Origin of the sequence: Pseudomonas sp. BGI-2, from assembly GCF_004310295.1 — a bacterium.
In the GTDB taxonomy this organism is placed as follows: Bacteria; Pseudomonadota; Gammaproteobacteria; order Pseudomonadales; family Pseudomonadaceae; genus Aquipseudomonas.
In genome coordinates this window covers 170,843-227,830 of sequence record NZ_SISB01000004.1, presented here as the reverse complement: position 1 = coordinate 227,830, position 56,988 = coordinate 170,843, and the positions used below count along the sequence as shown (strand labels likewise).

Annotated in this window: 54 protein-coding genes and 1 pseudogene (2 of these 55 only partly in view); 23 read left to right on the top strand and 32 right to left on the bottom strand. The window is 60.1% G+C overall.

From position 1 onward, the window contains the following. Positions 1-119, bottom strand: partial view of a LysR substrate-binding domain-containing protein gene (locus EYC95_RS04770; RefSeq protein ID WP_131059338.1) — the start only. The gene continues 790 nt to the left of window position 1, outside the view; 119 of the gene's 909 nt are visible here — the first part of the coding sequence; its start codon is at positions 117-119; its stop codon lies beyond the left edge, outside the window. Between the two features lie 282 nt (positions 120-401). On the opposite strand from EYC95_RS04770, the gene EYC95_RS04765 reads away from it, so the two are divergent. After that, positions 402-1,568, top strand: coding sequence for a multidrug effflux MFS transporter (locus tag EYC95_RS04765; protein WP_131059337.1), 1,167 nt, complete (start codon positions 402-404; stop codon positions 1,566-1,568). Here EYC95_RS04765 and yiaY read toward each other — a convergent pair. Continuing rightward, positions 1,565-2,713 (bottom strand): L-threonine dehydrogenase, encoded by a 1,149-nt coding sequence (gene yiaY / locus EYC95_RS04760; RefSeq protein WP_131059336.1) that lies wholly within the window; start codon positions 2,711-2,713, stop codon positions 1,565-1,567. The genes EYC95_RS04765 and yiaY overlap by 4 nt on opposite strands. A 156-nt stretch (positions 2,714-2,869) precedes the next feature. On the opposite strand from yiaY, the gene EYC95_RS04755 reads away from it, so the two are divergent. Further along, on the top strand, positions 2,870-3,889 hold the full coding sequence (locus tag EYC95_RS04755; RefSeq protein ID WP_131059335.1) for a DUF4917 family protein: 1,020 nt from the start codon (positions 2,870-2,872) through the stop codon (positions 3,887-3,889). Positions 3,890-4,007: 118 nt separating this feature from the next. Here the strand turns inward: EYC95_RS04755 and EYC95_RS04745 are convergent, their stop codons facing one another. After that, positions 4,008-4,544, bottom strand: a complete 537-nt coding sequence (locus EYC95_RS04745) for a helix-turn-helix domain-containing protein (RefSeq protein WP_131059333.1) — start codon at positions 4,542-4,544, stop codon at positions 4,008-4,010. Between the two features lie 109 nt (positions 4,545-4,653). Between EYC95_RS04745 and EYC95_RS04740 the strand changes: the two genes are divergently transcribed. Both EYC95_RS04740 and EYC95_RS04735 read left to right on the top strand, forming a co-directional pair. Continuing rightward, complete coding sequence (locus EYC95_RS04740) at positions 4,654-5,436, top strand: aldolase (protein ID WP_131059332.1); 783 nt, start codon at positions 4,654-4,656, stop codon at positions 5,434-5,436. A gap of 29 nt (positions 5,437-5,465) precedes the next feature. Then, positions 5,466-6,353, top strand: a complete 888-nt coding sequence (locus tag EYC95_RS04735) for a dihydrodipicolinate synthase family protein (RefSeq protein ID WP_131059331.1) — start codon at positions 5,466-5,468, stop codon at positions 6,351-6,353. Between the two features lie 142 nt (positions 6,354-6,495). On the opposite strand, the gene EYC95_RS04730 is transcribed toward EYC95_RS04735, so the two are convergent. From EYC95_RS04730 to EYC95_RS04720, 3 genes are all read right to left on the bottom strand, one after another. After that, positions 6,496-6,840, bottom strand: coding sequence for a YegP family protein (locus EYC95_RS04730; RefSeq protein WP_131059330.1), 345 nt, complete (start codon positions 6,838-6,840; stop codon positions 6,496-6,498). 178 nt (positions 6,841-7,018) lie between these two features. After that, on the bottom strand, positions 7,019-7,324 hold the full coding sequence (locus EYC95_RS04725) for a ribbon-helix-helix domain-containing protein (protein ID WP_131059329.1): 306 nt from the start codon (positions 7,322-7,324) through the stop codon (positions 7,019-7,021). Between the two features lie 13 nt (positions 7,325-7,337). After that, a complete protein-coding gene (locus EYC95_RS04720) occupies positions 7,338-7,919 on the bottom strand; it encodes a DJ-1/PfpI family protein (protein WP_131059328.1) in 582 nt (193 codons plus the stop codon). Between the two features lie 282 nt (positions 7,920-8,201). Between EYC95_RS04720 and EYC95_RS04715 the strand changes: the two genes are divergently transcribed. Next, positions 8,202-9,092: a DMT family transporter gene (locus tag EYC95_RS04715; protein ID WP_131059327.1), complete on the top strand. Its 891-nt coding sequence runs from the start codon at positions 8,202-8,204 to the stop codon at positions 9,090-9,092. Between the two features lie 100 nt (positions 9,093-9,192). Here the strand turns inward: EYC95_RS04715 and EYC95_RS04710 are convergent, their stop codons facing one another. The 4 genes from EYC95_RS04710 to EYC95_RS04695 all read right to left on the bottom strand — a co-directional run bounded on the left by EYC95_RS04710 (position 9,193) and on the right by EYC95_RS04695 (position 12,572). Next, positions 9,193-10,416 carry an SAM-dependent methyltransferase gene (locus tag EYC95_RS04710; protein WP_131059326.1) on the bottom strand — a complete coding sequence of 408 codons (1,224 nt, stop codon included), beginning with the start codon at positions 10,414-10,416 and terminating at the stop codon, positions 9,193-9,195. 96 nt (positions 10,417-10,512) lie between these two features. Further along, complete coding sequence (locus tag EYC95_RS04705) at positions 10,513-11,130, bottom strand: TPM domain-containing protein (protein WP_131059325.1); 618 nt, start codon at positions 11,128-11,130, stop codon at positions 10,513-10,515. Positions 11,131-11,158: 28 nt separating this feature from the next. Next, positions 11,159-11,917 (bottom strand): YgcG family protein, encoded by a 759-nt coding sequence (locus EYC95_RS04700; RefSeq protein ID WP_131059324.1) that lies wholly within the window; start codon positions 11,915-11,917, stop codon positions 11,159-11,161. A 43-nt stretch (positions 11,918-11,960) separates the two neighbouring features. After that, positions 11,961-12,572 carry a LemA family protein gene (locus EYC95_RS04695; protein WP_131059323.1) on the bottom strand — a complete coding sequence of 204 codons (612 nt, stop codon included), beginning with the start codon at positions 12,570-12,572 and terminating at the stop codon, positions 11,961-11,963. A gap of 236 nt (positions 12,573-12,808) precedes the next feature. Here EYC95_RS04695 and bglX point away from each other — a divergent pair, with 236 nt between their 5' ends. Beyond that, positions 12,809-15,100 (top strand): beta-glucosidase BglX, encoded by a 2,292-nt coding sequence (bglX, locus tag EYC95_RS04690; protein WP_131059322.1) that lies wholly within the window; start codon positions 12,809-12,811, stop codon positions 15,098-15,100. A gap of 142 nt (positions 15,101-15,242) precedes the next feature. Here bglX and EYC95_RS04685 read toward each other — a convergent pair whose 3' ends face one another. The 5 genes from EYC95_RS04685 to EYC95_RS04665 all read right to left on the bottom strand — a co-directional run bounded on the left by EYC95_RS04685 (position 15,243) and on the right by EYC95_RS04665 (position 19,576). After that, positions 15,243-16,400 (bottom strand): phosphatidylserine/phosphatidylglycerophosphate/cardiolipin synthase family protein, encoded by a 1,158-nt coding sequence (locus EYC95_RS04685; protein ID WP_131059321.1) that lies wholly within the window; start codon positions 16,398-16,400, stop codon positions 15,243-15,245. Position 16,401: 1 nt separating this feature from the next. After that, positions 16,402-16,992, bottom strand: coding sequence for a YceI family protein (locus EYC95_RS04680; RefSeq protein WP_131059320.1), 591 nt, complete (start codon positions 16,990-16,992; stop codon positions 16,402-16,404). A 104-nt stretch (positions 16,993-17,096) separates the two neighbouring features. Then, positions 17,097-17,426: an amidase gene (locus tag EYC95_RS04675; protein ID WP_131059319.1), complete on the bottom strand. Its 330-nt coding sequence runs from the start codon at positions 17,424-17,426 to the stop codon at positions 17,097-17,099. After that, positions 17,423-18,517, bottom strand: coding sequence for a serine hydrolase (locus EYC95_RS04670; RefSeq protein WP_131059318.1), 1,095 nt, complete (start codon positions 18,515-18,517; stop codon positions 17,423-17,425). The genes EYC95_RS04675 and EYC95_RS04670 overlap by 4 nt, the downstream gene beginning before the upstream one ends. A 177-nt stretch (positions 18,518-18,694) precedes the next feature. After that, a complete protein-coding gene (locus EYC95_RS04665) occupies positions 18,695-19,576 on the bottom strand; it encodes an acyl-CoA dehydrogenase family protein (RefSeq protein WP_131059317.1) in 882 nt (293 codons plus the stop codon). A 154-nt stretch (positions 19,577-19,730) separates the two neighbouring features. On the opposite strand from EYC95_RS04665, the gene olsB reads away from it, so the two are divergent. Together olsB and EYC95_RS04655 are read left to right on the top strand one after the other, a co-directional pair. Beyond that, a complete protein-coding gene (gene olsB / locus EYC95_RS04660; RefSeq protein WP_131059316.1) occupies positions 19,731-20,486 on the top strand; it encodes an L-ornithine N(alpha)-acyltransferase in 756 nt (251 codons plus the stop codon). Then, a complete protein-coding gene (locus EYC95_RS04655; RefSeq protein ID WP_131059315.1) occupies positions 20,486-21,277 on the top strand; it encodes a lysophospholipid acyltransferase family protein in 792 nt (263 codons plus the stop codon). The genes olsB and EYC95_RS04655 overlap by 1 nt, the downstream gene beginning before the upstream one ends. A 126-nt stretch (positions 21,278-21,403) precedes the next feature. On the opposite strand, the gene EYC95_RS04650 is transcribed toward EYC95_RS04655, so the two are convergent. Continuing rightward, a complete protein-coding gene (locus EYC95_RS04650; protein ID WP_131059314.1) occupies positions 21,404-21,982 on the bottom strand; it encodes an ACP phosphodiesterase in 579 nt (192 codons plus the stop codon). Positions 21,983-22,152: 170 nt separating this feature from the next. Between EYC95_RS04650 and EYC95_RS04645 the strand changes: the two genes are divergently transcribed. The 3 genes from EYC95_RS04645 to EYC95_RS04635 are packed head-to-tail and all read left to right on the top strand — an operon-like array spanning position 22,153 to position 24,716. After that, on the top strand, positions 22,153-22,473 hold the full coding sequence (locus EYC95_RS04645) for a helix-turn-helix transcriptional regulator (protein ID WP_131059313.1): 321 nt from the start codon (positions 22,153-22,155) through the stop codon (positions 22,471-22,473). 3 nt (positions 22,474-22,476) lie between these two features. Then, the gene (locus EYC95_RS04640; protein WP_131059312.1) at positions 22,477-23,643 is read left to right on the top strand and encodes an MFS transporter; all 1,167 of its coding nucleotides are present in this window, start codon (positions 22,477-22,479) and stop codon (positions 23,641-23,643) included. Between the two features lie 23 nt (positions 23,644-23,666). Continuing rightward, positions 23,667-24,716, top strand: a complete 1,050-nt coding sequence (locus EYC95_RS04635) for an alkene reductase (protein ID WP_131059311.1) — start codon at positions 23,667-23,669, stop codon at positions 24,714-24,716. Between the two features lie 247 nt (positions 24,717-24,963). Here EYC95_RS04635 and emhR read toward each other — a convergent pair whose 3' ends face one another. After that, a complete protein-coding gene (gene emhR / locus EYC95_RS04630; RefSeq protein ID WP_131059310.1) occupies positions 24,964-25,596 on the bottom strand; it encodes an efflux system transcriptional repressor EmhR in 633 nt (210 codons plus the stop codon). Between the two features lie 265 nt (positions 25,597-25,861). Here emhR and emhA point away from each other — a divergent pair, with 265 nt between their 5' ends. From emhA to EYC95_RS04595, 7 genes and pseudogenes are all read left to right on the top strand, one after another. Next, complete coding sequence (gene emhA, locus EYC95_RS04625; protein ID WP_131059309.1) at positions 25,862-27,019, top strand: efflux RND transporter periplasmic adaptor subunit EmhA; 1,158 nt, start codon at positions 25,862-25,864, stop codon at positions 27,017-27,019. Positions 27,020-27,022: 3 nt separating this feature from the next. Beyond that, positions 27,023-30,172, top strand: a complete 3,150-nt coding sequence (gene emhB / locus EYC95_RS04620; RefSeq protein WP_131059308.1) for an efflux RND transporter permease subunit EmhB — start codon at positions 27,023-27,025, stop codon at positions 30,170-30,172. Beyond that, positions 30,169-31,629, top strand: coding sequence for an efflux RND transporter outer membrane subunit EmhC (gene emhC / locus EYC95_RS04615; RefSeq protein ID WP_131059307.1), 1,461 nt, complete (start codon positions 30,169-30,171; stop codon positions 31,627-31,629). Before emhB ends, emhC begins: the two co-directional genes overlap by 4 nt. 438 nt (positions 31,630-32,067) lie before the next feature. Next, a complete protein-coding gene (locus EYC95_RS04610) occupies positions 32,068-33,327 on the top strand; it encodes an OprD family porin (protein WP_131059306.1) in 1,260 nt (419 codons plus the stop codon). 192 nt (positions 33,328-33,519) lie between these two features. Continuing rightward, positions 33,520-34,710, top strand: a pseudogene (locus tag EYC95_RS04605) (FAD/NAD(P)-binding oxidoreductase). A gap of 27 nt (positions 34,711-34,737) precedes the next feature. Beyond that, on the top strand, positions 34,738-35,103 hold the full coding sequence (locus tag EYC95_RS04600; protein ID WP_131059305.1) for a DUF1641 domain-containing protein: 366 nt from the start codon (positions 34,738-34,740) through the stop codon (positions 35,101-35,103). A gap of 21 nt (positions 35,104-35,124) precedes the next feature. After that, the gene (locus EYC95_RS04595; RefSeq protein ID WP_131059304.1) at positions 35,125-35,943 is read left to right on the top strand and encodes a methyltransferase domain-containing protein; all 819 of its coding nucleotides are present in this window, start codon (positions 35,125-35,127) and stop codon (positions 35,941-35,943) included. A 129-nt stretch (positions 35,944-36,072) separates the two neighbouring features. Here EYC95_RS04595 and pcaC read toward each other — a convergent pair whose 3' ends face one another. From pcaC to pcaR, 11 genes are all read right to left on the bottom strand, one after another. Then, the gene (gene pcaC, locus EYC95_RS04590) at positions 36,073-36,465 is read right to left on the bottom strand and encodes a 4-carboxymuconolactone decarboxylase (RefSeq protein WP_131059303.1); all 393 of its coding nucleotides are present in this window, start codon (positions 36,463-36,465) and stop codon (positions 36,073-36,075) included. 10 nt (positions 36,466-36,475) lie between these two features. Beyond that, complete coding sequence (gene pcaD / locus EYC95_RS04585) at positions 36,476-37,267, bottom strand: 3-oxoadipate enol-lactonase (RefSeq protein WP_131059302.1); 792 nt, start codon at positions 37,265-37,267, stop codon at positions 36,476-36,478. Between the two features lie 11 nt (positions 37,268-37,278). After that, on the bottom strand, positions 37,279-38,643 hold the full coding sequence (locus tag EYC95_RS04580) for a 3-carboxy-cis,cis-muconate cycloisomerase (protein WP_131059301.1): 1,365 nt from the start codon (positions 38,641-38,643) through the stop codon (positions 37,279-37,281). A 45-nt stretch (positions 38,644-38,688) separates the two neighbouring features. Further along, complete coding sequence (locus EYC95_RS04575; RefSeq protein WP_131059300.1) at positions 38,689-39,993, bottom strand: MFS family transporter; 1,305 nt, start codon at positions 39,991-39,993, stop codon at positions 38,689-38,691. Between the two features lie 134 nt (positions 39,994-40,127). After that, entirely contained in the window at positions 40,128-40,694 is a 567-nt protein-coding gene (pcaG, locus tag EYC95_RS04570; protein WP_131059299.1) for a protocatechuate 3,4-dioxygenase subunit alpha, read from the bottom strand. A gap of 1 nt (position 40,695) precedes the next feature. After that, on the bottom strand, positions 40,696-41,400 hold the full coding sequence (gene pcaH / locus EYC95_RS04565; protein ID WP_131059298.1) for a protocatechuate 3,4-dioxygenase subunit beta: 705 nt from the start codon (positions 41,398-41,400) through the stop codon (positions 40,696-40,698). A 36-nt stretch (positions 41,401-41,436) separates the two neighbouring features. Then, complete coding sequence (pcaF, locus tag EYC95_RS04560; RefSeq protein ID WP_178083815.1) at positions 41,437-42,642, bottom strand: 3-oxoadipyl-CoA thiolase; 1,206 nt, start codon at positions 42,640-42,642, stop codon at positions 41,437-41,439. Beyond that, on the bottom strand, positions 42,639-43,418 hold the full coding sequence (locus EYC95_RS04555; RefSeq protein WP_131059296.1) for a CoA-transferase subunit beta: 780 nt from the start codon (positions 43,416-43,418) through the stop codon (positions 42,639-42,641). The genes pcaF and EYC95_RS04555 overlap by 4 nt, the downstream gene beginning before the upstream one ends. Continuing rightward, complete coding sequence (locus tag EYC95_RS04550) at positions 43,418-44,275, bottom strand: CoA transferase subunit A (protein ID WP_131059295.1); 858 nt, start codon at positions 44,273-44,275, stop codon at positions 43,418-43,420. The genes EYC95_RS04555 and EYC95_RS04550 overlap by 1 nt, the downstream gene beginning before the upstream one ends. A gap of 286 nt (positions 44,276-44,561) precedes the next feature. Further along, entirely contained in the window at positions 44,562-45,908 is a 1,347-nt protein-coding gene (locus EYC95_RS04540; protein WP_131059293.1) for an MFS transporter, read from the bottom strand. Between the two features lie 128 nt (positions 45,909-46,036). Beyond that, positions 46,037-46,879 (bottom strand): pca regulon transcriptional regulator PcaR, encoded by an 843-nt coding sequence (gene pcaR, locus EYC95_RS04535; RefSeq protein WP_010462552.1) that lies wholly within the window; start codon positions 46,877-46,879, stop codon positions 46,037-46,039. 690 nt (positions 46,880-47,569) lie between these two features. On the opposite strand from pcaR, the gene EYC95_RS04530 reads away from it, so the two are divergent. Together EYC95_RS04530 and EYC95_RS04525 are read left to right on the top strand one after the other, a co-directional pair. Beyond that, positions 47,570-47,770 (top strand): hypothetical protein, encoded by a 201-nt coding sequence (locus EYC95_RS04530; RefSeq protein WP_007935837.1) that lies wholly within the window; start codon positions 47,570-47,572, stop codon positions 47,768-47,770. Between the two features lie 377 nt (positions 47,771-48,147). Next, positions 48,148-49,623 carry an inorganic phosphate transporter gene (locus tag EYC95_RS04525; RefSeq protein ID WP_131059292.1) on the top strand — a complete coding sequence of 492 codons (1,476 nt, stop codon included), beginning with the start codon at positions 48,148-48,150 and terminating at the stop codon, positions 49,621-49,623. A 222-nt stretch (positions 49,624-49,845) separates the two neighbouring features. On the opposite strand, the gene ccoM is transcribed toward EYC95_RS04525, so the two are convergent. The 3 genes from ccoM to EYC95_RS04520 all read right to left on the bottom strand — a co-directional run bounded on the left by ccoM (position 49,846) and on the right by EYC95_RS04520 (position 50,679). Further along, positions 49,846-49,959, bottom strand: coding sequence for a cytochrome c oxidase subunit CcoM (gene ccoM / locus EYC95_RS30845; RefSeq protein ID WP_010462558.1), 114 nt, complete (start codon positions 49,957-49,959; stop codon positions 49,846-49,848). Between the two features lie 144 nt (positions 49,960-50,103). Further along, entirely contained in the window at positions 50,104-50,265 is a 162-nt protein-coding gene (locus EYC95_RS30100) for a hypothetical protein (RefSeq protein WP_007935839.1), read from the bottom strand. A 72-nt stretch (positions 50,266-50,337) separates the two neighbouring features. Then, complete coding sequence (locus EYC95_RS04520) at positions 50,338-50,679, bottom strand: aspartate-semialdehyde dehydrogenase (protein ID WP_131059291.1); 342 nt, start codon at positions 50,677-50,679, stop codon at positions 50,338-50,340. A gap of 218 nt (positions 50,680-50,897) precedes the next feature. On the opposite strand from EYC95_RS04520, the gene rapA reads away from it, so the two are divergent. Then, entirely contained in the window at positions 50,898-53,744 is a 2,847-nt protein-coding gene (gene rapA, locus EYC95_RS04515; RefSeq protein ID WP_131059290.1) for an RNA polymerase-associated protein RapA, read from the top strand. A 172-nt stretch (positions 53,745-53,916) separates the two neighbouring features. Here rapA and EYC95_RS04510 read toward each other — a convergent pair whose 3' ends face one another. Further along, positions 53,917-55,266: an MFS transporter gene (locus EYC95_RS04510; RefSeq protein ID WP_131059289.1), complete on the bottom strand. Its 1,350-nt coding sequence runs from the start codon at positions 55,264-55,266 to the stop codon at positions 53,917-53,919. Positions 55,267-55,639: 373 nt separating this feature from the next. On the opposite strand from EYC95_RS04510, the gene EYC95_RS04500 reads away from it, so the two are divergent. After that, positions 55,640-56,005, top strand: a complete 366-nt coding sequence (locus tag EYC95_RS04500; RefSeq protein WP_131059288.1) for a YkgJ family cysteine cluster protein — start codon at positions 55,640-55,642, stop codon at positions 56,003-56,005. 131 nt (positions 56,006-56,136) lie between these two features. After that, positions 56,137-56,988, top strand: partial view of a bifunctional diguanylate cyclase/phosphodiesterase gene (locus EYC95_RS04495; RefSeq protein ID WP_131059287.1) — the start only. It continues 1,431 nt past the right edge of the window; only the first 852 of its 2,283 coding nucleotides appear in the window; it begins with the start codon at positions 56,137-56,139; the stop codon falls past the right edge of the window.

Genomic DNA, 56,988 nt, shown 5'->3' with positions numbered 1-56,988 from the left:
GCCGACACCGCAATCGCTTCGCGGGTTGCGGCACGGGTCAGGGTGCCTTCTTCGTGGACGGCGACAAACAGCTGGAGGGTGATCAGGTCGAGGCGGCGGATCAGGCTTTTTTGCAGCATGGAGGGCTCGATGACTTCAGTTCGGCTGAGTCGGCAGAATAGCCCGGTTTTGGCCCACAGCATCACACGCCATCGCCCTACGCATAAATCTCTTGTGCCACTCAACCGTAACGGAAACCGCCGATTTAATGCCCGCGCCGCACGCAGTAAAGTCAGCTGCTATCGAAAAATCATCTCGCTGACCGATCACGACTGACAGACCGCTGAAAAAGTCGCGTGACTTGATGTAGCTTTACGCACCCACGCCAGGGACGTCGGTTTCTGAAACTTAAGGAAGACTCAATGAAGAGCAGCACCACCCTCCTCGTTACTTGCAGCACGGTGTTTCTTGCCCAACTGGGCATGAGCATTTATCTGCCGGCGCTTCCGGACATTGCCCGGGATCTGTCTGCCGATGCCTCGCAGGTGTCCTGGGGGTTGGCGGTGTACCTGATCGGCATGGCGCTGCCGATGTTGTTCTGGGGCAGCCTGGGTCAGCGCATTGGCCGCAAGCCTGTGTTGCTCGCCGCTCTCGGGATCTACGGGTTGGGTAACCTGGCCCTGCCCTTGGGCCAGACGCTTGAATCGTTCCTGTTGTGGCGGCTGATTCAGGGGATTGGCGCCAGCGGAATTTCGGTGATGGCGCGGGTACTTATCCGCGACAGCTTCCGTGGTGACCTGCTGGCCAAGGCGCTGTCCTGGCTATCGATTTCCTTTGTGGTGGCGCTGGGCATCGGCCAGTACCTGGGGTCGATCATTCAGGTGGCGCTGGGCTGGCCGGCGATTTTCTATCTGTTGGGTGGCGTGAGCCTGCTGATGGCGATGATCGTGGCGCGCGTCAGGTTTCCGGTGCTGGCTGAGGACAATGTTCTGTCGTCCGCCTGGCCCAGTTACTGGCGCATTCTGCGTGATCGGGCCTTCCTGCTACCCGCCCTCGCCGGCGGCCTCGGTTATGGAGTGATCATCGCGTTCAACACCGCAGCGCCGCTGATTCTGCAAGGCCCCTTCAACTGGTCGGCCGTGGAATACGGCCTGTTGGGCTGGCCGATCAGCGCGGCCTATTTTCTGGGCGCATTGGGGGTCAATGCCTTCGTGCTGCGCACCGGTCAACGCCGGCTGATGACGGCGGGCGTGGGGCTGGTGCTGGCCGGCAGCGCGGTGATGTTGCTGGGCAGTCTCGCGGGAACATCCATTGCGCTGCTGTTCTGGTTGCCGTACTGCTTTGCGGTGTTCGGGCAGTCTTTGAACTACCCGATCAGCCTGTCCCTGGCCAATGACGGCTCACCGGTCGGCGGGGCTTACGCGATGGCGCTGAGTGGTTTCATTCACCAACTGATGGCCGCCATCATCGGCGCGATTGCCAGCCTGATCGCAAGCCAGCAGGCGTGGCCACTGTCCCTGTTTTGCACCTTGCTGGCCTTGGGCGCGATGCTCTGCGTGATGCTCGCGCGTGGTCGTCAAACCGATTAGAACGCGTTGCGGAAAATCTCCTCGATCTGGCGTTGATCCGCCACCCGCGGATTGGTCAGGCCGCAGGCGTCTTTCAGCGCATTGATGGCCAACGTCGGGATGTCGTTGAGCTTGGCGCCGAGCTCACGCAACCCGGCAGGAATCTCCACGTCTCTGGACAAGCTGCGGATCGCGACGATGGCTGCCTGAGCCCCCTCTTCCGGGCTGACACCACGGGTATCGGCGCCCATCGCGTGGGCCACATCCGTCAGGCGCGAGGCGCAAACCAGCGCATTGAAACTTTGTACGTGGGGCAGCAACACCGCGTTGCACACACCATGAGGGAGGTCGTAGAACCCGCCCAACTGGTGAGCCATGGCGTGGACATAACCCAGGGATGCGTTGTTGAACGCCATGCCGGCGAGGAACTGCGCGTAGGCCATGTTTTCCCGTGCAGCGATATCGCTGCCGTCACGCACGGTCAGGCGCAGGTTGTTGCTGATCAGCGTGATCGCCTTCAGTGCGCAGGCATCGGTGATCGGGTTGGCTGCGGTGGACACGTAGGCTTCGATGGCGTGGGTCAGTGCGTCCATGCCAGTAGCGGCGGTCAGGCCCTTGGGCATGGCGACCATCAGCGCCGGGTCGTTGACCGACAGCAGCGGCGTGACGTTGCGGTCGACAATGGCCATTTTTACGTGGCGCGATTCGTCGGTGATGATGCAAAAACGGGTCATCTCGCTGGCCGTGCCGGCGGTGGTGTTGATCGCGATCAGCGGTAGCTGCGGCTGGGTGGACTGATCGACGCCTTCGTAGTCGCGGATCTGCCCGCCGTTGGTCGCACACAACGCGATGCCCTTGGCGCAGTCATGGGGCGAGCCGCCACCGAGCGACACCACGAAGTCGCAGAGACTTTCCTTGAGCAGGCCCAGGCCGCGCTCGACGTTGGCAATGCTCGGGTTCGGTTTGGCGCCGTCGAAGATTACCGAGTCGATGTCCCGCATCGCCAGTTTCTCGGCAATCATCTTCGCCACGCCGGCCTTGGCCAGCCCGGCGTCAGTGACGATCAGTGCCTTGCGAAAGCCGTACTTGCCAATGGCGTCCATGGCTTCGTCCAGGCAATCGTTGCCCATGATGTTCACGGCGGGAATGAAAAACGTGCTGCTCATGAGTGATTCTCCTGACTGGGCCGAATCGGCAGCGCCGATCCAGCGGGTACCCACAGGATCGACCTATCGGTTACGCAGTAACTTGATCTGGCTCAAGTCCCGGTCGTGATAAAGTCGCCGCCCATCAGACCCTTTGCTTTGAGACTTTGAACCGCAATGACCGATTTCCAGGATGTTGATGCCCAACTTGAAGACTGGAACGCCTTGCGCGCCACCGCCTCGTTCAGTGGCTTGCTGGTAGGCAACGGTGCGAGCCGCGCGGTGTGGGACGACTTCGGTTACGACTCGCTGTTCGAAAACGCCCGCACCGTTGAAGAAAAGCCCCTGAGCCAGTCCGAACTGAGCGTGTTCGACGCCATGCAAACCCGCAGTTTCGAACAGGTGCTGAGCGCGCTGAAAACCACCAGCCGAGTCAACAAGGCCCTCGCCGTCAGCTCCGCCGCGCCGCGCAATCGTTACTACGCGATCAAGGAAGCGCTGATCAACACGGTTCACGCGGTCCACATTCCGTGGCGACTGGTGGTGCCTGCGACCCTGGCGACCATCAGTCAGGAACTGGGCAGTTATCGGACGGTGTTCACCACCAATTACGACTTGCTGAATTATTGGGCGATTCAGCATCAGCCGGATGCGATCACCGACTTGTTCCAGGGTGCAGAACCGGGTTTTGATTTGAGCGCCACGGCGACTGATAAAACCCGATTGTTGTATCTGCACGGTGGCTTGCACCTGGTGCGCAATCAGGACGGCACAGCACGCAAACTGATGTCGACCGAGGGCACGTTGCTGGGCAGTTTTGCGATCAACAATACGATCAAGACGCTGGATGACGTGCCGCTGTTTGTGAATGAAGGGCCGAGCGCGGACAAGCTCAAGACCATTCGCAGCTCGGACTATTTATCGTTTTGCTACGACCAGTTATTGAGCCATGGTGATGGGTTGTGCCTGTTTGGTCATGCCCTGGGCGAGCAGGACAGCCACATCATCCATGCGTTGCGCCAGGCGAAACCCAAGGTGGTGGCGATCTCGATTTACCCGCGCAGCAAGGCGTTTATCCAGCATCAGAAGCGGCATTACGCGAAGGTGTTTGAGGGGACGGGGTCGGAGTTGCGGTTTTTTGATTCCAAGACGCATGCGCTGGGTAGTCCGAAGCTCACGGTGCCGGTCGAGGTTTAACTGCGACTGGGCTTGCCCCTTCGCGAGCAAGCCCGCTCCCACATTTGATTTGTGCACACCGCAGATTCAATGTGGGAGCGGGCTTGCTCGCGAAGGGGCCAGTCCAGTCAACCTATTCTTAGGCGCTATGCACCACCACCAGCAACTGCGCCTGAACCTCCCCCACTGAGCGAATCCGGTGCGGCTTCTGCGCATTGAAGTGCAGCGCGTCCCCGCGATTGAGCAGCACGCGCTCGTTCATGAAGTCCACTTCCACCTGCCCTTCGTGCACGAACAGAAACTCTTCCCCCAGATGTTCCTTAAAGGTTTTGTCGGCGAATTCGTTCGGCGGATAAATCATGAACGGCAGCAGACTGCGCTCGCTGACCTGATGAGCCAGCACCGCGTAGCCGGGGCTTTCATCGTTGGCCGCCAGGGACTGGCGTTCGTCGCTGCGCACAAGGCTGTAGCTGTCGAGGCTGATGTTGTCTTCGGAGAACAACTCCTCGACCTTCACGTTAAGCGCCTTGGCCAGTTTCAGGGCAGCCGCGATCGACGGGGTATTCAGCCCACGCTCGACTTTTGACAGGTAGCTCTTGGTCATGCCGGATTTTTCAGCCAAGGCTTCAAGGGTCACGCCAAGTTTTTTTCTCAATAATTTCAAACGGATAGACATGAAGAACGATTAATCCATCAAGGAGGCGACGATTTGTCCTTGCCAATGACACAAAGTGTCATATAGCCTCTTTAGTGTCATTTGCATGAAACCACCCAAGGACACCGATATGGCCAAGACCTTAGCACTACCCAAAGAGCAACTGGTCAAGCACGCGTTGACCCAGATGCAAAACACCCTGGCGGATAATACGTGGACCGACCGGCAAAAGCTGGCCCTGACCTGCCGGATTCTGTTCGAGAATGGTCACGACTCCGGCCTGGCCGGGCAAATCACCGCCCGTGGCCCTCAGCCTGGCACCTATTACACTCAACAATTGGGCCTGGGTTTCGACGAGATCACCGCGAGCAATCTGTTGCTGGTCAACGAAGACCTGGAAGTGCTCGAAGGCCACGGCATGCCCAACCCGGCCAACCGTTTTCACAGCTGGGTATACCGCGCCCGGCCTGACGTGAACTGCATCATTCACACCCACCCGACCCACGTCGCGGCGCTGTCGATGCTCGAAGTGCCGCTGCAGATTTCCCACATGGACCTCTGCCCGCTCTACGACGATTGCGCGTTTCTCGAAGGCTGGCCGGGTGTGCCGGTGGGTAACGAAGAAGGCGAACTGATCGCCGGCGCACTGGGCGACAAACGCGCGATTCTGCTTTCGCACCACGGCCAGTTGTCCACCGGCACGACCATCGAAGAGGCCTGTGTCATCGCTCAATTGATCGAGCGCGCCGCGAAGCTGCAACTGCTGGCGATGAGTGTCGGGACCATCAAACCAATCCTGCCGGAGCTGGGGCGCGAAGCTCATGACTGGATTTCGAAACCCAAGCGCCACGGCGCTGCGTTCAACTACTACGCTCGGCAGAACCTGCGTCAACACGCCGATAGCCTGAACTGAACCCACTCATTTTCTAAAGGAGAGACAGCATGTCGACCCCAACCATTCACGGCATCATCGGCTACACCATCACCCCGTTCACCGCCAATGGCGAAAGCGTTGATCTCGACGCGCTCGGGCGTTCCATCGACCGTTTGATCGACGGCGGCGTCCACGCCATCGCGCCGCTGGGCAGCACCGGCGAAGGCGCTTACTTGAGCGACGCGGAGTGGGATCAGGTCAGCGAATTCAGCATCAAGCATGTGGCCAAACGTGTGCCGACCATCGTCAGCGTGTCCGACCTGACCACCGCCAAAGCCGTGCGCCGCGCACGTTTCGCCGAAGCCCACGGGGCTGATGTGGTGATGGTGCTGCCGACGTCCTACTGGAAACTCAGCGAAGCGGAAATCCTCGCCCACTACAGTGCCATCGGCGACAGCATCGGCGTGCCGATCATGCTCTACAACAACCCGGCCACCAGCGGCACCGACATGTCGGTGGACCTGATCCTGCGGATCGTCAATGCCGTGGACAACGTGACCATGGTCAAGGAGAGCACGGGTGACATCCAGCGCATGCACACACTGCAACTGCTGGGCGAAGGTCAGGTGCCGTTCTACAACGGTTGCAATCCGTTGGCGCTGGAAGCCTTTGCCGCCGGTGCGAAAGGCTGGTGCACGGCGGCGCCGAACCTGATCCCGCAGCTCAATCTCGATTTGTATGAAGCGGTATTGGCCAACGACCTGGGCAAGGCGCGTGAACTGTTCTATCGCCAGTTGCCGCTGCTGGACTTCATCCTCAAGGGCGGCTTGCCGTCGACGATCAAGGCGGGCTTGCGTGCGACCGGGCTGGAGGTTGGTGATCCGCGGTTGCCGGTGTCTCCACTCGGTGAGGCTGGAGTTGATCAGCTACAAACCTTGTTGAAAGCATTGCGCTGATCTCGAAGTTCACAAAAAACCAATGTGGGAGCTAGCCTGCTAGCGATAGCGGCCTGACGTTCAACATCTTCGTCGAATGTTAAGCAGCCATCGCTAGCAGGCTAGCTCCCACAATGGATTTGTATTGGGTTTAAAGGTGTGCTCAGAGCACCGGCAAAGTCTTGTCCTTGATCACGGTAGTCGGCCCATTGACCTTGACGCTGGCGATGCCTTTATCCATCGCGCCAGCGGACGCGTAAGCCTCGCTGCTGCCAATGATCTCGTGGTTGCCGGCCTTGAGGTTGAAGTAAGGATGGCCATCCTTGGTGGTTTTCTTTTCGTAGCGTTCATCCAGCGGGCTGTTGGTCTGAACCGACGCGATGCCTTTGTCGGCAGCGCCGCGAGTGGTGTACAGCTCGCTGGTCAGAATGGTTTCGGCGTTCGCGGCCTTCAGTACAAACTTGAACTGACCATTGCTGCTTTTGCTGACTTCGTACCATCCGGACATGCTCTTTCTCCTTGGCAATTGAGAGGTTTGCGCTTCAGAGTAAAGACCAGCCTGTGATATCTGTCGCCTGTCAGGGCCCCATCGCGGGCAAGTCGAATCGTCGCACCGCCGCTCCCACAGGTTCAGCGTGATCCCTGTGGGAGCGGGCTTGCCCGCGAAGGAGTCGACACGGTCGACGCTATTTCACCACCGCGCGCACCACCGACAACTCCGGCGCCTGCCCCCGCCGCTGACTCAAATACCGCGTACAACTGACCCGCAAAAACGAGGCGAAATTCACCACCTCGCCGCGGTAGTCCATCACCTCTTCATACAACTTGGCGATCAACTGGTTGGTGGTCATGCCGTCGACCTCGGCGATTTCGCTGAGAATGTCCCAGAACTGATTTTCCAGCCGCAGGGTGGTGACCACCCCGCAGATGCGTAGCGAGCGGGAGCGCGATTCGTAGAGAATCGGATCGGCTTTGACGTAGAGCTCGCACATCAAAAGTCCCTCGTTACAGTGTGATTTTGGTGCCCAGCAACCCGAGGAATCCGGCGAGCCAGCTCGGGTGCGCCGGCCAGGCGGGCGCAGTGGCCAGATTGCCTTGTACGTGGCCTTCCGTCACCGGGATATCGATGAACGTACCGCCCGCCAGGCGCACTTCCGGAGCACACGCAGGGTAAGCGCTGCACTCGCGACCTTCGAGAACCCCCGCTGCCGCCAGCAATTGCGCACCGTGACACACGGCGGCGATCGGCTTGCCGGCCTTGTCGAATGCGCGCACCAGTTCCAGGACTTTTTCGTTCAGGCGCAGGTATTCCGGCGCACGACCGCCCGGGATCAGCAGCGCGGCGTAGTCGGCTTCGGCGACTTTGGCGAAATCGAAGTTCAGGGCGAACAGGTGGCCGGGTTTTTCACTGTAGGTCTGGTCGCCTTCGAAGTCGTGGATCGCCGTGCGCACGGTCTGGCCGGCGGATTTGTCCGGGCAAACGGCATGCACCGTGTGGCCGACCATCAGCAGCGCCTGGAAAGGCACCATCACTTCGTAGTCTTCGACGTAATCGCCGACCAGCATCAGAATTTTCTTGGCAGCCATGGGGAGGACTCCTCTGGGAAATACGTAGGAGTATTCAAGGTAGTCCTTATCCAGCGGGTCGGGTAATAACCAGCTATTACCGAGTTATCGTTCATCGTCGGATCGCCGCCCGGAGCCGGCTCACTCCCACAGGGAAACGCATTTCAATGTAGGAGCGAGCCTGCTCGCGATGGCGTCCGCAAACTGTACGCATAACTCTGCGCCTAGCTGTAACAGCAGCAGACCCCGAGTTTATGGCTAGATGAGGACTCTTACCGCCATCTTCGACTCTGGTCCCCCATCATGTCCTCGCGCGAAAACACCGGCATGGCCCTCGGCCTGCTGGGCGTTGTGATCTTCAGCCTCACCCTGCCCTTCACACGGATCGTCGTGCAGGAACTCCATCCGCTGCTCAACGGCCTGGGTCGGGCGTTGTTCGCGGCGGTTCCGGCGGCGATGCTGTTGCTGTGGCGCCGGGAAAAATGGCCGACCTGGAAACAGGTCAAAGGCCTGACGCTGGTGATCGCGGGCGTGATCCTTGGTTTCCCGGTGTTGTCGGCCTGGGCGATGCAAACCTTGCCGGCCTCCCACGGGGCGCTGGTCAACGGTTTGCAGCCGCTGTGCGTCGCGCTGTACGCCGCGTGGCTTTCCCATGAGCGACCGTCAAAAGCCTTCTGGGCCTGCGCCGCGTTGGGCAGTGCGCTGGTGCTGGGTTATGCGCTGATCAGCGGGGCCGGCAGCATTCAGGCCGGTGATTGGCTGATGCTCGGGGCGATTGCCGTGGGCGGTCTGGGTTATGCCGAGGGCGGCCGATTGGCCAAGGAGATGGGCGGTTGGCAGGTGATCTGCTGGGCGCTGGTGTTGTCGACGCCACTGCTGATCGGGCCGGTGGTGTACTTGGCGTTGCAACATCAGGGCGAGATTTCGGCCAAGACCTGGTGGGCGTTTGGTTACGTTTCGCTGTTTTCGCAGTTCATCGGGTTCTTTGCCTGGTACGCCGGGTTGGCGATGGGCGGCATTGCCAGGGTCAGTCAGATCCAGCTGTTGCAGATTTTCTTCACCATCGCCTTCTCGGCGTTGTTCTTTGGTGAACACATCGAACCGATCACCTGGCTGTTTGCTGCCGGGGTGATTGTGACCGTGATGCTCGGACGCAAGACCGCCATCAAACCCGCACGCATTGCCACCGCATAACCTGTAGGAGCCAGGCTTACCGGCGAAGGCGTCAGCACTATCGCCTTCGCCGGCAAGCCTGGCTCCTACAGGTTAGCGGCGGCCATCAGGTTCCCTCGGATTAGAGGTAGCCGTCAGAGCGCAGCAAGGTTTCGAGGCAATGCTCGGTGATCTGGTAGAAATCCTTCAGCTCCTGAATCTTCACCAACAGCTGGGCCGGGTCCACCGGCTCGGCGCGTTTGACCGCCAGGATCATCTTGTTCTTGTTGGTGTGGTCCAGTGAGATGAACTCGAAGACCTTGGTCTCGTAACCGCAAGCCTCAAGGAACAACGCACGCAAACTGTCGGTGACCATTTCCGCTTGCTGGCCCAGATGCAGACCGTATTGCAGCATCGGCTTGAGCAGCGCCGGGCTCTGGATCTGCAGGCGGATCTGCTTGTGGCAGCACGGCGAGCACATGATGATCGAGGCGCCGGAGCGAATGCCGGTGTGAATCGCATAGTCGGTGGCGATGTCGCAGGCGTGCAGCGCGATCATCACGTCCAGCTCGCTCGGCGCTACGCTGCGTACATCACCGCACTTGAACACCAGCCCCGGATGTTCAAGCTTGGCGGCGGCGGCATTGCACAGGTTGACCATTTCTTCGCGCAACTCGACGCCGGTCACTACGCCTTCGGCCTTCAAGGTGTTGCGCAGGTAGTCGTGGATCGCGAAGGTCAGGTAACCCTTGCCCGACCCGAAATCCGCCACCTGCACCGGCTTGTCCAACGCCAGGGGCGAGGTGGTCAGCGCATGGCTGAAGACTTCGATGAACTTGTTGATCTGCTTCCACTTGCGCGACATCGCCGGGATCAGCTCGTGCTTGCTGTTCGTCACACCCAGGTCGGCGAGAAACGGCCGGCTCAAGTCAAGAAAACGGTTTTTCTCGCGGTTGTGCTCGGCGGACGGCACTTCACGCAATTGCTGAGGTTTGCTCTTGAACAGCGAAGACTTGCCCTTTTTGCTGTATTCGAGCTGGGCTTCATCCGTCAGCGACAATAAATGCGCATTTTTGAATGATGCCGGCAACAGCGCGGCGATGGTCGCCACGCCCTCGGCCAGCGGCAGGTTCTTGGTGATATCGCGGGTCTTGTAGCGGTAGACGAAGGACAGGCAGGGCTGATCCTTGACCGTCAGCTGCTTGATGATCAGCCGCTGCAAATCCGCTTCGGTGCCGACGTACTTGGCCAGCACCAGTTTGATGAAGGCGCTGTCGTCGAGGCTGGATTGCAGCAGGTCGATGAACTGGGCGTGATGATCCGGCGCGAGGCTGGCGGGAGTGGCGGGAGTGGCGGTGACAGACATGGGAATAACGGCCTCGGGCGGGGAATGGCGGGTATTTTAGGGGGGATGGGGGTTTGGGACACGCGGTTATTTACCGAACGGTTTGAAAACCATCCCTCACCCCAACACCACCAACCGATTCGGCAACTCATTCCTCACATGCGTCACCGGCACATGCACCTTGAGCAACTCGCCGCACGCCTCAACACACGTCACAAACCCCTGCAACGTCTGCCCTTGCTTCACCTGTTGAGTGAACGCCGCAACAATCGCGTCCCAGTTTTTGTTGTCCAGGCGCTTCGAAATCCCTTCATCGACCAAAATCTCCACATACCGCTCAGCTTCGCAGACAAATATCAGCATGCCGGTGCTGCCCACGGTGTGGTGCAGGTTTTGCTCCAGGAACTGCCGACGCGCCAGGTTCGAGGCGCGCCAATGACGCACCGAGCGCGGGATCAGGCGTGTGGTGATTTTCGGAATCCGGAACACCAGGCACAACACGATGAAACTGATCCATTGCACCAGCAGCAGGCTGTGCATGGTCAACCAGCCTGTCAGGTAATGCACGACCCCCGGCACCACCAGCGCCAGCAGGCTGGCCCACAGCAGCGGGATGTACGCATAGTCATCGGCGCGGGCCGCGAGCACGGTCACCAGTTCGGCGTCGGTGTCGCGCTCGACCCGGGCAATCGCCTCGGCGACTTTGCGTTGTTCGTGTTCAGTCAGTAATGCCATGTTTAACAGTGCTCGCTCATTATTGTTATCACCAGCCGCCCGACGAACCGCCGCCCCCGAAACTGCCGCCACCACCGCTGAAGCCCCCGCCTCCACCGCCGCCGCCAAAACCTCCACCGCCGAAACCGCCACCTGAACTGCCTCGGCCACCGCCACCACCGCTGGGCAGAATCCCGAGCATCTGGCAGACGAAAATCGTCAGGATGAACAGCACCACCAGAAACACGAACACGCCCGGATAGCGGGACAGGAAATCGTCACCCTCATCACCGCGCGGCTCATAGACCGTCGACGGCTCATCCAGCGGACTGCCGCCCAACACCACCAGCATCGCGGCAACCCCGTCGCTGATGCCTTTGCTGAAATTGCCGGTCTTGAACGCCGGCGTGATCACCTGATTGATGATCACCGAACTCTGCGCATCGGTCAGGCGATCTTCCAGGCCATAACCGACTTCGATGCGCAATTTACGATCATCGCGCGCGACGATCAGCAACGCGCCAGTGTTTTTGTCCTTCTGGCCGATGCCCCAGTAGCGTCCCAGTTGATTACCGAAGTCTGCAATGTCGGTGCCCTGCAGGTCCGGCACCGTCACCACGACCAATTGCTCTCCGGTGGCTTTTTCATGGGCCTGGAGTTGTTGCGTCAGCTGCTCGCGCACCGACGGCTCGATCATCTGGGCGTTATCGACCACCCGCCCGGTCAGTTGCGGAAACTTCAACTCGGCCTGGGCCGCCAGGGTAAACACCCACAGCAACAGCACCAGGCCCACTTTCAACACGCGCATTGGCAACCTCATCCGTGGTGATGCTTCGAACCCGTCCCGGTGCTTACTGGAACTTTACTTCAGGCGCTTTTTCGGCGCTGGGGCTGGTGGCCTCGAAGGTTTCGCGGATCGGCAGATCGCTGTACATCACGGTGTGCCACAGGCGACCCGGGAAGGTGCGGATTTCGGTGTTGTACTTCTGCACCGCGAGGATAAAGTCGCGACGCGCCACGGCGATGCGGTTCTCGGTGCCTTCGAGTTGCGATTGCAACGCGAGGAAATTCTGGTTGGCCTTGAGGTCCGGGTAACGCTCGGACACCACCATCAAACGGCTCAAGGCACCGGTCAGCTGATCCTGCGCCTGCTGGAACTGCTTGAGCTTTTCTGGATTGTCGAGCGTGCTGGCGTCCACCTGAATCGAAGTGGCCTTGGCCCGGGCTTCGATCACCGCGGTCAGGGTTTCTTCTTCATGTTTGGCGTAGCCCTTGACGGTTTCCACCAGGTTGGGGATCAGGTCGGCGCGGCGCTGGTACTGGTTCTGCACCTGACCCCAGGCGGCCTTGGCCTGTTCGTCGAGGGCCGGAATGTTGTTGATGCCGCAGCCGGCCAGCAGCGTGGTGAGCAACATCAAGGCTGCAACCTGCAGGCTCGACCGATAGTGGTGTCGTACATTCATCTGGTTGACGCTCCCTTGCACATTCCGTTGAAAAACAACCAGCGACCTTCTGACCGGTCTCTTGGGGCATAATCTGCCGCCGCCACTGGATTGCATCGAGCCAATGGGCTAAAAGATGCCCCAGCGCTAAAAACACTGCAGAAGTGTGCTGCATTTACCTGAACAACAATAGTCGCTCCCTAAATTTTGGCTGACCGGCGTATTCACTGCCGTTTAGGCTTTAGAGAAAACCATTCATGAAGAAGCTGTGTTTGCTGGGCCTGCTCGTCAGCCTGGCCAGTCATACCGTATTGGCCGCCACGACGCCCGCACCTCTGGAGAACAAGGACGCTTTCATCACTGACCTGATGAAGCAGATGACCCTCGATGAAAAGATCGGCCAGTTGCGCCTGATCAGCATCGGTCCGGAAATGCCTCGGGAGATGATCCGCAAGGAAATCGCCGCCGGCAACATCGGCGGCACGTTCAACTCGATCACGCGCCCGGAAAACCGTCCGATGCAGGACGCGGCCATGCGCAGCCGGTTGAAGATCCCGATGTTCTTCGCCTATGACGTGATCCACGGTCACCGCACGATTTTCCCGATCCCGATTGCCCTGGCCTCGAGCTGGGACATGGACGCCATCGGCCTGTCCGGGCGCATCGCCGCCAAGGAAGCCGCGTCGGACGGCCTCGACATCACCTTCGCGCCGATGGTCGACATCTCCCGCGACCCGCGTTGGGGCCGGACTTCCGAAGGCTTCGGCGAAGACACCTATCTCGTGTCGCGTATCGCCGGCGTGATGGTCAAGGCGTTCCAGGGCACCGGCGCAAACGCCGCCGACAGCATCATGGCCAGCGTCAAGCACTTTGCCCTGTACGGCGCGGTCGAGGGCGGTCGCGACTACAACGTCGTAGACATGAGCCCGGTCAAGATGTTCCAGGACTACCTGCCACCGTACCGTGCGGCTATCGACGCCGGTGCTGGCGGGGTAATGGTCGCGCTGAACTCGATCAACGGCGTGCCGGCCACCGCCGACACCTGGCTGATGAACGACCTGCTGCGCAAGCAATGGGGCTTCAAAGGTCTGGCCGTCAGCGACCACGGGGCGATTTTCGAGCTGATCAAGCACGGTGTTGCTCGCGATGGCCGCGAAGCCGCGAAGCTGGCGATCAAGGCCGGCATCCACATGAGCATGAACGACACGCTCTACGGCAAAGAACTGCCAGGGCTGCTGAAGGCCGGTGAGATCCAGCAGAGCGACATCGACAACGCCGTGCGTGCGGTGCTCGACGCCAAGTACGACATGGGCCTGTTCAAGGACCCGTACCTGCGCATCGGCAAGGCTGAAGATGATCCGGTCGACACTAACGCCGACAGCCGCCTGCACCGTGTCGAGGCTCGTGACGTTGCGCGCCGCAGCATGGTGTTGCTGAAGAATCAGGGCGAAACCTTGCCGCTGAAGAAAACTGCGAGAATCGTCTTGGTCGGTCCATTGGCCAAGGCACCGATCGACATGATGGGCAGTTGGGCCGCCAACGGTCGCCCTGCGCAATCGGTGACGCTGTTCGACGGCATGACCAACGCACTGGGCGCGCAATCGACGCTGATCTACGCCCGTGGCGCCAACATCACCAGTGACAAGAAAGCCCTCGATTACCTGAACTTCCTCAACTTCGATGCGCCGGAAGTGGTGGACGATCCGCGTTCGGCCCAAGTGCTGATCGACGAAGCGGTGAAAGCCGCCAAGGACGCTGATGTCGTCGTCGCAGCGGTCGGCGAGTCCCGTGGCATGTCCCATGAATCCTCGAGCCGTACCGACCTGAACATCCCGGCCAACCAGCGCGACTTGATCAAGGCGCTGAAAGCCACCGGCAAACCGCTGGTGCTGGTGTTGATGAACGGCCGGCCGCTGTCGATTCTCGAAGAGAAGGAACAGGCTGACGCGATTCTGGAAACCTGGTTCAGCGGCACCGAAGGCGGCAACGCTATCGCCGACGTGCTGTTCGGCGACTACAACCCGTCGGGCAAACTGCCGATCACCTTCCCGCGTTCGGTGGGGCAGATTCCGACCTATTACAACCACCTGAGCATTGGCCGGCCGTTCACGCCGGGCAAACCGGGCAACTACACCTCGCAGTATTTCGATGACACCACAGGTCCCCTGTTCCCGTTTGGTTTCGGCCTGAGCTACACCGATTTCAGCCTGAGCGACATGGCGTTGTCGTCGACCACGCTGAACAAGACCGGCAAGCTCGACGCCAGCGTGATGGTGAAGAACACCGGCAAGCGTGACGGCGAAACCGTGGTGCAGTTGTACATTCAGGACGTGACCGGCTCGATGATCCGTCCGGTCAAGGAACTGAAGAACTTCCAGAAAATCATGCTCAAGGCCGGTCAACAGAAAGTTGTGCGCTTCACCATCACCGAGGACGACCTGAAGTTCTTCAACGCCCAGCTCAAGTACGCTGCAGAACCGGGCAAGTTCAATGTAGAGATCGGCCTGGATTCCCAGGACGTGACGCAGCAGAGCTTTGAGTTGCTGTAACCCCTGACACACCGCAAAACAAATGTGGGAGCGGGCTTGCTCGCGAAGACGGCTTAACATTCAACAAAGATGCTGAATGTCAGATCGCTTTCGCGAGCAAGCCCGCTCCCACAGTGGTTTTAGGCTGTTGCGAAGATTGGGTTCAACCCCGTCGATCCAGCAGGTTCACCACCAACCGATCCACCCACCCCCAAATCCTTTGCTTGACCCGCCGCCACAACGGCCGGCGTTGCCATGCCTCCAGGCTGACCTCCAGGCTCTGCGCAAAGTCCTTCTCGAAACTCGCCACCACTGCCCCCGTCAGCCCCGGGTCCAGCGCTTCAAGATTGGCTTCCAGATTGAAACGCAGGTTCCAGTGATCGAAATTGCACGAGCCGATGCTCACCCAGTCATCGATCAGCACCATTTTCAGGTGCAGGAAGCACGGCTGGTATTCGAAGATCTGCACCCCGGCCTTGAGCAATCGCGGGTAGTAGCGATGCCCGGCGTAGCGCACAGACGGGTGATCGGTGCGCGGCCCGGTCAGCAGCAGGCGCACGTCGACGCCTCGGCTGGCGGCCCTGCGCAACGAGCGGCGGACTTTCCAGGTCGGCAGAAAATACGGCGTGGCCAGCCAGATCCGCCGCTGACCGCTGTTCAGCGCACGAATTAGCGATTGCAGGATGTCGCGGTGCTGGCGGGCGTCGGCATAAGCCACCCGGCCCATGCCCTCGCCCGTGGACGGCACACGTGGCAGACGCGGCAGGCCGAAGTGCGACGCGGGTTTCCAGGCGCGGCGATGGCGGTTGGCGATCCATTGACGGTCGAACAGCAGCTGCCAGTCGACGACCAAGGGGCCGGTGATTTCCACCATCACCTCGTGCCATTCGCTGGTGTCTTCGCCCGGTGTCCAGAACTCATCCGTGACGCCCGTGCCGCCGACCACGGCCAGGGTCTGATCCACCAGCAACAGCTTGCGGTGATCGCGGTAAAAGTTACCCACCCAGCGCCGCCAGCTCAGGCGATTATAGAAACGCAGCTCCACACCCGCGGCCATCAGACGCTGACGCAAGGTCAGGGTGAACGCGAGGCTGCCGTAATCATCGAACAGGCAGCGCACGCGCACGCCGCGTTCGGCTGCTTGCACCAGCGCTTGCACCATGGCCTCGGCGCAGGCCCCCGCTTCCACCAGGTACAGCTCCAGCTCGACCTGTTCTTCGGCCCGGGCAATCGCGACCAACATGCGGGGGAAGAACTGCGGACCGTCGATCAGCAGTTCGAAGTGGTTGCCTGCACGCCAGGGGAAGATTGCACCGGCCATGTCAGCGCGCCGTGAAAATCAGTACCGCACTCACCGGCACCGACAGACTGATGGCCGACAAACCGGCGACCTTGCGCAAACTTTCCAGCCCCGGTGCCAGATCGAAGTCTACAGCATTGATGATAAGTGGCTCGAGGGTCACCACTTGGAAGCGTCGGTCATCGAGACGGGTCGCCAGCAGCTCGGCATTGTATTCGTGGGTTTTTCCGTGAAGGTTGACGGTCAGCGGCAAGCGCAACTCCAGTTGAGCCCCGGGCGCAAGGTCGTTGATCGGGCGCAGATCGATCTGCGCGGTGATCCGTGCTTCGGGAAAGGTCTGGATCTCGAACAGCTCCTTGCGCATGCGTTCGTCACGCAACGGGATACCGCTGTTAACCGAGTCCATCTCGACTTCCACCTCGGCCAGGCCTTTGGGACTGACCTTGCCGTGCAACACCAGGAAACGCTGCACTTCGGAGATGTTGGCGTTCTTGGTGCTGATGAACGACAGCCGCGAGGACTCGCCGTCTAGGTACCAATTGGCCTGGGCCGATAACGAAGCACCGGCCAGCAGCAGGAAGGCGAGGGTTTTGGAGAGGGACCGCTTGAGCATAAAGACTCGTGCTGAAAATAAACGTGCATGAACCTTACCCGCCCGTGAGCCAATTGCATACTTGTAGCAGCTGGCGAAGCCTGCTGCTACAAGGAAAGTGGTGTTCAGGGAGTCAGGCGGCAGCCTTGGCGTTCGCCGATCCATTGGGCGCTGTTGCTGCGGCCCATGCCGCTGACGGTCACGCGCTTGCTGGCGGGGTCATCGGTAAAGCCGCTGGTGGGCAACCACTGTTTCACATAGCTGTGGCAGAACTCGGCCTGGTTGTTCATCACGTACCGGCACGAGCAATACTCCTTGGCGGTGTAGGCGCTGATGATGTCCGGGAACGCCCACAGCGCCACCCGCTCCTGCCAGATCCAGCCGAGCAAGGCGACCAGCAAAACCAGCAACAGCGTGCTGAAGGGTCGGAGACGCACAAAATGGCGGCGGTTCATGGCTGCACCTTCCCGGCAAAGGCCTTGAGCGCGAGCTTGAGCAATTCGTTGTGCTGGTAGCGCTCGTCGCGATCATCGCCGTAGCGCACGATCACCAGGTTTTCGCTGGGAATCACGTACATCGCCTGGCCCCAATGGCCCAGTGCGGCAAAGGTATCGGCGGGCGCATCGGGCCAGGGTCGGGTGGAGTCGTCCACCGCGCGGTTGAGCCACCAATGACCGCCGGGAACCGCATCGTCCTGATTGGCTTGATAGTGAGTGAAGGGTTCGCGGTTGAAGGCGACCCAGTCTTTGGGCAGCAGTTGTCGATCACCCCAGCGACCGTCACGCGCCATCAGCAGACCGACTCGCGCCAAGTCCCGGGCGGTGAGGTAGGCATAAGAGGAAGCGACGAAGGTGCCGGTGGCATCGGTTTCCCAGACGGCGTGGCGAATCCCTAACGGCTCGAACAGCGCCGTCCATGGATAGTCCGGATAACGTGCCGGGCCGACGATGTTTTTCAGCGCCGCAGACAGCAGGTTGCTGTCACCGCTGGAATAGCGAAAGGCCAGACCGGGCCTGGCGTATTCGTCGTGGTCGGCGGTGAACGCCGCCATGTCGTGATGACCTCGGGTGTAGAGCATGGCCACCACCGAGGACTTCAACGGGGCGTATTCGTAGTCTTCCTGCCAGTCCAGGCCTGAAGCCCAGTGCAACAGGTCGGCCAGGGTGATCGCCGGGTGTTTTTTCAGCGGCGGATAAAACTTCAGCGCCGGGTCCTGGAGCTTGAACAGGCCTTCGCCGTAGGCGACACCGAGGACCGTGGCCATCAGGCTTTTGCTGATGGACCAGGTCAGGTGCGGTGTGTCGACCGTGGTCGGGCCGGCGTAGCGTTCGTAGATTAACTGACCGTCACGGATCACCAGCAAGGCATCGGTGCGGATGCCTTGTCGGGTAGCGTCGTCGCGGGGTGGGAAGGTGTAAGTCTCCAGGGCCTGAAGTGCTGGGCCGGTGAATTTCGGCCCCGTCGACCATTGCTCGGCGGGCCAGTTTTCGGCGTGGGCCGGAAGGCTGAGCAGCAGCATCAAAATCAGGGACAAGCCTTTGAACATGGCGGGGGCTCGGAGGGATGAACCTGCAGAGCCTAGTCGAGGTTGATGACAGTTTTGGAATTTGTGTTGCCTGTCAGGCCGCCTTCGCGGGCAAGCCTCGCTCCTACAGATTTTGCGCTGAACCTGTAGGAGCGAGCGGGCGGCGATCCGACTTGCCCGCGAAGAGGCCCTTCAGCCTTACGACAATCCCGCCAATGCCTTGGCCAATCGCTTACCTCTGGCCCCCGCCGCCAAATCCATCACCGCCTGATCCCGCTGCCACATCGCCGCCCAGTGTGGCGGGCCATCGGCCAGTGCCTGATTGATCTCCGCCTTGAGCCCGTCGAACTGCGCAAACAATCCCCCCAACACGACATGCCCGGCCAGATTATTCGGCGCTTGCCGGCTGACTTCCGCGCACCCGGCCAGCAGCGCCAGCAAACGCAATTGCAAATTCTGCGGCCAGTCACTGTCCTGACCCACTCCGTACAGCCACGCCGTCATCGCGCTCAATACATAAATGTCTTCCAGCGTGCGGAACGGTTTGACGTAGGCATCCCAGCCATCCCCCGCCAGTAATTCGCACTGGGCGTTGTCCAGAAACAACCGACCGTGACTGATGTCCGGCATCAGCGGGATCGCCGGGAGTTTTTCCAGGCGCACGCCCGGTTCATCGGGATAGACCACTGCCAGACTCAGGCGCGGACTTTCGCCGGGCGCCTCACTGCGAGCGGCGATCAGCAGCCAGTCGGCCGCATCGCCAGCGGTGACGAAATCCTTGCGCCCGCTCACGCGTAAATCGCTCAGGCGAGTCTGCATGTCCGCCACCCGCAGGCTGCGCTGTTCGGTGGCACACAACGCACCGAGGCTCAGCGGCGCGCTCGGCCAGAGCATGCGCAACGCCGCCTGATACCCCACCAGAAACGCCAGTCCCGGCGTCGCCATCAGCCGCCCGCCGACCACCGCCAATTCGAATGGCGTGACCGTGCCCAACGTGTGCAACAAGGTCGCGAAACCCTCCGCCAGGTCTGGGTTGGCGGGCAGGCGATCGCGGCGATTCAACAGATTTTGCCAGGGCATAAGAGGCTCCTTGAGGGCTGTCATATAAGCATCACCAAAGCTTCATGGCGATGACACCGGGGCTACATAGCCTGACTTTGCACAACACGGCTGCATAAAGAAAGTCGATCGGCTGCAACCCAAGACGGGTGAACAGCCCGCACGGAGATTCCCAATGACTCAGATCGCCCGCATCAGCGACACCGGCAATGAACGCCGCCTGCAAGCCGAACGCCTGGTGGGCGCCGAGGCATTGCAGGAAGCCCAGGCCTTGCGCTTCAACGTCTTCAGTGGCGAATTCAACGCCAAGCTCAAAGGCGCGGAACTGGGTCTGGACATGGACGACTATGATGTTCACTGCGCCCACATCGGCGTGCGTGATTTGAACACCGGGCGGCTGGTGGCGACCACTCGCTTGCTCGACCACACGGCCGCCAGCAGCCTGGGCAAGTTCTACAGTGAAGAAGAATTCAGCCTGCATGGCCTAGTGCAGCTGAAGGGCCCGATCCTGGAAATCGGTCGCACCTGCGTCGACCCGGCTTATCGCAACGGTGGCACCATCGCGGTGCTCTGGGGTGAACTGGCCGAAGTGTTGAATCAGGGCGGTTACAGCTATTTGATGGGGTGCGCGAGCATTCCGATGCAGGACGGCGGGATTCAGGCCCACGCAATCATGCAGCGCCTGCGTGAACGCTACCTGTGCACCGAACACCTGCGGGCCGAGCCGAAGAAACCGCTGCCGGTTTTGGACATCCCGTCCAACGTGATCGCCGAAATGCCGCCGCTGCTCAAGGCCTATATGCGTCTTGGCGCGAAGATCTGCGGCGAGCCGTGCTGGGACGAAGACTTCCAGGTCGCCGACGTGTTTATCCTGCTCAAGCGCGACGAGCTCTGCCCGCGTTATGCCAAGCACTTCAAGGCGGCGGTCTGATGAGCCGGTTGCGGGTGTACGCGCGGATTGCGCGAGTGCTGGTGGTGGTCGCACTGGGCTTGAGCATGGCCAGTGTGTTCGGGCTGTTCGAGCGCTTGGGGATTGCTCATTCGATGGTCCGCCGCCAGCGCTGGTCGCGATTTTTCATGGCGCGGTTGAGCAACGCCCTGCCCTTTCGCGTGACGGTTCACGGTGAACTGCCGAAAGAGCCGATGCTGTGGGTCAGCAATCATGTGTCATGGACTGACATTCCGATGCTGGGCATGCTCACGCCGATGTCGTTCCTGTCCAAGGCCGAAGTGCGCACCTGGCCGGTGGCCGGCTGGTTGGCGGCCAAGGCCGGTAGCCTGTTTATCCGTCGCGGCTCGGGTGACAGCCAGTTGATTCGCAAACAGATGACGCGCCACCTGGCACAGGAACATCCGCTGCTGATGTTCCCGGAAGGCACCACCACCAATGGACGTTCGTTGCGTACGTTTCATGGCCGCTTGTTGTCGGCGGCGATTGACTCTGAGGTAAAGCTGCAGCCGGTGGCGATTCGGTATCTGCGTGACGGCGAACTCGATTCCCTGGCGCCGTTCATTGGCGATGATGATTTGCTGTCGCACTTGATGCGTTTGTTTGCCAATGATCGCGGGGAAGTGGAAATCAAAGTGCTCAAGCCGATTGCTTGCGAAGGCCGTGAGCGTGCGGCGCTGGCGTTCGAGGCGCAGCAGGCGGTGCAGAAGGCGTTGTTTGGGGCGATTCCGCAGGCGCAACCGGAACCGCTGCGGCCCGCGATCGCGGCCTGATATAAATCCCCTGAAGAAACACAAATCCCTGTGGGAGCGGGCTTGCTCGCGAATGCGGTGTATCAGCTGGCATCAATGCTGAATGACACACCGCATTCGCGAGCAAGCCCGCTCCCACAAGGGTATTTAGGGTGTTGGATAGTTCTGCGCAAAGTCCTGAAGCTGCGGATAGAACAACCGAAAATCATCGCTCAACGGCTCATACAACACCCGCAATTCCTGCATCGCCCCCGCCAGTTCCTCAGGCCGGGTCAACCGCCGGGAAATCCCCCGCAATACCTGCTCCAGCACTTCAAACTCCTGATAAGAACCCAACCAGTCATTCGCCACCATGTGCGGTGCGATCCTCGCCAACCGTTCCGGCAGTTGCGGCTCGGCCGACAGCACCCGGTACACATCCGAAGTGAACAGCTCCAGTGGCTGATTCGAATAAAGCGTCCAGTCCCGCGCCAGGCAGTGGTCGAAAAACACGTCGAGCACAATCCCCGCGTAACGCCTGCGCGTGATGGAAAACCGCGACAACGAGGTATCCACCAACGGATGGCGGTCGGTAAAGACGTCGATGCTGCGATGCAGCTGAATGGCCGCTTCGATCTCCGGGTCGAACTGCCCTTGCAGCCGTCCCTTGACGAAATCGCCATACAGACTGCCGAGCAATTGACCGGGGCGCTGGCCACCGAGGTGAAGATGTGCGAGATAATTCATGGGCGCAGCTTAGCACTGCGCCTTTATATCTTTACACTCAGCGTATCGTTATAACCCGATATACCGATTTGCACGGTCGTCAGACCAAAATCATATTTGTATATCGCGAAGTACCGATTTAAAGTTCGCCTCATCGCGATATAACGTTTTACTCATCACGAGCCCAAACCATGACCATCGACCTCGACGAAATAATAAAAGCCCTGGCACACCCAGTACGCCGAGACATCCTCACCTGGCTGAAAGATCCCAAATCCCAGTTCCCGGAACAGATCCACAACCACGAGTACGGCATTTGCGCCGGACAGATCGATCAACGCTGCGGCCTGTCGCAGTCGACCGTGTCCGCCCATTTGGCGACCTTGCAACGTGCGGGACTGATCAGCAGCCAGAAAGCCGGTCAATGGCACTTCTTCAAACGCAACGAGGACGTGATTCAGGCGTTCCTCGACGCCATCGTCAAAGAGCTCAGCGCTCCGACAAGGAATTAAACAATGCCCCTCTCGCTCCTCATTCTGGCCTTGAGCGCCTTCGCCATCGGCACCACCGAGTTCGTCATCATGGGCCTGCTGCCCGATGTGGCGGCTGACCTCGGTGTGTCGATTCCCGGCGCTGGCTGGCTGGTGACCGGTTACGCCCTGGGCGTGGCCATCGGTGCGCCGTTCATGGCACTGGCCACTGCCAAATTACCGCGCAAGGCTGCACTGGTAGCGTTGATGGGCATCTTCATCATTGGCAACCTGCTCTGTGCAATGGCGACCGACTACAACGTGCTGATGTTTGCCCGTGTGGTCACCGCCCTCTGCCACGGTGCGTTCTTCGGCATCGGTTCGGTGGTGGCGGCAGGTCTCGTTCCGGCGAACAAGCGCGCTTCGGCCGTGGCCTTGATGTTCACCGGCCTGACCCTGGCCAACGTGCTCGGCGTCCCGCTGGGCACCGCGCTTGGTCAGGAAGCCGGCTGGCGTTCGACCTTCTGGGCGGTGACCGTGATGGGTGTGATCGCATTGATCGGGCTGATCCGCTTCCTGCCGGCCAAGCGCGATGAAGAGAAACTCGACATGCGCGCCGAATTGCGCGCCCTCAAAGGCGCCGGTATCTGGCTGTCTTTGAGCATGACTGCGTTGTTCGCGGCATCGGTATTCACCCTGTTCACCTACGTCGCCCCGCTGCTCGGTGATGTCACCGGCGTCTCGCCCAAAGGCGTGACCTGGACCCTGATGCTCATCGGCCTGGGCCTGACGGTCGGCAACATCATCGGCGGCAAGCTGGCTGACAAAGGCATGGCCGCGACGCTGATTGGCGTCTTCATCTCGATGGCCGTGATCTCGACCGTGCTGACCTGGACCAGCGTCGCGCTGATTCCTGCCGAAATCACCCTGTTCCTCTGGGCCACCGCGTGCTTCGCCGCCGTACCCGCCCTGCAAGTGAACGTAGTGACCTACGGCAAGGCTGCGCCGAACCTGGTGTCGACCCTGAACATCGGCGCTTTCAACATCGGCAACGCCTTGGGTGCCTGGGTCGGCGGCAGCGTCATCGCCCACGGCTTCGGCCTGACCCGCGTGCCTCTCGCGGCAGCAGCACTGGCGGTACTCGCCCTGCTGGTGACCCTGATTACTTTCCGTCAGAGCGGTAACCCCGAACTGGCTCCTGCGACTAACTGATACCTCACGAGGGTTGTACTGAAATGACGACTATTTTCGATCCAATCAAACTCGGCGACATCGAGCTGGCCAACCGCATCATCATGGCGCCACTGACCCGCTGCCGCGCGGACGAAGGCCGTGTGCCGAACGCGCTGATGGCCGAATACTACGTTCAACGCGCCTCGGCCGGCCTGATCCTCAGCGAGGCCACGTCGGTCACGCCGATGGGCGTCGGCTACCCGGACACCCCGGGCATCTGGTCCAACGATCAGGTGCGTGGCTGGGCCAACGTGACCAAAGCGATCCACGGCGCCGGCGGCAAGATTTTCCTGCAACTGTGGCACGTGGGCCGGGTTTCCCACGAGTCGTACCTGAACGGAGAAGCGCCGGTCGCACCGAGTGCCATCCAGCCTAAGGGTCACGTCAGCCTGGTTCGCCCATTGGCCGACTTCCCAACCCCGCGCGCCCTGGAAGCCGCTGAAATCGCCGACATCATCGACGCTTACCGCGTAGGTGCCGAGAACGCCAATGCCGCCGGTTTTGACGGCGTGGAAATCCACGGTGCCAACGGTTACCTGCTCGATCAGTTCCTGCAAACCAGCACCAACCAGCGCACCGACCACTACGGTGGCTCCCTGGAAAACCGTGCGCGCCTGTTACTGGAAGTGACCGACGCCGCGATCGAAGTCTGGGGTGCTGGTCGCGTCGGTGTGCACCTGTCACCACGTGCCGATCTTCATGACATGGGCGACGACAACCTGGCCGAGACGTTCACCTACGTCGCTCGCGAACTGGGCAATCGTGGCATCGCGTTCATTTGCTCCCGCGAGAAAGAAGCCGGCGACAGCCTTGGCCCACAACTCAAAGAAGCCTTCGGCGGCCCGTACATCGTCAACGAACGTTTCACCAAGGACAGCGCCAACGCCTGGCTGGCCAGCGGCAAGGCCGATGCGGTCGCCTTCGGCGTGCCGTTCATTGCCAACCCGGACCTGCCGGCGCGCTTGAAGGCTGATGCGCCGCTGAACGAAGCGCGTCCTGAGCTGTTCTATGCCAAGGGCCCGGTGGGCTACATCGACTATCCAGTGATGTAAGCGCCCCCTTGAAATGCAAAAGCCCCGACTCGAAAGAGCCGGGGCTTTTTATTGCGCCCTGGTTATTCACGTGCCTTCACACTGATTCACACGCTCGACACAAAATCCCTACAAAATACGTAGCTCGCTACCTTTCAACCTGACGAGCGTCCGTATATAAAAGCATCCCATTGCAACAAGGCGAGCATTGAAGGGATCAACGCCCGCCTTAATGGTTGAAATAGCCGGATCCAATTACGCATTTGTATTATTTGCGCAGGCTGGGGCTCAAGCGCAGCATGTCCAACCCTGTATTGACCCAACGCTCGGCTTCGGTGTGCAGTTGAAAACTGTCGGGGGCCAATAGCCACTGGTAAAGCATGCCATCGATGTAGGCATGCAGGCTGATGGCCGCGCGGGCCGTGTCGAGATCCTCGGGCATTTGCCCTCGATTCACTGCATTACTCAGGGCCAGGGAGATTCGCACATTGCAATCGAGGCTGACCTCACGACGCTGCTGACGCAGGTCGCACATTTCATCGGTGAATTCGCACTTATGAAACAAAATCTCATTGATGCGTCGGGTTTTCGGGTCCAGGGCAACTTGATGAAACAAATGAATCAGCAGTTTGCGCATGCAGCCCAGCGGATCGAGTTCATCTTCGCTTTCGCTGGCCCTGGCCATTTCATCCAGCGGCTCTTTCAGGCTATCCAGCATGGCCTGCACCAGGTCCGCCTTGTTGCTGAAATGCCAGTAGATGGCTCCGCGAGTCACGCCGGCCAGGGTCGCGATGTCCGCCAGCGTCGTACGCGCCACGCCCCTTTCATAAAAGGCTTTCTCTGCCGCTTCGAGTATCTGGCTGCGGGTTTCTTGAGCTTCCTCTTTGGTACGACGGACCATGGCAGTAAAACCTCAATCAGTATGCTTCAGCGATGTCTGAACAGCCGCTGAACAAAAGTGGGGCGAGCGCTCTCGGGTCTCGTCCCCGGCTTACAATTCGAACCGTTGACGGGCGTTGGTAACGGGATGGATACGCAGTCAAGGTGTTTACAAACAACCATGAACGTAAGTATATTCCTTAGCAAGCTACTTATCCACCCGGCACTCATTTTTTACCCTTCCACATTTCGAGTGCGTTTCTTGCGCGCCTGACCCGAGGATTTTCATGCAATTCAAGCCAGCTGTTACCGCTCTGGTCGCCGCCGTCGCCTTGGCATCACTGCTCAGCGGATGCAAAAAGGAAGAAGCGGCACCCGCCGCACCGCCTCCTCAGGTCGGCGTGGTTACCCTGCAACCTCAAGCCTTCACCCTGACGTCCGAGCTTCCGGGCCGCACCAGTGCGTTCCGCATTGCCGAAGTACGCCCACAGGTCAACGGCATCATTCTCAAGCGTCTGTTCAAGGAAGGTGGCGACGTCAAGGCCGGCCAGCAGCTGTATCAGATCGATCCGTCGGTCTATGACGCTACGCTGAAAAGCGCCGAAGCCAACCTGCAACAGACGAAGTCGATCTCTGATCGCTATAAGCAGTTGGTCAACGAACAGGCTGTCAGCCGTCAGGAATACGACACTGCCGTGGCCAACCGCATGCAATCGGAAGCCGCGCTGCAAACCGCTCAGATCAATGTGCGCTACACCAAAGTCTACGCGCCGATTTCCGGCCGCATCGGTCGCTCGAACGTGACCGAAGGCGCGCTGGTCAGCAACGGCCAGGCTGATGCCATGGCGGTGATCCAGCAACTCGACCCGATTTACGTCGACGTCACCCAGTCTTCGGTCGAGCTGCTTGAGCTGCGTCGCGAACTGGAAAGCGGTCGCCTGCAAAAGGCTGGCGACACGGCAGCGGCGGTCAAGCTGACCCTCGAAGACGGCAGCCAGTACAAACAGGAAGGCAAGCTCGAATTCTCCGAAGTCTCGGTTGACCAGACCACGGGGTCCGTGACCTTGCGTGCGGTGTTCCCGAACCCGGATCACACGCTGCTTCCGGGTATGTTCGTGCATGCTCAGCTTAAAGCCGGTGTGAACGCCGCCGCGATTCTGGCGCCGCAACAAGGCGTGACCCGCGACCTCAAAGGCACCCCGACCGCGCTGGTCGTGGGTGCCGACAACAAGGTTGAACTGCGTCAGCTCAAGGCCAGCCGCACTGTCGGCAGCCAATGGCTGATCGAAGACGGTCTCAAGGCCGGCGATCGTCTGATCACCGAAGGACTGCAATTCGTCAAACCTGGCATTGAAGTCAAAGCCAGTGAAGCGACTAACGTTGGCGCAAAGAACCCGGTCTCCGCACAGGCAACTAGCAAGGCTTCCAGCGGCAAAGGGGAGTAAACCATGTCCAGATTTTTTATCGACCGTCCGATTTTCGCCTGGGTAATTGCCCTGGTGATCATGCTGGTCGGGGCACTATCGATCCTCAAACTCCCGATCAACCAATACCCGAGCATTGCGCCTCCGGCCATTGCCATCTCGGTGACCTACCCAGGCGCGTCTGCACAAACCGTGCAGGACACCGTGGTGCAGGTGATCGAGCAACAGCTCAACGGTATCGACAACCTGCGTTATGTCTCCTCGGAAAGTAACTCCGACGGCAGCATGACCATTACCGCGACCTTCGAGCAAGGCACCAACTCCGATACCGCGCAGGTTCAGGTCCAGAACAAACTGAACCTGGCCACCCCGCTGCTGCCGCAAGAAGTGCAGCAACAGGGTATCCGCGTGACCAAGGCAGTGAAGAACTTCCTGATGGTAATCGGCGTGGTGTCGCGCGACGGCAGCATGACCAAGGACGACCTGTCCAACTACATCGTGTCGAACATGCAGGACCCGATCTCGCGGACCGCCGGTGTCGGTGACTTCCAGGTCTTCGGTGCCCAGTACGCGATGCGGATCTGGCTCGACCCGGCCAAGCTGAACAACTTCAATCTGACGCCAGTGGACGTGAAAGCGGCCATCGCCGCGCAGAACATCCAGGTGTCCTCCGGTCAACTGGGCGGCCTGCCTGCTGCGCCCGGCCAGCAGTTGAACGCCACCATCATCGGCAAGACCCGTCTGCAGACCGCCGAGCAGTTCAACAAGATCCTGCTCAAGGTCAACAAGGACGGCTCGCAAGTACGCCTGTCCGATGTCGCCGACGTGGGCCTGGGCGGTGAAAACTACAGCATCAACGCTCAGTTCAACGGCGCACCGGCTTCCGGTCTGGCGGTGAAATTGGCCAACGGTGCCAACGCCCTCGACACCGCGAAAGCGCTGCGCAACACCATCAACACGCTCAAGCCGTTCTTCCCGCAAGGCATGGAAGTGGTCTTCCCGTACGACACCACCCCGGTGGTGACCGAGTCGATCAAGGGCGTAGTTGAAACCCTGGTCGAAGCGATCGTGCTGGTGTTCCTGGTGATGTTCCTGTTCCTGCAAAACTTCCGCGCCACCGTCATCACCACGATGACCGTGCCGGTGGTATTGCTGGGTACATTCGGGATCCTCGCGGCGTTCGGTTTCAGCATCAACACCCTGACCATGTTCGGTATGGTGCTGGCCATCGGTTTGTTGGTGGACGATGCCATCGTCGTGGTGGAAAACGTCGAACGGGTCATGAGTGAAGAAGGCCTGTCACCCAAGGAGGCCACCAAGAAATCCATGGGGCAGATCCAGGGTGCACTGGTCGGTATCGCCCTGGTGCTGTCGGCGGTACTGCTGCCGATGGCCTTCTTCAGCGGTTCCACGGGCGTGATCTACAAGCAGTTCTCGATTACCATCGTTTCGGCCATGGCGCTGTCCGTGATGGTCGCACTGATCTTCACTCCGGCCCTTTGCGCCACCATGCTCAAGGCGATTCCGAAAGGCGAGCACGGCACACCGAAACGCGGCTTCTTCGGCTGGTTCAACCGCAGCTTTGACCGTGGCGTCAAAAGCTACGAGCGTGGCGTGGGCAACATGCTGACGCACAAGGCGCCATACCTGTTGGCCTACGTGATCATTGTCGTCGGCATGATCTGGCTGTTCACCCGCATTCCAACGGCGTTCCTGCCGGAAGAAGACCAGGGCGTTCTGTTCGCTCAGGTGCAGACCCCGGCCGGCTCCAGCGCCGAGCGCACGCAGGTGGTGATCGATGAGATGCGCTCCTACTTGCTGGACAAGGAATCGAGCGCGGTCGCCTCGGTGTTTACCGTCAACGGTTTCAACTTCGCCGGTCGCGGCCAAAGCTCGGGCCTGGCGTTCATCATGCTCAAGCCGTGGGATCAGCGGGATGCGGAAAACAGCGTGTTCAAACTCGCCGCCCGCGCCCAGCAGCACTTCTTTACCTTCCGCGATGCGATGGTGTTTGCCTTCGCGCCACCCGCGGTATTGGAATTGGGTAACGCCACGGGTTTCGACGTGTTCCTGCAAGACCGTGCCGGTATCGGTCACGACAAGTTGATGGAAGCTCGCAACCAGTTCCTCGGCATGGCGGCGCAGAGCAAGGTGCTCTATCAGGTGCGTCCGAACGGCCTGAACGACGAGCCGCAATACCAGCTGGAAATCGATGACGAGAAGGCCAGTGCACTGGGCCTGACCCTCACCGACATCAACAGCACCCTGTCGATTGCCTTGGGCAGTAGCTACGTCAATGACTTCATCGACCGTGGTCGGGTGAAGAAAGTCTACGTGCAAGGCCAACCCGGCTCGCGCATGAGTCCGGAAGACATCAAGAAATGGTATGTGCGTAACGCCGCAGGAACCATGGTGCCCTTCTCGGCTTTCGCCAAAGGCGAGTGGATTTACGGTGCGCCGAAGCTCTCGCGTTACAACGGCGTAGAAGCGATGGAAATCCTCGGCGCCCCGGCTCCGGGCTACTCCACCGGTGAAGCCATGGCGGAAGTCGAAGCCCTGGCCAAGAAACTGCCGGCCGGTGTCGGTATTTCCTGGACCGGTCTGTCGTACGAAGAACGGCTGTCCGGCTCGCAGGCTCCCGCGCTGTACGCGTTGTCGCTGCTGATGGTGTTCCTGTGCCTGGCGGCGCTGTACGAAAGCTGGTCGATTCCGATCGCGGTGATGCTGGTGGTGCCTTTGGGGATCATCGGTGCACTGTTGGCAACCAGTCTGCGGGGGCTCTCCAACGACGTTTACTTCCAGGTGGGCCTGTTGACGACCATCGGTCTGGCGGCGAAAAACGCCATTCTGATCGTCGAATTCGCAAAGGAACTGCATGAGCAAGGGCGTAGCTTGCGCGATGCGGCGATCGAAGCGTGCCGGATGCGTTTGCGGCCGATCATCATGACCTCGCTCGCCTTCGTCCTCGGCGTGGTACCGCTGGCGATTTCCACGGGCGCAGGTTCCGGTAGCCAACATGCAATCGGTACGGGCGTTATTGGCGGTATGATCACCGCCACGGTCCTGGCGATCTTTTGGGTCCCACTGTTCTTCGTCACCGTGTCGTCCATCGGCCAGCGCAAAAAAGCCGAACAGGACGACGCTATTGAACCTTCTAAAGAGGCTGGCCAATGAGCAAGTCGCTACTCTCCATCGCAGTTGCCGCCTTCGTGCTGAGCGGCTGCTCGCTGATACCCGATTATCAGCAGCCTGAAGCACCGGTGGCGGCCCAATACCCGCAAGGCCCGGCGTACTCGTCGGCCCAGGCGCCGAATCAGGCGGCTGCGGAACAGGGCTGGAAGCAGTTTTTCCATGACCCGGCCCTGCAACAGCTGATCCAGGTCTCGCTGGAAAACAACCGTGACCTGCGTGTTGCGGCCCTGAACATCGACGCGTTCGCGGCGCAGTACCGCATCCAGCGTGCCGATCTGTTCCCGGCCGTTTCGGCCAATGGCACTGGCAGCCGTCAGCGCGTTCCGGCGCGTGCCTCGCAAACTGGCGAAGCGGGTATCACCAGTTCCTATTCGGCCACCGTCGGCATCAGTGCCTATGAACTCGACCTGTTCGGTCGGGTTCGCAGCCTCAGTGAAGAAGCCCTGCAAAAGTACTTCGCCACTGAAGAAGGTCGTCGCAGCACGCAGATCAGTCTGGTGGCCAGCGTGGCCAACGCCTACCTGACCTGGCAGGCGGACAAGGAACTGCTGAAACTGACCCAGGACACCCTCGGTGCGTTCGATGAGAGCTACAAGCTCACCGCGCGCAGCAACGAAGTCGGTGTGGCCTCGGCCCTGGACCTGGCCCAGTCGCGTACCTCGGTGGAAAACGCCCGGGCGCAACTGGCCAGGTACACCCGTCAGGTCGCGCAGGATGAAAACAGCCTGGTGTTGCTGCTAGGCACCGGCATCCCGGCCAATCTGCAAGCCACCAAACCACTGGCTGACGACCTGCTGAGCGACGTACCGGCCGGTCTGCCATCGGACTTGCTGCAACGTCGTCCGGATATCCTCCAGGCCGAATACAACCTGAAAGCGGCCAACGCCAACATCGGCGCGGCACGGGCGGCGTTCTTCCCGAGCATCAGCCTGACTGCCAACGCCGGCACCCTGAGCCCGGACCTGTCCGGTCTGTTCAAGGGCGGTTCGGGCACCTGGCTGTTCTCGCCGCAGATCAACCTGCCGATCTTCAACGCCGGCAGCCTGCGCGCCAGCCTGGATTACTCGAAAATCCAGAAAGACATCGGCGTGGCGAACTACGAGAAGTCCATTCAAACAGCCTTCCAGGAAGTCGCCGACGGCCTGGCCGCCCGCCAGACCTACACCGATCAGTTGCAGGCGCAGCGTGACTTCGTTACCGCCAACCAGGACTACTACCGACTGGCCGAGCGTCGCTACCGGATTGGTGTCGACAGCAACCTGACCTTCCTCGACGCCCAGCGTCAGCTGTTCAGTGCGCAACAGGTGCTGATTACTGATCGTCTGGCGCAGCTGGTCAGCGCGGTCAATCTGTACAAGGCACTGGGTGGTGGCTGGAACGAGCAGACGGCGAAAGTCGAACCGCTGAAAGAAGAAGCGCCGAAGATGAAGTTGTTCTGATAGCGCTGTTGTAAGAGAAGCCCACCTTTCGGTGGGCTTTTTGTTAGTTGCGGGAAACGGTGTGGTGTCTGGTCTGGCCTCTTCGCGGGCAAGCCTCGCTCCAGGTGGTGCGGGGTGCATACCGTCTGAGCTCGACGCGGACACTGTAGGAGCGAGGCTTGCCCGCGAAGAGGCCAGCCCTGACACCACAAACGCCTCGGCCCATCTTGCGTTCGATAACCGCCCAAAACCCGCTTCCCCCGATTGAACCATCCAGTCCATCCCCCGCACCATTCGTCGTACAAGACCAATAACATCAGGTTCGACACCATGCCCCCGCGCCCTGCCCTGTCCGGCTGATCCCGCTCCCGTTTTTCACCCATTCGAGACCTTTGTCTGCAACCCCAACGTTGCGGCACCGCACCGTTTCATCCCTAACAATTAGAGAGACCCGAGCCCATGACGCCTTGCACTACGCCGTATTACTTCCCAAGCCTGATCGCCATCGCTCTGGCCGGTGCGGCCCTGCCCGCCATGGCCGAGGAACCGGGTTTTGTCGAAGGCGCCAAGGTCAACCTGAACCTGCGCAACTTCTACATCAACCGCAACTTCACCAACCCAACCAAGGCCCAAGGCAAAGCTGAAGAGTGGACACAAAGTTTCATCCTCGACGCCAAGTCCGGCTTCACCCAGGGCACCGTCGGGTTCGGCATGGATGTGCTGGGGCTGTACTCGGTGAAGCTCGATGGCGGAAAAGGCACGGGCGGGACGCAGTTGCTGCCGCTGGACCACGACGGTCGCCCGGCGGACAACTTCGGTCGTACCAACGTAGCGTTCAAGGCCAGGTTTTCGCAGACCGAAGTCAAAGTAGGCGAATGGATGCCGGTGCTGCCGATCCTGCGCTCGGACGACGGTCGCTCCCTGCCGCAAACCTTCCGTGGCGGTCAGATCACCTCGAAAGAAATTGCCGGCCTGACGCTCTATGGCGGCCAGTTCCGCGCCAACAGCCCGCGCGACGACAGCAGCATGAGCGACCTGTCGATGACCGGAAAACCGACCTTCACCTCCGACCGCTTCAACTTCCAGGGCGGCGAATACGCGTTCAACGACAAACGCACCCAGATCGGCCTGTGGAATGCCGAACTCAAGGACATCTACAGCCAGCAATACGTGAACCTGATTCACAGCCAGCCCATCGGCGACTGGACGCTGGGCGCCAACCTCGGTTTCTTCTATGGCAAGGATGACGGCAGCGCCCGGGCTGGCGATCTGGACAACAAGACCTGGTCGGGCCTGTTCTCGGCCAGGTACGGCGGCCACACCTTTTACGTCGGCCTGCAAAAGCTCACCGGCGACAGTGCCTGGATGCGGGTCAACGGCACCAGCGGCGGCACCCTGGCCAACGACAGCTACAACGCCAGTTATGACAACGCCCGGGAAAAATCCTGGCAGGCGCGCCACGACTACAACTTCGTCGCCCTCGGCATCCCCGGCCTGACCCTGATGAACCGCTACATCAGCGGCGACAACGTGCACACCGGCGCCATCACTGACGGCAAGGAATGGGGCCGCGAAAGTGAACTGGGCTACACCGTGCAGAGCGGCGCGCTCAAGGACCTCAACGTCAAATGGCGCAACTCGACCCTGCGCCGGGACTTCAGCAACAATGAGTTCGATGAGAATCGGTTGATCGTCAGCTATCCGATCAGTTTGTTGTAAACGCACCAGGGCAGCGGGGGAAGTTAAACCCCGCTGCCTGTAACCACCGGTCGGCGTGACTGGCATTTTGCGAGTTGGCAGATACAGTCAAGAAGGTGTGTTTAATTCTCCAGCCCAGATGTAGGAGCCCCTGTTTCCTTCCGTTATCTCCGGATGCTGTACGCGAAGCTGCCATGACCGCGGAGGTCAGGTATGAGCAAGCGAATAGTTATCGTCGGTGGCGGCGTAGGTGGAACCATGTTGGCCAATCAACTGGCCAGCAAGCTGTATCCGGAAATCCTGCGCGGCGAAGTCTCGATTGCACTGCTGTCCAATTCCCCCGATCACTTTTATAAACCTGCGTTCATGTATGTGGCGTTCAACCTGTTTTTTCAGGAAGAACTCAAGCGTGCGGAGCGTTCATTGTTACGCCCGGAAATCACCTTCAAAGTTGAAGAAGTGACACGTTTTGATTTCCCCGGGCAACGCCTGAAAACTCGTAGTGGCAAAGTTTACGACTATGATTTTCTGGTGATCGCCACAGGCTGCGTACCCGCCCCGGAACGCATCGAAGGCCTGAAGGAAGCCGGCGACCATTTCTATCAATACGAGCCCGCCAGGCAACTGGCGCAAAAGCTGAGCACCATCGAAAAAGGCCGCATTTTCATTACCGTTTCCTTCCCGAAAACGCCTAACGTTCCGCATCAATGCGGTATCGCGCCTGTCGAAACCACCTTGATGCTTGATGACTTTCTGCGGCGTCGGGGGGTGCGGGACAAGGTGGAAATCATTTACACCTACCCGACTACGGCTCAACTACTGCGAAACTGCCTGTTCCTGCAACGCCCGACCGGGGAAATTCTGCCGAAGATTTTCGAGCAGAAAAACATCCATTTTCAGCGTGGTTTTACGCTGAGTCGTGTTGATCCAGACAGCAAAATTGCCTACTCCGAAGAAGGCGACGCGCAGCCCTACAACATCCTGATGGCCACACCGCCCATCTGCGCGGTGGATGCCGTGCTTGAGTCCGGAGCCTCTCAAGCACCCAACCGCGAAGGCTGGTTGCCCACCAACCACGAAACGCTGCAGGTCTATGGACTGGAAAACGTCTACGTCATCGGTGACACCGTCGACCTGCCTGTCAGCAAAGCCGGAGGCGCATGCCATAACTAGGCCCCCGTAATCGCCAACAACATCGCCGCCGAAATTCGTCTGGGCACCACCATCGCCGTATACGACGGACGTGTTCAGGCCGTGGCGCAAATGGGCCTGAATGCGGGAATGCCGCTTTGTTATGACTACGAGCGCGATGTCCTGCCAACCCCGCCAACCAAACTCGGCGGGTTACTCAGGAACGGATTCAATCGCGGTCTGTACTGGGCTTGCGCCCGCGGAATGCTTTGACCCTGCACAGGGAAAGGATGAATCGTCATGGACCTATCAAATGAATCAATCGCACCCGCCATCAGCCCTGGATTAAACGCACTGATGGAAAAGCTGAAACCGTTGATTGACGGTGGGCGGCTGGACAACCTGGTGGACCTGCTTTCGCTGGTCAGCGACCTCGTCGACCTGCTGGACGCCCCGATGGTGGAAAAGCTGGCTCAGCTTTTCGAGAACGCAACAGCGGCTACCTGGAGCGTCAGCAACGCCGTACGCATGGCAAAAGCCGATAGCGCGGCAAACGAGCAGCCCCCTGGCTTTTACCAGCTACTGAAATTATTGCGCGAACCCGATACTCGACGAGGTGTGGGGTTCGCACTCAAAACCCTCAACGTCATTGGAAGACAACTTTGAACGGTCAGAGAGGACAACCTCATGAGCACCAAACTGCATACAGCAAGGAATACCAGCACAGACTGGGATGCCAGGGCCTACCAGCAATTCTCGATGCTTCGAAAACGACCGGTAAACGAGCTACTGGACCGCGTCGACCTTGAAAACCCCAAATGCATCTACGACCTCGGGTGTGGCACCGGCATTGCAACGCAAGCTCTGGCCAAGCGCTGGCCCCGCGCGCACCTGATGGGTGTCGACAGTTCTGAGCAGATGCTTGGGGAGGCCAGATGCTTGCCGATCAAAGCACAGTGGAAGCGGTGCGATCTACAGAACTGGCAGCCGGAGCAACCGGCCGACCTGCTCTTTGCCGCCGCCGTGCTGCACTTCATCGACGGTCACGAACAGCTGCTACCGCGTTTGCTCGGTTATCTCAATGTGGGTGGTTGTCTGGCAGCGCACATGCCCGACTGGCGGGATGCGCTGTGGTATCAACTGATGCTCGACACACTCAACGATGGCGGCGCCGACGGTAAATCGCTCGGCTCCCCGCAATTGCGCGAGACGATGGCAGCGCGGCCGTTGCTGTCGTTGGAAGATTACTACCGGTTGCTCTCACCGATCACCCGAACGCTGGATATCTGGGAAACCGAGCAGTTGCAGGTCGTCGACGGCAAGTCGCCGATTTATGACTGGATCAAGGTCTCGGCCTTGCGGGCGGTGATGCAAGGGTTGAAGGATGACGAACAGGCGCGGTTCATTTATCACTTCATGATGCGGGTGCATGCGCATTACCCGCATGAGTGCGATGGCCACACGCTGTTTCCGTTCAAGCGGATCTTCATTGTCGCCACGGTGTAAGTCATGACATTGCTTTCGCGGGCAAGCCTCGCTCCTACAGGTTTTGCACCATTTAAAAATTGGCGCAGTACCTGTAGGAGCGAGGCTTGCCCGCGAAAGCGTCAGCTCTAACAACGCAAAACCCGAAATTTACTCCCGAGACTCAACGCCAAGCTCATCCCAAACCGACTCCGCCAAATGAAACGTCGCATTGGCCGCCGGGATGCCGCAGTAGATCGCGCTCTGCATGATCACTTCCTTGATCTCGCCGCGGGTCACGCCGTTGTTGGCGGCGGCGCGCAGGTGCAGTTTGAGCTCTTCGTTGCGGTTCATGCCGATCAGCATGGCGATGGTGATCAGGCTGCGGGTATGGCGCGGCAGGCCCGGACGGGTCCAGATGTCACCCCACGCGTGGCGAGTGATCATTTCCTGAAACTCCGAGTTGAACTCGGTCAATGCAACCAGGCTGCGGTCGACATGGGCATCGCCGAGCACCGCGCGACGGACGTTCAGCCCCTCGTCGTAACGTTGTTTCTCGTCCACAACAATCCCCTTAATGAGCCAACAGAAACGCCAGCACACGGTTGCTGAAATCAGCACCGGCCTGGACGTTGGACAGGTGCGCAGCATAAAACTCGGCGTACTCGGCGCCCTGCACATGCTCCTGAATAAAGTGCCCACCGGACGGCGGCGTCACCGCATCTTCGGTGCCGGCGATGACCAGCAGCGGCACCTTGATCGAGGACAGCTGATCACGGAAATCGGCATCGCGCACGGCGGCGCAATTGGCGGCATAACCTTCAGGCGAAGTGGCCGCGAGCATGTCGGTAATCTTCTTCGCTGCAGCAGGATTCGCATCGGCAAAATCCGCGGTGAACCAGCGCGCAATCGACGCATCGCGCAGCGCGACCATGGCGGCCGGACCGTCACGCAGCACAGTTTCGATCCGTGGATTCCACACCGACGGATCGCCGATTTTCGCCGCGGTGTTGCACACCACAAGTTTGTTCAACCGCTCGCCAGCATTGATGCCCAGCCACTGGCCGATCAGGCCGCCCATGGACAGACCGCAAAAATGTGCCCGCTCGATGTGCAACGCATCCAGCAGCACCAGCACGTCATGGCCCAGTTGCTCGATACTGTACGGACCCGGCGTGACCAGCGATTTGCCATGACCCCGGGTGTCGAAACGCAGCACCCGGAAGTGCTCGGTAAACGCCGCAATTTGCGCGTCCCACATGTGCAAATCGGTACCGAGCGAGTTGGACAGCACCAGCATCGGTGCATTGTCCGGTCCATCAAGTTGGTAGTGCAGTTCGCCCTCGGCGAGTTGTACGAAAGCCACAGCAATCTCCTTCAGGCAGTCAACGCAGAATGTTCAGCCACCGCTCGCTCGACCCAGGTATGGGCCTGACCGAGGTAATGGGCGGGGTCCAGCAGACGATCGAGTTCAGCAGCAGAAAGCTCGGCGGTCACTTGCGGCTCGTCGCCGAGTACCGCTCGCAGATGACGTTGCTCGGCTACCGCACATTTGCAGCATTGCTCCAGCAAATGGTGCGCGGTGTCGCGGCCGACCCGTTGGGCGAGGACGATGCTCACCGCTTCGGCCAGCACCAGCCCCTGGGTCAGGTCGAGGTTGCGCGCCATACGATCGGCGTCCACTTCCAGTCCATCCGCCACCAGCAATGCTTGTTTAAGGCTGCCGGACACCAGGCAGCAAATCTCCGGCAGGGTTTCCCATTCGGCATGCCACAGGCCCAGGCTGCGCTCGTGTTCCTGCGGCATGGCGCTGAACAGGGTCGAGAGCAAACCGGGAACCCGCGTTGCCGCACCGATCATCACCGCCGCGCCCACGGGGTTGCGTTTGTGCGGCATGGTCGAGGAACCGCCCTTGCCCGGTGCCGACGGCTCGAACACTTCGCCGGCTTCCGTCTGCATCAACAGACTGATATCGCGGCCAAGTTTGCCGAGGCTGCCGGCGATCAAACCGAGTACCGCACCGAACTCCACCAAACGATCACGCTGGGTGTGCCAGGGTTGGTCCGGCAACGTCAGTTGCAGCTCACCGGCCAAGGCTTCGGCAATCGGCATCGCTTGCTCGCCGAGGGCCGCCAGTGTTCCGCAGGCGCCGCCGAATTGCAGCACCAGCAGACGCGGTTTGAGTTCGCGCAGACGCTGACGGCTGCGGGTCACGGCGCCCAGCCAACCGGCGATTTTCATGCCGAGGGTGACGGGCGTTGCGTGCTGCAGCCAGGTGCGTCCGGCGAGCGGCGTGCCGACGTAACGCCGGGCTTGAGTCGAGAGGGTTTCGCCCAGTTGCGCCAGATCGCTTTCGATCAGTTCCAACGCGCGGCGCAGTTGCAGCACCAGCCCCGTGTCCATCACGTCCTGGCTAGTTGCGCCCAGATGCACGTAGCGTTCGGCTTCGGCATCGTTGGCCGCAATCTGTTTACCCAACGCCTTGACCAGCGGAATCGCCGAGTTGCCCGCCGTGGCAATCGCTTCGCCCAGAGCGACAAAGTCGTAATGCCCGGCCCGACATGCCGCTTCGATCGAGGCAACAACCGTCTGCGGAATCAAGCCAACCCGCGCCTCTGCCCGGGCCAGTGCCGCTTCGAAATCGAGCATGGCCTGAACCCGGCCCTGATCACAGAACACTTCACGCATGTCGCGGGCCGTGAAATAGGCATCGAACAATTGATTGCCCGGTCGCTGGTTCATAAACAGTCCCTGAAGGCGTGGGCCATTGAGGCCCACGCGTATGGATCAAAGGTCGTGGTGCAAGTACTTGGCCTGTTTCGGCAGGCGCAGGCTGAACAGGAACGCCACCGCCATCATCACCGTCACGTACCAGTAGAAGGAGTTTTCCATGCCCACGGCTTTAAGGCTCAGGGCCACATATTCCGCCGAACCGCCGAAGATTGCATTTGCCACGGCGTAAGCCAGGCCGACACCCAATGCACGCACCTCTGGCGGGAACATTTCGGCTTTGACCAGGCCACTGATGGACGTGTAAAAACTGACGATTGCCAGCGCCACGGTAATCAGCACAAAGGCCAGGAACGGACTGCTGACGCTTTTCAGGCTCAGCAGGATCGGCACGGTGCACAGCGTCCCGAGGGCGCCGAACCAGAGCATCGAGTTACGCCGGCCGATCTTGTCCGCGAGCATGCCGAACAGCGGCTGCATGCACATATAAAGGAACAGCGCGCCGGTCATGATGAAACTGGCGGTCTTGGCGTGCATGCCGGCGGTGTTCACCAGGTACTTCTGCATGTACGTGGTGAAGGTGTAGAAAATCAGCGAACCACCGGCGGTGTAACCGAGCACGGTTATAAAGGCTGCCTTATGGTCGCGGAACAGTGCGCGGATGCTGCCGGCGTCCTTGTTCTCGCGCATTTCCTTGCTGGTGGTTTCTTTCAGCGAACGACGCAGGAACAGCGAAATCAGCGCCGCCACCGCACCGACCACAAACGGGATCCGCCAGCCGTAGGCACGCAGGTCATCTTCGGTGAGGAACTGTTGCAGGATCACCACCAGCGACACCGCCAGCAATTGCCCGCCAATCAGCGTCACATACTGGAACGAGGCGAAGAAACCGCGCTGGCCCTTGAGGGCGACTTCGCTCATGTAGGTCGCGGTGGTGCCGTACTCCCCGCCAACCGACAGGCCCTGCAGCAAGCGGGCGAACAGCAGCATGATCGGCGCCCAGACGCCGATGTCCTTATAGGTCGGCAAGCACGCGATGAGCAACGAACCAAAGCACATCATCAGAATCGAGATCAACATCGAATTCTTGCGCCCGTGCTTGTCCGCGACACGGCCAAAAATCCAGCCGCCAATCGGTCGCATCAGGAACCCGGCCGCGAACACGCCAGCGGTATTCACCAACTGCACGGTGGGGTTGTCGGACGGGAAAAAAGCTGGCGCAAAGTAGATCGCGCAAAAGGCGTAGACGTAGAAGTCGAACCATTCGACGAGGTTGCCGGACGAAGCGCCGACAATTGCGAAGATCCGCTTGCTGCGCTCTTCGCCGGTGTAGTGCTCTGTAAAAGCGGTGGTCGTTGTCATTGTTTTTCACTCTTTGAGGACCATGACAGTCTAGACACACTTTGCAACAATCCCGTTCCACAGGAACATTCTGTGGCGGCCTTGAGGACGTCTTCGCGGGCAAGTCGGATTGCCCGCGAAGGTCTCAAGCCAACTCAGTAATCGAAGAACACCGTCTCGGCGTCGGTGCCCTGAAGAATGACATTCCACTGATAAACACCCGACGCATCCTTCTTCGCCAGCAAGGTATTGCGGCGCTCAGCCGGCACGCACTCCAACAGCGGGTCCTCGACATTCGCCGGTTCGCCCTCAAAGTAAACTCGCGTCAGCAAGTGCTTCACCAACCCACGAGCAAACACCAGCACCACCAAATGCGGCGCCTGGGTCGAACCCTTAAGGCCTTCCACCGTTCCAGGCTTGATGGTGGTGAAGCGAAAGCGCCCTTCAGCATCCACCGGCACCCGGCCAAAGCCTTGGAAGTTCGGGTCCAGGGGTTTGGCCTGGTCGTCTTCGGGGTGGTCGTATTTGCCGGCGGCGTTGGCCTGCCAGACTTCCAGCATCGCGTCGTTGACGAAGTCGCCGTTGCCGTCGACGACTTGCCCGGTGATCGCCACGCGCTCACCGAGGGTTTGTTCAACGGTCAGGTCTTCGCGGTTCAGCCAAGTCAGGCCGATGTGGTAATACGGCCCGACGGTGTGGGACGTGGTCGCGTTCAGCGTCATCTTATTTCTCCATCGGCGTGGCTTCGCGGCCGCGCAAGACGATGTCCCAGCGATAACCGAGGGCATAGGAAGGGATGGTTTTTTCCAGATCGAACGTGGCGATCAAACGCTCTTTGGCGCGGGTATCGGGCACGCAGTTGTAGATCGGGTCATAAGCCAGCAACGGGTCACCCGGGAAATACATTTGCGTGACCAGCCGCGTCAGAATGCTCGGCCCGAACAGTGAGAAATGGATATGCGCCGGACGCCAGGCGTTGTGGTGGTTGCCCCACGGGTAGGCGCCCGGTTTGATGGTCTGGAACTGGTACCAGCCATCGGCGTCGGTCACGGTGCGGCCGGTGCCGGTGAAGTTCGGGTCCAGCGGCGCGTCGTGCAGGTCGCGGGCATGGTTGTAGCGACCGGCGGCATTGGCCTGCCAGATCTCCACCAGAATCCCCGGTACCGGCAAACCGTCTTCATCCAGCACGCGGCCGTGGATGATGATGCGCTCGCCCAATGGCTCGCCCATGTGCTGGGCGGTCAGGTCGTTGTCCTTCTCGTTAATACGCTCGGCGCCGATGGTCGGGCCGGTAATTTCCGACAACGAATGAGGCAAAAACACCAACGGCTTGGACGGCGCGCGACGATTGGTGGATTGATAAGTCGGGTGCAGGTAGTCCGGCTGGGAGCCCTCCTGCGGGCGACGGTAACCAGGCTTGTCAGTCATTTCGCTTTCCTCTGTTCTTATTGTCACGGCTGCGCGTCAGACGCGTTCGATCGCCAAGGCCAGACCCTGGCCGACGCCGACGCACATGGTCGCCAGACCTTTCTTGCCGCCCGTCTTTTCCAATTGATGCAACGCGGTCAGGACCAGACGCGCACCGCTCATGCCCAACGGATGGCCCAGGGCAATGGCGCCACCGTTCGGATTGACCTGTGCCGCATCGTCCGCAATACCCAATTCACGCAGCACCGCCAGACCCTGGCTGGCGAAGGCTTCATTGAGTTCGATCACGTCGAAATCGCTGACGGCCAGGCCCAGGCGTTCAGTCAGTTTGCGCACCGCCGGGACCGGGCCGATGCCCATCACCCGCGGTGCGACACCGGCGCTCGCCATGCCCAGCACTTTGGCGCGAGCGGTCAGGCCGTGTTTCTTCACCGCGTCGGCCGAGGCCAGGATCAAAGCCGCGGCACCGTCGTTCACTCCCGAAGCGTTGCCCGCGGTGACGGTTTTGTCGGGGCCATTGACCGGTTTCAGTTTGGCCAGGGTTTCCAGCGTGGTATCGGCACGTGGATGCTCATCCTGGCTGACGACGCTTTCCCCTTTCTTGTGGGCAATGCGCACTTCGACGATTTCTTCAGCGAAAAATCCTGCAGCTTGCGCGGCGGCTGTGCGCTGCTGGCTGCGCAGGGCGAAAGCGTCCTGATCCTCGCGGGACACTTCGTAATCGTCTGCCACGTTATCGGCGGTCTGCGGCATCGCATCGACGCCGTATTGGGCTTTCATCAACGGATTGATGAAGCGCCAGCCAATGGTGGTGTCTTCCAGCCTCATGTTGCGCGAGAACGCCGCATCGGCCTTGCCCATCACAAACGGCGCGCGGGACATCGACTCGACGCCGCCGGCAATCGCCAGCTCCATTTCACCGCTGGCGATGGCGCGGAAGGCGGTGCCGATGGCGTCCATGCCCGAAGCGCACAGGCGATTGAGCGTAACGCCTGGAATGCTTTCCGGCAGCCCGGCCAGCAGTAGCGCCATGCGTGCGACGTTGCGATTGTCTTCGCCGGCCTGGTTGGCGCAGCCGAGAAACACCTCGTCCACGGCTGCCCAGTCCACCGACGGGTTGCGGTCCATCAACGCCTTGATCGGCACGGCGGCGAGGTCGTCAGCACGAACCGCCGACAAGCCACCGCCGAAACGGCCGATGGGGGTGCGAATCGCGTCGCAGATATAAACGTCGCGCATCACGCTTCTCCCGGTGCTTGGCCGTGGGCGGCGGCGGTGCGGGCTTCCAGATCCCTGAGCGCCTTCAATTCAACGTCGGTGGGCTCGGCGGTGTGTTCAACCGTGTCTGCGAAACGAATTGCCCAACCGGTGGCAGCAATCACTTGCTCGCGGGTTACGCCCGGGTGCAGTGCGGTGACCACGAATTCATGGGTGTCCGCTTCCGGTTCCATGATGCACAGGTCGGTGATGATGCCGACCGGACCTGCGCCCGGCAGGCCGAGACGCTTGCGTGAATCACCGCCCTCGCCGTGGCCGACCGAGGTGATGAAGTCGAGTTTGTCGACGAAGGAACGTGCCGACTGTTTGAGGATAATCAGAACGCTTTTCGCCGAACCGGCAATCTCCGGCGCACCACCGGCACCCGGCAGGCGGACTTTCGGCTGGTGGTAGTCACCGACCACCGTGGTGTTGATGTTGCCGAAGCGGTCGACTTGCGCGGCACCGAGGAAACCGACGTCGATGCGTCCGCCCTGCAACCAATAGCGAAAAATCTCACCGGTCGGGACGACGGTGTCGGCAGTTTCCGCCAACTCGCCGTCACCGATCGACAGCGGCAGTACGCTCGGCTTGGCACCGATCGGACCCGATTCGTAGATCAGGACTACATCCGGCGAGGAAGTCAGTCGCGCCAGGTTGGCCGCTTTCGACGGCAGGCCGATGCCGACAAAGCACACTGAACCGTTCTTCAGGCGGCGGGCGGCGGCGACGGTCATCATTTCATTGGTGGTGTAAGTCATTACCTGGCCTCCGAAGCAGCGGCCAGCTTGGCCTGGAACTCGCTGAAGTCAGCGCAGCCGTGGATGTATTCGTTGATCCACGCGGTGAAGGTTTCACGGTCGCGGGCAATCGGGTCCCAGGCCTGGTAGAAACGGTTATCACGCTCGTTGTAGCCGTGAGCGTAGGACGGATGCGCGCCGCCGGGAACGTGGCAGACCGCGCTCAACACCCACGTCGGCAGAACACACGAGTTCATCGGTGCATTGAGGTCGTCGACGATTTCTTCGACGGTAACGATGCAGCGCTTGGCGGCCAACGCCGCTTCTTTCTGCACGCCGAGAATGCCCCAGAGCAGCACGTTGCCTTTGCGGTCGGCTTTCTGCGCGTGAATCACGGTGATGTCCGGGCGCACCGAAGGCACGGCAGCCAATACTTCGCCGGTGAATGGGCAGGTAACGGTTTTAATCAGCGGATTGACCTTCGGCAGGTCGGAACCGGCGTAGGCACGCAGCACCGCGAACGGTAGGCCGGATGCGCCAGCGACGTAGGCATTGGCCAGGTCGGCGTGGCTGTGTTCTTCGATTTCCAGCGCCTGTGGCCACTGCTTCTCGACGGCGTCACGCAGGCGGTGCAGCGAACCGACGCCCGGGTTGCCGCCCCAGGAGAAAATCAGCTTGCGAGCACAACCGGCGCCGATCAACTGGTCGTAGACCAGGTCAGGCGTCATCCGCACCAAGGTCAGGTCTTTCTTGCCCTGGCGAATGATTTCGTGACCCGCCGCCGTAGGGATCAGGTGAGTGAAGCCTTCGAGCGCGACGGTATCGCCGTCGTTGACGAATTGCTTCACCGCGTCGTGCAGCGAAAGAATTTCAGCCATGGGGCAGGCTCCCGTTTTGTTATGAACCGACAGTGGATGAAAAGGGCGCGAGGTTCAGCGCCGGAATGCCTGAAGGTTAAGCCTGTGCAAAACGTCAAACAATCCGATAATCGACTGAGTGTTCGTTTATCGAACAGATTGTTGTCTCGCTACCGATCCAAAAAAGCTTCGCGGGCAAGCCTCGCTCCTACAGATTCGCCGCGTTCACGGACATCGTTAATCCTGTAGGAGCGAGGCTTGCCCGCGAAGAGGTCATCAAACTCGCCAAAGAATCTGGATCAGGCCCTCAGGTCGCATCCGCATGACTGACCATGCCCTTGATCACCACCGCAGTCGTCGCCAATGCCGCCGGAATCACCAGCGCCGTCAGCACCTGTTCAAAATTCCAACCGAGGCCCAGCAGCGTTGCGCCCATCCACGCCCCGAGGATCGCGCCGAACCGGCCAATCCCCAGCATCCACGAGACCCCGGTCGCGCGCCCTTGAGTCGGATAAAACCGTGCCGCCAGCGAAGGCATCGCCGATTGCGCGCCGTTGACGCACATCCCGGCCACCAGCACCAACGTCGCCAATAGCGTGATGTTGCCCAGGCTTTGCCCCACCGCGTAGGCAAACACCCCGGCCATCAAGTAGAAAATGCCGATAACCTTGTGCGGATTGAACCGGTCCATCGCCCAGCCCACGCCCACTGCGCTCAGCACCCCGCCAAACTGAAACAGCGCGCCAATGAACGCCGCTTGCTCCATGCTTGCGCCGCTGTCGCGCATCAGCGTCGGCAGCCAACTGGTCAGCAGGTAAACGATCACCAGCCCCATGAAGTAGGTCAGCCACAACAACAAAGTGCCGGTGCTATAGGTGCCGGAGAAGATCACCGCGAACACGTTGCGCGCCTTCACGGTTTTCTGCTCCGGCACACTGAAGCTGGAGGCCTGAGCGACAACGGTCGGATCGATCGGCGCCAGCGCCTTGCGCACTTTGTCGGTGCCGCGATTGCGCACGACCAGGTAACGCGCCGATTCCGGCAGCCAGAACAGCAAGACGACGGCGAGGATCAACGGCAGAATCCCGCCGATCAGCAGCAGACTGTGCCAGCCGAAAGCAGGAATCAGCTTGGCCGAGATAAACCCGCCACCGGCCATGCCGAGGTTAAAGCCGCAAAACATGCTGGTCACCAGCAGGGATTTTTTGCGCTCGGGGGTGTATTCCGACAACAGCGTGGTGGCGTTCGGCATCCCGGCGCCAAGGCCCAGGCCTGTGAGAAAACGCAGCACCAGCAGTTGATCGACGTTGGTGCTGTACGCCGATGCCAGGCTGAAAGCGCCGAACAACAGCACCGCGCCGACCAGTACGACTTTTCGCCCAAAGCGGTCAGCCAATGGGCCGGAGCCCAGTGCGCCGAAAACCATGCCGATCAGCGCCGCACTCATGACCGGGCCGAGACTGGCGCGATCGATGCCCCAGTCCTGGGACAGGGCCGGCGCGATGAAGCCCATGGCCGCGGTGTCGAGGCCATCGAGGAAGACAATCAGGAAACACAGGATCACCACTCGCCACTGGTAGCGCGAAATGGGTTGAGCATTGATGAAGGACTGCACGTCGAGGCAGTTTCCTACAGCAGACTGAGGCTGGTTCATTATTTTTATTCCACGCAAGAACGCAGTCGGACAGGTGCCAGCCTTGGGCTGGCGCTGCCGCGACAGTAATGATCCTGGGGAAACAGCGTCAATTCGATAAACGCGACTCTGTGCGTTTATCGAACAGCTTAGGCAAACAACTGAGCGCTGAGGTCGCGACTGGCACTCAGCAAGCCCGGCAGGAAACGTTGCTCCAGCTCGTTGCGGCTGACCCGCCCGGCGTGGGTACTGACGTTGAGCGCCGCCACCACCTGGCCGGAAGCGTCGTACACCGGAACGGCAATCGAGCGCAGGCCTTGCTCCAGTTCCTGATCGACGATGCACCAGCCTTGCTGCCGCACTTCCTGCAAACATTCGAGCAACGCCTCGGGGGTGTGCAAGGTGCGGCTGGTCTTCGCCTGGAACTCCGCATGGTCGAGGTATTCGCGCAGCGAAGTGTCATCCAGTGCCGCGAGAAGAATCCTGCCCATGGAGGTGCAATAGGCCGGCAATCGTCCGCCCACCGACAGGTCGACGGAAATCAGGCGCTGAGTGGTCGCCGAGCGAGCGATGTATAAAATGTCGTCGCCCTCCAGCGTGGCCATGTTGCAGGCCTCGTGAAGTTGCTCGCTCATGCGGTCCAGATACGGCTGAGCGGAAACCGCCAACGGCGTCGAGGACAGGTAGGCATGGCCGAGCGTCAGCACTTTGGGCAGCAGCGAATAGGTGCGACCGTCCGTGGTGGCGTAGCCGAGTTTGATCAGGGTGTGCAGGCAACGTCGCACAGCGGCGCGTGGAATTTCCGTGCGGTGACTGATCTGGGCAATGGTCAGGTGTCGCTTGCGCTCCTGGAATGCTTGCACCACCGCCAACCCCCTGGCCAGGGATGTCATGAAATCCGGGTCGCCGGTCAAGGCCTGGATTCGCTTGGCTGGCGAGGCCACGATCGGCGGCGCCACTGAAGCGAAGGAATTGCGCATTTGATCGTTCATATCAGGTCCTTTTCCTACACGGATCAGCGGCTATTACAAGCGGCTTCGGGTCCTGCACACAAGCCACAGACCGCAAGATTGGGCGATTATCGAACCATCGACCGATAATCGCAATCGGCACCACGGGCACTGCCAACCCTGCACACGCTGATTTTCGCAGTGCCCGCTACATGCTTTTATTCATGTTGGGTCGCTGACTTAAAGGCGCGATGTAATGGGGTTAACTTGTTCGACTTTATGGCGTCAGAAAGACATCGTCGCAATGTGACATCATCGCAGCCCTAGTTACCGATGAAAGTTACGAGTAACAAAACAATCACACAGATAGAACTACTTTTAACTCTCAAGAGATAGTGTTCTTCGGATCGACCGCTATAATGCACCTCAGTGGCGAAGCGGTTTTTACGTGCCGATTCCGCTACTCGGCAGCCCGGTATTCTATCGTCGCTGTCTGCAGCAAGCGCTTGACGCTCATTTCATATGCTCCGCCAATGCGCTCGCTGGAACAGGTAACTGATGCTACGTCAGCTGTTTTTCTCTGGTGCCGTGGCCGCCTGCAACATGGAAGTATTGTTCGCACGCCGTAAAAAACGATGCCTTTGTCGGGCATTGTCCTTTCGACGAGTGTGGTCAATTGATTCCATGCAGCGCGTTTCACCAGAATTTATCTCAACTCATACAGGTAGCACTGTGACGAAAGACGAACTGCGCGCGGAACTTGAGCGCCAGGAACAACGTTACAAGGAAGTTTACGGCGGGGAAGTCACCACCTACGCCGCTCAGCCCGAACCCGAACGCAAGCCTTGGCGTAAACGCGCCACCGTTCAGGATCAGGCATTCACCCAGGAATTGCAGAAGATGGAAAAGGAACTCAAAGCCGAAGAGCCTTGATCACCCCGACCTGAATTCTTTCAAGGGTCTGCATCTGCACCTGTTAAAAGCGGGTTGTATGGATGATGCCTTTTGCGCCCGCTACAAGCGGGCAGCGGCCACCTCACCCTATGGTTGAGGCAAATGGCATGTGCCTGACCCTCTTCTCAGATATTTCACACAAGCGTTCAAGCCTCTCGACCTCACGAGAGAAACCCTTGTGGCTGCGGCCTTTTCATCTGAATTCAATGACTTGCAAAACCCGGGGAAAAGCTGGGGGATAGGCTATCGGCACAAACTAATTCGTTGAAGAATGTTACCGATGAGCACCTAGTGCATCGATTAGCAGTCTTTTCTGGCATAATCGCGCCCCCTTATGACCGGGTCAGAAAACCTTCATGATCGATTTATTCAGCGGACTGGATGCTTGGGTGCTTGTGAGCCTCTTGCTCGCCCTGGCCTTTGTCCTCGCCTTCGAGTTCATCAACGGCTTTCATGACACCGCTAACGCGGTGGCCACCGTTATCTACACCAAAGCCATGCCGCCTCACCTGGCGGTGTTCTTTTCCGGTGTGTTCAACTTCCTCGGCGTGCTGCTGGGCGGCGTCGGCGTGGCGTATGCCATCGTCCACCTGCTACCGGTAGAGCTGCTGATCAATGTGAACACCGGTCACGGGCTGGCCATGGTGTTCTCGCTGCTCGCCGCTGCCATCACCTGGAACCTGGGCACCTGGTACTTCGGTATCCCGGCCTCAAGCTCCCATACGCTGATCGGTTCGATCCTCGGTGTCGGCCTGGCCAACGCGTTGATCAACGACATTCCGTTGGCCGATGGCGTGAACTGGCAGAAGGCGATCGATATCGGTGCGTCCCTGGTGTTCTCGCCGATGGCCGGATTCCTGGTTGCAGCCCTGATATTGATCGGCCTTAAATGGTGGCGTCCGCTGTCGAAGATGCACAAGACGCCGGAACAGCGCCGCAAGATCGATGACAAGAAACACCCGCCGTTCTGGAACCGCCTGGTGCTGGTGATTTCGGCGATGGCCGTGAGCTTTGTGCACGGCTCCAACGATGGCCAGAAAGGTATCGGCCTGATCATGCTGGTGCTGATCGGTATCGTGCCGGCGCAGTTCGTGCTCGACCTAGGCAGCACGACTTACCAGATCGAGCGGACTCGCGATGCGACCTTGCACCTGAGCCAGTTCTACAAGCGCAATGCCGATACGCTGGGTGAATACCTGGCCCTGGGCAAAAGCGTGGAAGGCGATCTGCCGGAGAAATTCCGTTGCAACCCGCAACAGACCGAACCGACCATCACCGCCCTCCTCGGCACCCTTAAAGGTGTTGCGGATTACCACTCGCTGACGCCGGATAGCCGCATCGAAGTACGTCGCTACCTGCTCTGCCTGGACGACACGGCGAAGAAAGTCGGCAAACTGCCAGGCCTCCACGCCCGTGAAAAGGCTGACCTGAACAAGCTGCGCAAAGACCTGACCACCACCACCGAATACGCCCCGTTCTGGGTGATCCTGGCGGTAGCCCTGGCCCTCGGTCTGGGCACCATGGTCGGTTGGAAACGCGTGGTTCTGACCATCGGCGAGAAGATCGGCAAGCAGGGCATGACTTACTCCCAAGGCATGTCGGCACAGATCACTACCGCGACCCTGATCGGCATGGCCAACATCTTCAGCCTGCCGGTGTCCACCACCCACGTTCTGTCATCAGGCGTGGCTGGCACCATGGTTGCCAACAAAAGCGGCCTGCAAGGCGGCACCGTCAGAACCATCCTGCTGGCGTGGGTCCTGACCCTGCCAGCGACAGTGGCCCTGTCGGCCGGCCTGTTCTGGCTGGCGTCGAAGGCACTGGGCAGCTGATCCATCGCTGTTGAAAAAGGCGCGTTCCGTGAGGTTCGCGCCTTTTTTATGGCCGGCATTTCGGCATTCCCGGTCTATTTAAAGAGATTGGTTGGCCGTGAGGACGCCTTCGCGGGCAAGCCTCGCTCCTACAAGGGGATCCCCACCACCAAATCGCGGGCAAAAAAATGGGCAACCGAAGTTGCCCAAAATGCCTTGCGTGCTCATTACATCCAGAAAGAACTACGGCTTACGCTTATGCGAATCCTTCCAGATAAAAAATCCAAACCCTGCGAAAAACAGAACCATGAGGCCAACTGTCAGCACTCCGGCGATCACCACGTTGTCAAAAAACATGACGGCTCTCCTGCACTTGCCCTGTTGCGATAGGGCTAAGTTAACCAATCAGGCAGGAGAAAAAATTGACCGGGATCAATGTCGCCCGAGACAGGGCGTAAAGGAGGGGGAATAACTGACCTGCATCAAAGGATGCAGGGTGTTTCAGCGCTTTTTCGGCTTGTTCTTCGGCTTCTTTTTGGCTTTACCCAACGGCATCGCTTGCTCAAACGCCTGACGCACTTCATTCAGACGCTTTTCATTAAGGTCATGAACCCGCTTGGCGCGTTCAGAGTTAAGGTCAATCAGCTTGTCATCTTGGCTCATGGTGCTCAGTACATCGTATGGCAGGGTTTTAGCAATAATGCGGTCTCACGGCAGCGCTGACCAGCCACAACCTCAAATCTGGATATCGACCCACAACCCCTGCCGCGGCTGATCTTCCATCAACGGCGCCACCGGCACGGTATTGTCGGCATTGAGCTCGACACCCGGAACCGCCAGATGCTCCTCCGGATCTTCATCGGCTTCACGGCGACGCCTGTCCCGCTCCTGCTTGCGACGCTGTTCCTCACGCAGCTGAAAAGCCGCTTCCTCGGGATCACGCTGTTGCAGGTCGATGGTGCTTTCGTTGGAGCTTTCCTGCACCGGCACCACAGGCGGAATGTCAGGGCGCTGGCGGATCGGGTCCTGCTGTGAAGTGATCGGCACGGCACTCAAGGGGAGCATCGGTGGCAGCATAATTATCAGTCTCCTGTCAGCAGGCTGTCGGCTGCGGGGATGGCGACTTGAGCCATCGGTCGCAAACTGTGACCGGTTTGGCACCGATTGGTGCCCCGACCTGCAAGCATCGCATCACTGGGCTAACGTAAGACTGCGAGTTTTTATGAGAGTCCTTTGGCCCTGAAGCCCTCATTCCGTTAAGATAGCCCGCTTTTTCAAGGTGGGAGTCAGGCAGCATGGCGCAGCAGTATCAACCGGGGCAACGCTGGATCAGTGACAGCGAAGCCGAGCTGGGTTTAGGCACCGTTCTGGCACAGGACGGCCGCTTGTTGACCGTGCTCTATCCGGCCACTGGCGAGACTCGCCAGTACGCGCTACGGAATGCGCCCCTCACCCGCGTGCGATTTTCGCCGGGTGACTCGATCACTCACTTCGAAGGCTGGAAACTCACCGTCCAGGAAGTCGACGACGTCGACGGCCTGCTGGTCTACCACGGCCTCAACGCGCAGAACGAAGTGGTCACCCTGCCGGAAACCCAGCTGTCGAACTTCATCCAGTTCCGGCTGGCCAGCGACCGTCTGTTCGCCGGGCAGATCGACCCACTGGCCTGGTTCTCCCTGCGCTACAACACCCTGGAACACACCAGCCGCCAGTTGCAATCCTCGCTCTGGGGCCTGGGCGGCGTGCGTGCGCAACCGATCGCGCACCAGCTGCACATCGCCCGTGAAGTCGCCGACCGCATTGCCCCGCGGGTTTTGCTGGCCGACGAAGTGGGCTTGGGCAAGACCATCGAAGCCGGCCTGATCATCCATCGCCAACTGCTTTCGGGCCGCGCCAACCGCGTGCTGATCCTGGTTCCGGAGAACCTGCAGCACCAGTGGCTGGTCGAGATGCGCCGCCGCTTCAACCTGCAAGTCGCGCTGTTCGACGAAGAACGCTTTATCGAAAGCGATGCCGCCAACCCGTTCGAAGACACTCAGCTTGCGCTGGTTGCACTTGAGTGGCTGGTAGACGACGAGAAAGCCCAGGATGCGCTGTTCGCCGCGGGTTGGGACATGCTGGTCGTCGACGAAGCGCACCATCTGGTGTGGCACGAAGAAAAAGCCAGCCCGGAGTACTCGCTGGTTGAACAACTCGCCGAAGTCATTCCCGGCGTGTTGCTGCTGACCGCCACCCCGGAGCAACTGGGCCAGGACAGCCACTTCGCGCGTCTGCGCCTGCTTGACCCGAACCGTTTCCATGACCTGCACGCCTTCCGCGCCGAGAGCGAAAACTATCGCCCGGTGGCCGAAGCCGTTCAGGAGCTGCTGGACAAGGGGCGCCTGTCGCCGGAAGCGCACAAGACCATTCACGGTTTCCTCGGTAACGAAGGCGAAGCCTTGCTGGCGGCGGTTAACGATGGCGATATCGAAGCCAGCGCCCGTCTGGTCCGCGAACTGCTCGATCGCCACGGCACCGGCCGCGTGCTGTTCCGTAACACCCGCGCCGCCGTGCAAGGTTTCCCGGAGCGCAAACTGCATCCGTACCCGCTGGCGTGCCCGGACGAATACCTCGAACTGCCGCTGGGCGATCATGCCGAGCTGTACCCGGAAGTCAGCTTCCAGGCCCAGCCGGACGCCAACGAAGAAGAACGCTGGTGGAAATTCGACCCGCGCGTCGAGTGGCTGATCGATCAGCTGAAGATGCTCAAGCGCACCAAAGTGCTGGTGATCTGCGCCCACGCCGAAACCGCCATGGACCTGGAAGACGCCCTGCGCGTGCGTTCCGGCATCCCGGCCACGGTGTTCCATGAAGGCATGAACATCCTTGAGCGCGACCGCGCCGCGGCCTACTTCGCCGACGAAGAGTTTGGCGCACAAGTGCTGATCTGCTCGGAAATCGGCAGTGAAGGTCGCAACTTCCAGTTCTCGCACCACCTGGTGCTGTTCGATCTGCCATCGCACCCGGACCTGCTGGAGCAGCGTATCGGTCGTCTGGACCGGATCGGCCAGAAACACATCATCGAACTGCACGTGCCTTACTTGGAAACCAGCCCGCAAGAGCGCCTGTTCCAGTGGTACCACGAAGCGCTGAACGCGTTCCTCAACACCTGCCCGACCGGCAACGCCTTGCAGCATCAGTTCGGCCCGCGCCTGCTGCCGCTGCTGGAAAATGCCGACGATGGCGAGTGGCAAGCGCTGATCGACGAGGCCCGCGCCGAGCGTCAGCGCCTGGAAGCCGAGCTGCACACCGGCCGTGACCGTTTGCTGGAGCTCAACTCCGGCGGCGCTGGCGAAGGTGATGCTTTGGTCGAGGACATTCTCGAGCAAGACGATCAGTTCGCCCTGCCGATCTACATGGAAACCCTGTTCGACGCCTTCGGCATCGACAGCGAGGACCATTCGGAAAACGCCCTGATCCTCAAGCCGAGCGAAAAAATGCTCGACGCCAGCTTCCCGCTGGGCGACGACGAAGGCGTGACCATCACTTACGACCGTAACCAGGCGCTGTCTCGCGAAGACATGCAGTTCATCACCTGGGAGCACCCGATGGTGCAGGGCGGCATGGACCTCGTGCTGTCCGGTTCTATGGGCAACACCGCCGTGGCGCTGATCAAGAACAAGGCGCTGAAACCTGGCACCGTGTTGCTGGAACTGCTCTACGTCAGCGAAGTGGTTGCGCCGCGTTCGCTGCAATTGGGCCGTTACCTGCCGCCGGCCGCCCTGCGCTGCCTGCTCGACACCAATGGCAATGACTTGTCGGCCCGGGTGTCGTTCGAGACCTTGAACGACCAACTGGAAAGCGTGCCCCGTGCCAGCGCCAACAAGTTCATCCAGGCTCAGCGCGATCAACTGACGCCACGGATCAACGCGGGCGAAGAGAAAATCTTCCCGCGTCACGCCGAACGGGTTGCCGAAGCGCAACGTCGTCTGGCGGCCGATACCGACGAAGAACTGGCGCGCCTGACCGCGTTGCAAGCGGTCAACCCGACCGTGCGTGACAGCGAACTGGTCGCCTTGCGCAAGCAGCGCGAACAGGGGCTGGCCATGCTCGACAAGGCTGCGTTGCGACTGGAAGCGATTCGGGTGTTGGTGGCGGGTTAACTCCACCGCTTCACCTTGCTAAAAAGAAGGCCCGCAGCGAAGCGGGCCTTTTTTATTGTCCTGAAATTTGATGCAGTGATGCTGATGGCTGCATCGCTAGCAGGCTAGCTCCCACGGGGGATTTGTTAACGCTGTAAATCCAATGTGGGAGCCAGCCTGCTGGCGATAGCGATTATGCAGTCGCCACTGCAACATCAGGTTCACCCACAGCGACCAACCCTTCCTTCATCCGCTTGGCATCCCGAACAAAACACCGCGACGCCAGGAACAAAAACACCATGGTGAAAAACAGCGCCACCGGGATCAGATACATCGCGTCATGCAACCCGACCGCCTTGAACGCCTCGGTCATCTGCTCGACGCCCGCCGCGGCCATCGCCGTGTGCGCGAAGTGGTCGGACAAACCGCCCACCACCACCGGCCCCAAACCACCGCCCAGCAAATACAACCCGGCAAAGAACAGCGCCATCGCCGTGGCCCGCAAACGCGGTTCGACCACGTCCTGAATCGCCGTGTAAACGCAGGTGTAGAAGTTGTAAGCGAACAGCCATCCCACACTGAATATCGCGACGAATACCCCGATTTCGACCCGCCCGGCATGCAGCGCCCACGCGGTACACACCGTCGAGATGATCAGGCTGAACGCTGCAAACAGCAGGCGTCCATTGGCCACCCGCTGGTGAATCTTGTCGGCGACCCAGCCACCGAGCGTCAACCCGAACAACCCGGTCACGCCGACGATCACCCCGGTCGCCACCGCGGCTTCCTGCAACGGCATCAGGAAGTAACGCTGCAGCATCGGCACCAGAAACGAGTTGCAGGCATAGGTGGCAAAGTTGAAACACAGCCCCGCCATCACTAACCACAGGAAGGTCGGCACCGCCAATACGCGACGGATCGGCCGGTCGATGCGATCCTGGGAGACTTGCACGCTCTCTGCGGCGCCGCGTTTTGGCTCCTTGATGTAGAACATGAAGATCGCCAGGATCAGCCCCGGCACCGCCGCGATGAAAAACGGCGCGCGCCAGCTGTCGAACGCCTTGACCATTGCGCCGATTGTGAAGAAGGCCAGCAGCAGGCCCAATGGCAAGCCGAGCATGAAGATGCCCATGGCCCTTGCGCGACGATGAGCGGGGAAAAGGTCGCCGATCAGCGAGTTGGCGGCCGGTGCGTAACTGGCTTCGCCGATGCCGACGCCCATGCGCACGATCAGGAACGCCCAGAAATTGCCCACTAGCCCGTTGACCGCCGTCAGGCCGCTCCACGCCGCCAGGCCCCAGCCCATCAGTTTGCTGCGCGAACCGGTATCGGCCATTCGCCCCAGCGGCAGGCCGGCAATCGCATAAACGATGGTGAATGCAGTACCGATGATCCCCAGCTGAAAGTCGCTGAGGTGCCATTCCATGCGGATCGGTTCGATGATGATGGCCGGGATGGTGCGATCGAAGAAGTTGAACAGGTTGGCCAGGAACAGCAGGAACAGAATGCGCCAGGCATTCGCCGCTTGGGTCGAGTTCTGCATGGTGTCCGTCTCTTTTATTGTTATTGGGGCCTCGCTGTCCCCGGAACTTTCAATCTAGTCAGGTCCGCCAAAGCTGTCTGTAATTATTCGTAATGCTGATACCAGCCCATGGCGTCATGCGCCACCTGTGGGAGCGGGCTTGCTCACGAAGAGGGCACTACATTCAATAGAGAGGGTGACTGATCCCCCGCTTTCGCGAGCAAGTCGGATCGCCGCACCGCCGCTCCCACAAGGGATTTGCAAGGCAGGTATTTCTCGCCATTGGTCACCTTGAAAAATACCTTCGCCCCCCCTTCCCAAGCCCAAGGCGAAGCCTAGAATAGCGGCCTTGTCTGCCTCACCTTGCCCCCCATCCCTCCTTTGATTATCGCCCATGTCCGAAGCCAGTCCGTGTCTGAATTGCGGTGCCTGCTGTTCTCATTTTCGCGTGTCTTTTTTCTGGGGTGAATGCACCTCGGCCGGGGGGACGGTGCCTGACGACCTTGTCGCGCCCATCAGCCCCAGCCGGGTGGCCATGCTGGGCACCGACTGCAAACCCACCCGCTGTGTCGGGCTGGTCGGCGAAGTCGGCAGCACCGTGCAGTGCTCGATTTACGATCAGCGTTCCAGCACCTGCCGCGAGTTCGACGCCTCCTGGGCCAATGGCGAGGCAAACGTGGATTGCGATGCGGCACGGGCAGCGTTCGGACTACCGGCCCTGCAACCGGAACTCGAGTTCCCTTATGAGCAGATCGCCTAAGGCTGTGCACGAGTAATTACAAAATCATTAGCAGCAATAGGCCACTACCGTTTGCACTCTTTGTATGAGCTCTATACTCCAACACATTCGCCAGGGGACATGGTGTCGGCTGGATAAATACGGGGCGTCCGATGGAGTGGCCTGCTTTATATTTCACGACCCAACTGCCAGAAACCGGCCAGGTCATACTCAATTGCGCCCATAACCCCTTTTTGGTGTTGCTGGCTTATGTGGTTGCCTGTGCGACCGGCTTCGCCACACTGGACATCACCGAACGGGTCGGCCATGCCGAAAAACCCGCGTCCCAGCGTCTCTGGTGCTGGATTGGTGCCGCGTGCCTGGCGGGCGGGATCTGGGCCATGCACTTCATCAGCATGCTCGCGTTCCAGGCGCCGATCGAAATCCATTACCAGTTGCCCATCACCCTGATCTCTCTGTTATTTGCATTGACCGCCTCGTGGCTGGCGATGCACACCCTCAGCCATCCTCATCCGAGTTTTTGGCAAACCCTGCGGGCCGCGGTGTGGATCGGTTTGGGTATCGCGACCATGCACTACGTAGGAATGGCCGCCATGCGGTCGAATGCGACGGCCTATTACGACCCCGGCCTGTTCGTCCTCTCCATCGTGATCGCGATTGGCGCCAGCCTGGCCGCCCTGTTGATTTCCCGTCACCTGCGCGAAGGCAGCGGCGTGGCTCATCAACTGCTTAAATACACCGCCAGCCTGGTACTCGGGGCCGGTATCGTCAGCATGCATTTCACCGGCATGGCGGCGCTCAACCTGGTGCTTCCCATCGATAGCCTCCAGCCGCTGCCAGGCGACAACAATCACCTGCAACTGGGATTGACGGTGGCGATGATGACGTTGCTGATCATCGGCAGCAGCATCAGCGCGGCACTCGCCGACAAGAAGCTGCAACACAAGGAATGCGACCTGCAGCGGGTCAACACCCTGCTCGGCCAGCTGGATCAGGCGCGCATG

Bases quoted from the DNA above. Each gene is read 5' to 3' on its own strand.
- EYC95_RS04765 (WP_131059337.1), top strand. From the start codon at position 402: ATGAAGAGCAGCACCACCCTCCTCGTTACTTGCAGCACGGTGTTTCTT.
- yiaY (WP_131059336.1), bottom strand. From the start codon at position 2,713: ATGAGCAGCACGTTTTTCATTCCCGCCGTGAACATCATGGGCAACGAT.
- EYC95_RS04755 (WP_131059335.1), top strand. From the start codon at position 2,870: ATGACCGATTTCCAGGATGTTGATGCCCAACTTGAAGACTGGAACGCC.
- EYC95_RS04745 (WP_131059333.1), bottom strand. From the start codon at position 4,544: ATGTCTATCCGTTTGAAATTATTGAGAAAAAAACTTGGCGTGACCCTT.
- EYC95_RS04740 (WP_131059332.1), top strand. From the start codon at position 4,654: ATGGCCAAGACCTTAGCACTACCCAAAGAGCAACTGGTCAAGCACGCG.
- EYC95_RS04735 (WP_131059331.1), top strand. From the start codon at position 5,466: ATGTCGACCCCAACCATTCACGGCATCATCGGCTACACCATCACCCCG.
- EYC95_RS04730 (WP_131059330.1), bottom strand. From the start codon at position 6,840: ATGTCCGGATGGTACGAAGTCAGCAAAAGCAGCAATGGTCAGTTCAAG.
- EYC95_RS04725 (WP_131059329.1), bottom strand. From the start codon at position 7,324: ATGTGCGAGCTCTACGTCAAAGCCGATCCGATTCTCTACGAATCGCGC.
- EYC95_RS04720 (WP_131059328.1), bottom strand. From the start codon at position 7,919: ATGGCTGCCAAGAAAATTCTGATGCTGGTCGGCGATTACGTCGAAGAC.
- EYC95_RS04715 (WP_131059327.1), top strand. From the start codon at position 8,202: ATGTCCTCGCGCGAAAACACCGGCATGGCCCTCGGCCTGCTGGGCGTT.
- EYC95_RS04710 (WP_131059326.1), bottom strand. From the start codon at position 10,416: ATGTCTGTCACCGCCACTCCCGCCACTCCCGCCAGCCTCGCGCCGGAT.
- EYC95_RS04705 (WP_131059325.1), bottom strand. From the start codon at position 11,130: ATGGCATTACTGACTGAACACGAACAACGCAAAGTCGCCGAGGCGATT.
- EYC95_RS04700 (WP_131059324.1), bottom strand. From the start codon at position 11,917: ATGCGCGTGTTGAAAGTGGGCCTGGTGCTGTTGCTGTGGGTGTTTACC.
- EYC95_RS04695 (WP_131059323.1), bottom strand. From the start codon at position 12,572: ATGAATGTACGACACCACTATCGGTCGAGCCTGCAGGTTGCAGCCTTG.
- bglX (WP_131059322.1), top strand. From the start codon at position 12,809: ATGAAGAAGCTGTGTTTGCTGGGCCTGCTCGTCAGCCTGGCCAGTCAT.
- EYC95_RS04685 (WP_131059321.1), bottom strand. From the start codon at position 16,400: ATGGCCGGTGCAATCTTCCCCTGGCGTGCAGGCAACCACTTCGAACTG.
- EYC95_RS04680 (WP_131059320.1), bottom strand. From the start codon at position 16,992: ATGCTCAAGCGGTCCCTCTCCAAAACCCTCGCCTTCCTGCTGCTGGCC.
- EYC95_RS04675 (WP_131059319.1), bottom strand. From the start codon at position 17,426: ATGAACCGCCGCCATTTTGTGCGTCTCCGACCCTTCAGCACGCTGTTG.
- EYC95_RS04670 (WP_131059318.1), bottom strand. From the start codon at position 18,517: ATGTTCAAAGGCTTGTCCCTGATTTTGATGCTGCTGCTCAGCCTTCCG.
- EYC95_RS04665 (WP_131059317.1), bottom strand. From the start codon at position 19,576: ATGCCCTGGCAAAATCTGTTGAATCGCCGCGATCGCCTGCCCGCCAAC.
- olsB (WP_131059316.1), top strand. From the start codon at position 19,731: ATGACTCAGATCGCCCGCATCAGCGACACCGGCAATGAACGCCGCCTG.
- EYC95_RS04655 (WP_131059315.1), top strand. From the start codon at position 20,486: ATGAGCCGGTTGCGGGTGTACGCGCGGATTGCGCGAGTGCTGGTGGTG.
- EYC95_RS04650 (WP_131059314.1), bottom strand. From the start codon at position 21,982: ATGAATTATCTCGCACATCTTCACCTCGGTGGCCAGCGCCCCGGTCAA.
- EYC95_RS04645 (WP_131059313.1), top strand. From the start codon at position 22,153: ATGACCATCGACCTCGACGAAATAATAAAAGCCCTGGCACACCCAGTA.
- EYC95_RS04640 (WP_131059312.1), top strand. From the start codon at position 22,477: ATGCCCCTCTCGCTCCTCATTCTGGCCTTGAGCGCCTTCGCCATCGGC.
- EYC95_RS04635 (WP_131059311.1), top strand. From the start codon at position 23,667: ATGACGACTATTTTCGATCCAATCAAACTCGGCGACATCGAGCTGGCC.
- emhR (WP_131059310.1), bottom strand. From the start codon at position 25,596: ATGGTCCGTCGTACCAAAGAGGAAGCTCAAGAAACCCGCAGCCAGATA.
- emhA (WP_131059309.1), top strand. From the start codon at position 25,862: ATGCAATTCAAGCCAGCTGTTACCGCTCTGGTCGCCGCCGTCGCCTTG.
- emhB (WP_131059308.1), top strand. From the start codon at position 27,023: ATGTCCAGATTTTTTATCGACCGTCCGATTTTCGCCTGGGTAATTGCC.
- emhC (WP_131059307.1), top strand. From the start codon at position 30,169: ATGAGCAAGTCGCTACTCTCCATCGCAGTTGCCGCCTTCGTGCTGAGC.
- EYC95_RS04610 (WP_131059306.1), top strand. From the start codon at position 32,068: ATGACGCCTTGCACTACGCCGTATTACTTCCCAAGCCTGATCGCCATC.
- EYC95_RS04600 (WP_131059305.1), top strand. From the start codon at position 34,738: ATGGACCTATCAAATGAATCAATCGCACCCGCCATCAGCCCTGGATTA.
- EYC95_RS04595 (WP_131059304.1), top strand. From the start codon at position 35,125: ATGAGCACCAAACTGCATACAGCAAGGAATACCAGCACAGACTGGGAT.
- EYC95_RS04580 (WP_131059301.1), bottom strand. From the start codon at position 38,643: ATGAACCAGCGACCGGGCAATCAATTGTTCGATGCCTATTTCACGGCC.
- EYC95_RS04575 (WP_131059300.1), bottom strand. From the start codon at position 39,993: ATGACAACGACCACCGCTTTTACAGAGCACTACACCGGCGAAGAGCGC.
- pcaG (WP_131059299.1), bottom strand. From the start codon at position 40,694: ATGACGCTGAACGCGACCACGTCCCACACCGTCGGGCCGTATTACCAC.
- pcaH (WP_131059298.1), bottom strand. From the start codon at position 41,400: ATGACTGACAAGCCTGGTTACCGTCGCCCGCAGGAGGGCTCCCAGCCG.
- EYC95_RS04555 (WP_131059296.1), bottom strand. From the start codon at position 43,418: ATGACTTACACCACCAATGAAATGATGACCGTCGCCGCCGCCCGCCGC.
- EYC95_RS04550 (WP_131059295.1), bottom strand. From the start codon at position 44,275: ATGGCTGAAATTCTTTCGCTGCACGACGCGGTGAAGCAATTCGTCAAC.
- EYC95_RS04540 (WP_131059293.1), bottom strand. From the start codon at position 45,908: ATGAACCAGCCTCAGTCTGCTGTAGGAAACTGCCTCGACGTGCAGTCC.
- pcaR (WP_010462552.1), bottom strand. From the start codon at position 46,879: ATGAACGATCAAATGCGCAATTCCTTCGCTTCAGTGGCGCCGCCGATC.
- EYC95_RS04525 (WP_131059292.1), top strand. From the start codon at position 48,148: ATGATCGATTTATTCAGCGGACTGGATGCTTGGGTGCTTGTGAGCCTC.
- ccoM (WP_010462558.1), bottom strand. From the start codon at position 49,959: ATGTTTTTTGACAACGTGGTGATCGCCGGAGTGCTGACAGTTGGCCTC.
- EYC95_RS30100 (WP_007935839.1), bottom strand. From the start codon at position 50,265: ATGAGCCAAGATGACAAGCTGATTGACCTTAACTCTGAACGCGCCAAG.
- EYC95_RS04520 (WP_131059291.1), bottom strand. From the start codon at position 50,679: ATGCTGCCACCGATGCTCCCCTTGAGTGCCGTGCCGATCACTTCACAG.
- rapA (WP_131059290.1), top strand. From the start codon at position 50,898: ATGGCGCAGCAGTATCAACCGGGGCAACGCTGGATCAGTGACAGCGAA.
- EYC95_RS04510 (WP_131059289.1), bottom strand. From the start codon at position 55,266: ATGCAGAACTCGACCCAAGCGGCGAATGCCTGGCGCATTCTGTTCCTG.
- EYC95_RS04500 (WP_131059288.1), top strand. From the start codon at position 55,640: ATGTCCGAAGCCAGTCCGTGTCTGAATTGCGGTGCCTGCTGTTCTCAT.